Source organism: Paenibacillus sp. FSL L8-0641, assembly GCF_038006265.1.
In the GTDB taxonomy this organism is placed as follows: Bacteria; Bacillota; Bacilli; order Paenibacillales; family Paenibacillaceae; genus Paenibacillus; species Paenibacillus polymyxa_D.
In genome coordinates this window covers 5,040,514-5,098,184 of the sequence record NZ_JBBOUW010000001.1, presented here as the reverse complement: position 1 = coordinate 5,098,184, position 57,671 = coordinate 5,040,514, and the positions used below count along the sequence as shown (strand labels likewise).

Here is a 57,671-nt window from a genome sequence, read left to right as displayed (position 1 = left end):
AGTGTTACGAGACTTTTACAGTTTGCAGATGCGGCCCCTATTGGAAGCAATTGCTACAGTGGGGAGCGCATCTATCGGCCAAATGTGGGGACAGTTTCCGTTGGCATTGCTGTATTTTAAGGATAGAGTACAGCCATCGTTGACTGATCCTCAGGATGTGGAGCGCTTTGAACAAGATTATATGTATGTGACACGTGAACTTGAGGGAGAGATATTCGGGCGTAAAAGAAATCCGTTTACGGTTCGTCTCGTTGAATTGGACAATCCTTACCGCCCTGGTAAAAATACCTACATGAAACCGTCCTGTTGCCAATATTACAAGACAGGTGGAGGTCAGCGGTATTGTTATACTTGCCCCAAAATGTCCGCTTCCGAACGCGAAGAACGCAGACTCGAAGTGGTGGCATCACGGTAAAGTCTCTGTGGATGTTGGCATGTCCGTCACCTTTTGGTTAAAATAGGTTATGTAACCTAAACCAAGTGACACGAAGGAGGATGCTGTATGTCTGTCTATTCACATAATGCCGTAACACCAGCGAATCAGGAGGTTTCTCTGAATACTTACGCTGGTAAGGTGCTGGTTATTGCGAATACCGCCAGTAAATGCGGACTTACCCCGCAATATGGGGATTTGCAAAAGCTTTATGACGAATATAAGGATCGGGGATTAGTTGTATTAGGCTTTCCTTGCAACCAATTTGGCGGTCAGGAGCCGGGCAGCAGCGAGGAAGCGGCTGAATTTTGCCAACTGAATTACGGGGTTAATTTCCCCGTATTCGCCAAAGTGGACGTCAATGGACCGGATACAGCGCCTCTGTTTGAATATTTGAAAAAGCAACAGCCTGGAGAACAGGAAGATGGGACAATTCAGTGGAATTTTACGAAATTCATTGTGAATCGTGAAGGTGTACCTGTGGGTCGTTTTGAACCGAAGGAGTCACCAGAAGCGATGAAAGCAGCCATTGAGCAATTGCTATAGTAGCTTTGCCTTCATTCCAAAATATATGTTTAAAAAGGTCTGATTTCCGGCATGTCTCCGGGAAGCGGACCTTTTTTTGTTCTCTACATGTGCATTTGTCTAAGGGGGGAGTATCATGTAAAAGTCATGGGCATAATCAGGCCGCCTACAGGGGAAACTGAATGGAGCAAAAAAACATTTCAGCAAACAGTTGATCTCGTATATCCTTTCTTTTTTAAATGTGGACAAATTGTGAATATCACAAAAAGCTATTGTAATGTGAAAAATATCACACTATAATAAGCGCATGAAGTGAAATAAATCACAAACACTAACGAGCTGTTTACGTGAAACTATTCACAATTATTATACAGTTTATGCCCACACACCAAGGAGGAATTCAACATGAAAGTAGCAGTTATCGGATGTACACACGCAGGCACAGCAGCTATCGTTAACACAGCTAAATGTTATCCAGATGCAGAAATTACCGTTTACGAGCGTAATGATAATATTTCATTTTTATCTTGTGGTATTGCGCTGTACGTAGGTGGTGTCGTCAAAGATCCGCACGGCCTGTTTTATTCGTCTCCAGATCAACTGTCTGACTTGGGTGTAGTGACCAAGATGCTTCATGAGGTAACGAGTGTGAATACGGCTGGCAAGTCGCTGCATGCCCGTAATCTCCAAACAGGTGAGGAATTTACAGACACATTTGATAAACTAATTGTGACCACGGGATCATGGCCCATTATTCCAAAGCTGGAAGGCATTGAACTTGATCATATCTTGCTCTGTAAAAACTATAATCATTCCAATGATATCATTGAGAAAGCCCAGCACGTACAGAACATTACAGTCGTGGGAGCTGGATACATTGGTGTTGAATTGGTAGAAGCTTTCCAAATGAATGGTAAAAATGTAACGCTGATCGACAGTGCTGATCGTATATTGAATAAGTATTTGGACCATGAGTATACAGACCGGATTGAAAGTTCCCTGAAGGAACATGGCATTAAGCTGGTACTTGGCGAGACGGTGAGTCGTTTTGAGGGTACGAACGGTAAGGTAAGTAAAGTCGTGACCTCTAAAGGAGAATATGAAACAGAGCTTGTTATTCTCTGCATCGGTTTCCGACCTCAAACGGATCTGCTCAAAGGTCAGGTAGATATGTTGCCTAACGGTGCGATCATTGTGGATAACTATATGCAAAGTAGTTGCCCGGACGTGTTTGCAGCAGGCGACAGTTGTGCAATTCGCTATAATCCGACCGGCAAAACGGCTTATATCCCTTTGGCAACCAACGCAGTTCGTATGGGTACGCTGGTGGCACGTAATCTGGTGCAACCAACCATTGCCTACATGGGAACCCAAGGAACTTCGGGTATCAAAATTTACGAAGACAATATCGCAGGAACAGGCATGACGGAAGCTGCGGCAACAGACGAAGGCATGACTGTAGAAGCTGTAACCATTGAGGACAGCTACCGACCTGAATTTATGCCAACCTCCGAAAAAGTGTTACTGAAAGTGGTATATGAGCAGGAGACGCGAAGAATTCTGGGTGCTCAAATTATGTCGAAGGTGGATTTGACGCAATCCATTAACACGCTATCCGTAGCCATTCAAAACCATATGACTATTGACCAGTTGGCCTTTGTCGATTTCTTCTTCCAGCCGCATTATAACAAGCCTTGGAATTTCTTGAACGCGGCAGGTTTACAAGCTTTGCCTACAATATCCGAACGGAACCCAGTTACTGTATAATTAGATTTGTCTGTGACATTGTTCATAAGTTTGTCAACAATCTGAGGCGTACGGATGAATCCTTATAGTACAATATAGAGTAGCATAAGGATCAGGGGGGAAGTAGCTTATGGGTTTGTTTTATATCCTTTTTCTTGTAGTCGTGGCGCTGATAGGCCTCGGTGGAGTTCTTTGGTTCTTAAGAGCAGTTGAAAAGGAAGAATACAATTAAATGTAAAGCGCGTAGTAGCGCAGTAGATGTAATAATACAGAAAAACAGTCCTTTTTTCAGGGGCTGTTTTTTTTATAGTTACGAAAGTGATTTTTTTCACAAACTTAATCACTGATTTTAAATAAAATATGAAAGAAGAATATTTTAGTGAATAGATATTAAAGGAGCGGGGATATATGGCGAGCTATAAACCGGGGCAAATTGCTGAAAAGACGGTGGAAACAGGAGTGGCCAAGGCGAACAACCCGTGGACTGTGGCGGTGGTACTGGGATTTTTGGCAGGTGCATTTATTGCACTCGGGTTTTTGCTGGATATACGTGTTATTGCAAGTGCGCCTAAAGAATGGGGAAGCATTGCCACCTTTATTGGAGCTGCGGTGTTCCCTATTGGTCTGGTATTAGTTTTGATCGCAGGCGGAGAATTGCTGACCGGCAATATGATGGCGGTCCCTTTGGCGAGATGGGCAGGACGGATTAAGACAGGAGTCATGTTTCGTAATTTGGCGATTATTACGCTCAGTAATTTTGCAGGTGCGTTATTCGTTGCATTTTTCTTTGGGCATGTGCTGGGTTTGACAGAAACGGGCCCTTATCTGGACAAAGTGGTGGATATGGCAGGACATAAGCTACACGAAAGCTTTTTGCAGTCTTTTATATCGGGTATAGGATGTAACTGGCTCGTAGCACTGGCTGTATGGTTGGCATATAGCACAGACTCCATTGGCGGCAAAATTATGGGGATTTGGTTCCCGACCATGGCCTTTGTGGCTATTGGATTTCAGCACGTTGTTGCCAATATGTTTCTCATTCCGGCGGCTATTTTTGCAGGCCACTTTTCATGGGCAGATTATGTTATGAACTTCATTCCGGTCTGGCTGGGGAATTTGGTAGGAGGTAGCCTGTTTGTGGCTGGAGCCTACTGGTTGGCCTATCTGAAAAAGCCTCAAGCCAACGCACATCCAGTGAATGAATCTCCAACTACTTCTTCGGTTGCACATCCAATCCGTTGATTGATCCTACCTAATCACAGTACTTTAAACAGCAATGAACAAAGCAAATCCGCCATGACAGGCCCGGGGGAACGAAACCTGTCATGGCGGATTTTTTTGGGAGTGGTCCATGATTTGGCATGGAGGATGAGTGTGCTCTCGTCCATGATGCCTTGATCTTTTTTACCCTCAGTAAGATATGATGAAACAGGATGTTGAAAAAAATTATAATTCTTAAAAAATCCGTTTTGCTCTATGCAGCAGACGGATTTTTTTAATATTTTGGAGAGCGGCTGTGTGGGAAAATCCTTCTCTTGCCATAGGCCAAAGCTGTGGATATGATAAGATCAGTGTAATTTTTGGAAACGGTAACGGAAAGGAGCATCAACACTATGGATCATCGCAATAGCGCGCCTCGTGAGGCCACGCTTCAACAAGACTTACAAGGGGGACAGCGGATGACGGAGCAGCAGGACGGTATTTTTCCGGCTGTATGCCCGTTAGATTGCCCGGATACGTGTGGGCTCCTGCTTCACAAGGAAAAAGGAAAGATAATCAAGGTGACTGGAAACCCAGATCATCCCATTACCAAAGGGGCTATTTGTAACAAAGTTCGCAATATGACGGAGCGGGTATATGATCCTGATCGGGTGCTCTATCCGTTGAAGCGTATAGGCCCCAAAGGAGAAGGGAGGTTTGAACGAATTAGCTGGGAGGAGGCGGTCAATACCATTACAGGTCGGTTCAAGGAGCTGATCCGTACGGACGGACCGGAATCTATTCTCCCCTACAGCTTTTATGGCAATATGGGCGTATTGAGTGTGGATGGAATGGATCGCCGATTTTTTAATGCGCTGGGTTCAAGCCAACTGGATCAGACGATTTGCAGCGTGGCTGGGAATGAAGGCTGGGCGTCCGTTATGGGTTTTAAGGGCGGCACCAGCCCGGAGGACACGGAGGATGCAGACCTCATTATTGTGTGGGGTGGTAATGTCATTAGCACCAACATGCATCAGGTCGTTTTGGCTGAGAAAGCACGTAAAAAAGGTGCTAAGGTGGTCGTTATTGACGTTCATCGTAACCGGACGGCGCAATGGGGGGATTGGTTCATTCCGTTATATCCGGGGACGGATACAGCGCTCGCGCTGGGTGTTATGAATGTACTGTTCGCTCAAGGACTGACGGACGACGAATTTTTACATCGCTACACAGTAGGTCATGAGGAACTGCGCGAGCATGTTAAGACATATACACCAGAGCGAGTTTCGCGGATTACCGGCGTGCCGGAAGCGGATATTATCCGTTTGGCGGAAATGTACGGAACTGCAAGAGCAGCGTATATCAATATCGGTAATGGGCTTCAGCATCATGATAATGGCGGTATGAACGTACGTGCGGTTACATGCTTGCCTGCGCTCACTGGACAATGGCTGAAGCACGGCGGGGGAGCGTCACGCTCCAACGGCGCTTATGCCAAGATTAACAGCGCCCATCTGGAGCGTCCTGATCTGCGACAGAACCCGGATGCCCGGATGATTAACATGAACCGGATCGGAGAAGCGCTGCTACAGAAGGAACAGCCGATTAAGGCGTTATTCGTATATTGCAGTAATCCGGTAGTTGTAGCCCCCGATTCGGAACGGGTGACTAAAGGATTTGAACGAGAGGATTTGTTCACAGTCGTTCATGACCTATTCCTAACCGATACGGCCCGCTATGCAGATATTGTGCTGCCTGCCGCGTCTTCTTTTGAAGGAACAGATCTATACAAATCGTACTGGCACCACTATATCCAAATGCAGCAGCCCGTCATTGATCCGCTTGGGGAAAGCAAAAGCAATTATGAGCTGTTTAGCCTGCTCGGACGGGCAATGGGCTTTGATGAAGCTGCCTTTACGGAAAGTGAAGAGGAGATGATCGCAGGCGCGCTTGATAATCCAACGAACCCTTATCTCAACGGTGTGACCTTGGAAGCCTTAAAGAAGTCACCTTTTGTAAAGCTTGATATGACGCCAAAGGCCACTTATTTGGATCGTTTAACCACGCCTTCAGGCAAGATTGAGCTATATTCGGAAAAAATGAAACAAGCAGGTCTGCCCGCGATGCCTTCTTATGTGCCGCTGATTGAAGGGTACGACGGAGAGCACCGACCGCAAGCGGACGAGCGGTATCCATTAATGTTTATTTCACCGCCAAACCATAATTTTCTGAATTCTACTTTCGCTAACTTGCCCAAGCATCAGCGACTGGAGCGGGAGCCCTTGCTACAAATTCACCCGGAGGATGCTCAGACAAGAGGCATCGCGGACGGGGAGCCGGTTACCGTATGGAATGATCGGGGGACGTATGAGCTGAAAGCCAAAGTCACCGATCTGATGCTGCCCGGTACAGTGATTAGTCAGGGATTATGGTGGGAAGGCAAAGGACGCAGACAGCGTGTCAATGTGTTAACCTCTGATCGGCTGTCGGATATGGGACAGGGGGCTACTTTCTTCTCAACGGTGGTGAATGTGAAGCGCCAATGAGATTATGCCTTTTATGGCGTCAGATGCAAAAGGAGAAACAAAAGATATGAAATGGTTGGAGTCTTATCCGAAAGAAGTGAAAGTGTTTCTCATTGCCAGCCTGATTAATTCTGCTGGAAGTTCCCTGATGTGGCCGTTGGTTAGCATGTATGTGTTTGACGAGCTAAACCGTAGTATGGGAGATGCAGGAATTGCGATTTTAGTGCAGTCTCTGGGCGGAATTTTTGGTCAAGTGTTGGGCGGAGCCCTCTATCACCGTATTGGAGCCAAGAAGCTGATTGTTGGCTCACTCGCGATGAACGCGCTGGGACTTCTCGCGCTTCCATTTACCAGCGGTCATTGGGTGGCGTTTGTCATCATGATGGGCTTTATCGGCTTTTTTAATGTCGTATCTGTGCCTGCGATTCAGGCGTTTGTAGGTTTTCGTTTCGCTGACCGTCGCGGAGAGCTGTTTAATATTATTTATGTCGCTAACAATATTGGGGTTGCAGTGGGTACGGGATTGAGTGGCGTGCTGGCTGACCTTTCCTATCAGCTCAGCTTTGTGATGAACGGAATGACTTCTGCGGTATTTGCCGGATTCTTCTGGTCTTATCTAAGCAGGGTGGATCGGGAAGAGGGAGAAGTACAGCTCAGCAAGTCTGTGAAGAAAAGAGAGGAAATCCCAGCTCGTTTGCTGTTTCGTGATACCAGATTGTATCTCTTTGTGGGGTTAGGCTCACTTTTTTTATGGTTCGGCAATTCGATCTGGAATACAGGAGTGTCTCCCCATATTATTGAGCAGGGCTTGCCTAAAACGATGTATGGATTACTATGGACACTGAATGGTATCCTTATTTTTGCCGCACAACCCATTATTTTTTGGATAAAACGACTGTACGCTCATCACGCTTCAACGCAAATGACATGGGCCGGAGGATTTTATTTGGCGGCTTATATTGTCATGCTGGGCACACAGAACTATACTGGAATGATATTCGCTATGGTTCTGGCGACCCTGGGAGAAATGCTGATTGCACCTGCGGTTCCAGCATTCCTGTCTGATCATGGAGGTCGGGGTGCACCCTTTTACATTGGGCTTGTGGGGGGCATTGGCGCAGCCGGACGGGTAATGGGGCCTTATATTATGGGGAAGTTGTATGATGGTGGTGGGTTACCGCCTACACTTTGGCTGGCATCAGGCGTAGCGGTGTTGTCGATCCTGTTTTTCGTCCTGCATAGCTGGTTGAACCGTTACCGGCATCATTCGGATACTTTGAATACTATGACGTCCAAGGCGGATGTTCCCAGTTCTTAAGTCCTAATAAAAATGCAGTATTATGCTGTAATTATGGTACAATAAGTGACGGATGATTGTAGTTATTGCTTCAGGAAAGCCTTCACAGGAAGGATTGAAAGGAATTGTTTACAAGTCAACTCTTGACGATACGTCATTCGGAGATGAAGGATGCTCCTGATCTGATTGCGCTGGATGAATTGGTATGGAATGAACGCACGGCTCCCGCCTCGCTGTCCTGGAAGTCGCGCGGGGAGTTTCTGCGTAATACGCCTCCAGGCTCTCAACTGGTCGCCATCGAACAGGAAGTACTCTGCGGGTATATTGGATTTCGTCCTCCAACGCTGTTGGCTAGTAATTGTCATGTACTCGAAATAAATATAGCTGTACATCCAGCTTATCATCGCAAAGGCATTGGGACGGCACTCATGAACTCCATGAAGGATATTGCAGCTGCGGAGGGCATACGTAAGTTGAGTTTGCGTGTACTCTCATGCAACACGGAAGCCCTTATGTTTTATGAAAAAAGTGGTTTCGCGATTGAAGGACGTTTGCATGAGGAGTTTTACATAGCAGGCCAATTCGTAGATGATGTGTTAATGGCCTATTTCTTAAAATAGGCGGGAGGCTACAGACAGCAATTCGGTTGTATGCCCGGCCTAAACCAACAACGCCGCAGACCTGCTCAGGTCTGCGGCGTTGCTGTACAATACAATATTACCGAAGTTGCTTCCATTCATTTTGGAGCATACCGTACACTGCGTGGTTCATGTAGCCGTCGGGCAGCAATTCCGCTTCGCGTACAATGCCTTCGAGCACAAAGCCCAAACGTTCCGGAATACCGCGGCTACGGCGGTTCGTCGTTGCAGAGCGGATTTCGACCCGATGCAAGTCCAGCTCCATCAAAGCATATTCAACGAATACGCGGCAGGCGCTGGTCATTAGACCTTGTCCTTCGTACCCGTGTCCAAGCCAGTATCCGATGCTAACGGAGCGGTGAGTCCAATTGATCTCATGGTAGCTGATGATGCCAGCAAGCTCGTTGTCTATCCAAATTCCGGCGGTCAGACTACCGTTCTCTGCGGCTTGTTTCAAGGCGCCCTGCACGAACTGCTCTGTGTGGCTGATTTCCGTGGTAGAGTCTACCCATGGAAGCCATTGACGCAGGCGGTCACGGGACATTTCGATCAGCTCAAACAGAGGCTGCACATGCTCCTTGGTGAGCGGCCGAAGGACTGTGCGTTCGTCCAACGCATATGTAAACATGATTGATCCCCTCTTTCACTCGGAAAATCGCTAAACCAGCCAGTCTAGCATTTAATCCCATGCTACCTTATTCTGCGAGAGTCGTCAAAAGGGAGAGGAAGCTTCAAATTCAATAGGTCCCACCCGGAACCGTTCATGCTCGTATACATATCTCAGATCCAAATCCCCTACAAATTCGGTTGGGGATACACTGCCAGATACAGTGGCTTGCAGAGGAAGCTGTTCGGCATCATACATTACGACAGAGCTAAAATCGAGATGCTTTGTAAATTGGGCTGGATCATCGTAAAATACTGATGCTTTAGGGTCCATTGTGTGTGTGACACCGTCAATCGTGACAGCAATATGAACCTGGCGGTTGTGGTCACGTGGCTCCACTGAGCTGTGAACGCGCTGGGACACAGCATCTGCTGCCGATTCGACTGCATATTCTTCCATCGTCCGTGCGTTAACAATATGCAACTCCTGCAATTCGACACCCGTTCCCGAGGCACGCGTGAGGACCACGACGGCTTCACGCACACCATCCCCATTCACATCCCTATAATATAATTGTGGTGCGGTGGAGATATCTGCCGAGCCCGACCATCGGAATGTGTGGCGTTGTTGGCCGATTTCCAATACAGCTGAATGGAATAATCCCTGTGACGGACTAACAGCATATAAGCGGACGGATGAGTCTTCTGAAGCGCTGGCTAGTGGACGAGATTGTACAGTTCCGTTCACCGGGTCCGGTGAAGGATGGCCGGAAGTCATGACGGAAGAGGACAAAAGCATAGACAGCAGGATCACAATGAGCAGCTTAAACACGGGTGGGTCTCCTTTTCCGGGCAAAATAAAAGATATATACACTATAACGAATTTATTTGCCGAAAATGTTAACTCTTTTTCATAACTTGTCACTTTTTTTGCTGAAGAGAGCATAAGGATTTTCATTTTATTGAGTTATGCGGTGTGAAAGGGTATATTTAAGGGAACATGTTTTACACAGATTATACGGAAGAAAGGTTGATTAGCGTGGAGAAGCCGATCACTCCCCCCAATTTTATTAAAAATGTTATTGAAGAGGATCTACGTACGGGTAAGGTAAAGGAGGTTGTTACACGATTTCCGCCTGAACCTAACGGATATTTGCATATTGGACATGCCAAAGCTATCTGGATCAATTTCTCGTTGGGAGATGAATTCGGAGGACGCACCAATCTGCGTTTTGACGACACCAATCCGGCGAAGGAAGACACGGAATACGTGAACTCCATTCAGGAGGACGTGAAGTGGCTCGGTTATGAATGGGAGGAAAAACATTTTGCCTCCAATTATTTCGAAGAAATGTACAAGCGTGCCATCCTGCTGATCCAAAAGGGTAAAGCTTATGTGGATGATCAAAGCGCGGACCAAATCCGTGAAACTCGTGGCACACTGACCGAACCGGGGCAAAATAGTCCTTATCGGGATCGCAGTGTGGAAGATAATCTGAAGCTGTTTGAAGAGATGCGTGCAGGCAAATACCAAAATGGTGAAAAGGTGCTGCGTGCCAAAATTGATATGGCTTCGGGAAACATTAATTTACGTGATCCGATTATTTACCGTATTTCACACACAGCACATCACAATACAGGCGACACATGGTGTATCTATCCAATGTACTCCTATGCTCATCCGCTGGAAGATGCGATTGAGGGAGTAACGCACTCGCTCTGTTCGCTGGAATTCGAAGATCAGCGCCCGCTGTATGATTGGGTTGTAGCTGAATGTGAAATGGAAAAGGTACCGCACCAATACGAATTTGGACGGCTGAACCTGGCTCAAACCGTAACCAGCAAACGTAAGCTCAAGCTTCTGGTCGATGAAAAGCACGTAGATGGTTGGGATGATCCTCGTATGCCGACGATTTCCGGTTTACGTCGTCGCGGCTATACACCGGAGGCCATCCGCAGCTTCGTATATGAGACAGGTATTTCCAAAGCCTACGGAGTCATTGATTTGCAGGTGCTGGAGCATTTTGTACGTGAGGATTTGAAGCTTAAGGCACCTCGCACCATGGCAGTCATAGATCCGTTGAAGGTGGTTATCACAAACTATCCTGAAGGACAAGTTGAAATGCTGGAGGCGGAAAATAATACGGAAAATCCGGAACTCGGTACACGCCAAATTCCGTTTTCCCGGGAAATTTATATCGAGCGTGAGGACTTCATGGAGAATCCGCCGAGCAAATACTTCCGTTTGTTCCCTGGTAATGAAGTACGTCTCAAGCATGCTTACTTCATTAAATGCAACGATGTGATTAAGGACGCAGACGGAAATGTAACGGAAATCCACTGTACCTATGATGTAGAAACCAAGAGCGGATCAGGCTTTACGGGACGTAAAGTGAAAGGCACGATTCACTGGGTAGAGGCTACTCAAGCGGTTCCTGCCGAATTCCGTTTGTATGAGCCTTTGATTAACGCAGAGGACACGGATGAGATTGAAGAGGATGCATCAGAAAAAACATTCCTTGACCAATTGAATCCGAACTCATTGGAAATTGCTCATGGCTATGTCGAGCCGAACATGAAAGAAGCTCAATCACAGGACAAGTTCCAATTTTTCCGACATGGTTATTTCAGTGTCGATCCGAAGCTTTCCAAACCGGGTCAGCCTGTATTTAACCGTGTTGTATCGTTGAAGAGCTCTTTCCAATTGCCTAAGCAATAGGCTGTTGGAAAGCGTGGGAGAGATGGTAGCTTCGTGCGACCAGTTGAAAAGGAGTCTGCCGTTGGCAGACTCCTTTATTTTACGCATGCACGCTCTTTATACATTTGGCGATACTTGCTAACAAGCCAGAAGGGAAGAGGGGATACCTCATTCCTCTAGTGTTGTTAAGGGGCACTTTCTATTCGTTTGTGCCCGCTGGCAGTCCTGGCTGATAACCGTTCTTGTACAGCATGTACCACATAATGGAAAATCCCGCAGAGCCAAGTAGGGCGAAAAAGACCCCTGCATGGTACATCATTTCTCCACCAAAGTTCTGGAATAGCCAACCTCCCGCAAAACCTGCTACGATACCGGATATACCACTCCAGGTCAAGGTATATACGGCCTGTCCGGATGATCGGTATGCTGCAGGGGTAAATAGGACGGTCAACTGGGTGCCTACATAGAAGTATCCACCGAAGGTGACGCAATGAAGTGCCTGAATAAACACGATCTGAATCGGGTCTGTGGCCAGAGCCATCAGTTCCCACCGTAAGGCAAACAGCAAACTGACGAGTGCCAAACAACCTACCATCACGGTCATCTTTTTCTTCAAGAAGCGATCAAACAGCAAAAATACAATAATTTCGAATACCGATGACATAAAAACAGCAAAACCAAGCATCTGTTTGGACCCACCCAGCTCGGTGATGTACAGGGACATAAAGGCGCTGTTGATCGAATTTGGGATGGATACAAGGATGCCCAATAAAATAAAGGATATAAAGTATCCGTTCATTAAAACGCTGCCAAAGCCACGCAAATGAATAGTTGCTGTCTCCACAGAGCTTTTTAGTGGTGGGATCGACAAGGTGCAGATCAATGCAGCCAGAAGAAGTACCGTAAAGATGGTGGATATGCTGGATATCCCCGTTTGGTCAATAACGATGCCGGCAACTGCTGCTGTCACTGCCCAACCGAAAGAGCCCCATATACGGAATGCACCAAATTTCCGGTCTGTGCCCTCAATATAGCTGAGAATCAGGCTGTTGCTTTGCGCAAATAAAGGGCTTTGGAAAAAATAAAAACCAATCATCGACACATAAATCATGATATACGTATGGACATGAAATAAAGCTTGCAGCAATAACAAGGTACCTATAATCATAAATAGCAGAATACGTCGGAGGTTACGGCTCCGGTCGCTTGTATAGCCCCAAAAAGGGTTCGCAAATACGGATACAAAAGGCCCGATGGCCATCAGACTCCCGATCTCCAGCTTGTCCATGCCGATATCTTGCAGATACAACGGGAAGAAGCTGGAGAAAATGACCATAGCTCCATATAGAAAAAAATTATACAGTTTTAAGGAATATAGAGGAGTCTCTTGAATTTCTCTCTTTTGCAAGACAAGCCATTCCTTTCTTAGCCCGATAGAGAACTGCGCATCGATGCCGATCTGTGGGAGGTTCTTTATTCCAATGTATCATGTGTTGAAAGGGTTAACAAACCAATTAATTAACAATTATGTAATAATTAAATTTTGTTCAAAAAGTTCATGATGCACATTTGCAATTGTTTTCAGAAAAAAAGGAGGGCATATTTGTGAAAGTGACTGGTATTATCGTCGCAGGAGGACGTTCCAGACGAATGGGACAGGATAAGGCTCTGCTTGAGATTGATGGAGCCACTATGCTTGAACGGATGTATACTACATTGCAGCAGGCGGCCCAGCGGGTTGTAGTAGTCACTCGTGACAACCAAGGATATGGCCTGAGTGGTATGGAAACTGTGTCTGATGTTTTTCGGGGTATGGGGCCCTTGAGTGGTATCCATGCAGGATTATCTGCATCTACTACGGAGTGGGGGATGGTTGTCGCTTGTGATATGCCTTTTGTACAGCCAAAGGTGCTACATGATCTGCTCGCTGTAACTAAGAAGTGGACGGAGTTGCAAGGAACGAGGGAACCAGCATTGCAAGCAGTGATACCTTCTATGAATGGACGTATACACCCGTTGCTGGCTGTATACCATCGGAGCGTGCTACCGTCTGCCGAGGAATGTTTGCGTAGTGGACGGCTTCGTCTCACCGATTGGTTGGACAAGCTGAACGTTCGTTATGCGACAGTAGAAGATTTGCCGGGAGTGAGTGAAGACATGTGGCATAAGGCCGTGTTCAATATGAACAATCCGCAGGACTACCAGCTTGCTATAGAGCAGTTGAAGCATAGTATAAAACAGACCACGCAGAGCGTGAAGAATTTAAAGGAAATGCAAGAGGATTAGGAACGTACAAGCTTCCTGTTCAGGGACTATTTAGGAGAGAAAATACCAGAGAAATATAATGGGTTAAATTTGGGGGAATATATTTATGCTGGAAGCTATTATCCATGCCCTTTTATTGGCGCTGGGTTTGATTTTGCCTTTGGGGGTACAAAATGTATTTGTGTTTAATCAAGGGGCGTGCCAGTCGCGGTTTCGCAATGCATTGCCTGCTGTCATAACAGCGGGTGTCTGTGACACAATCCTGATTACGCTTGCGGTTGGGGGCGTATCTCTTATTTTGCAGCAATTTCTATGGCTCACGAACGTACTCTATGCGGCGGGCTGTTTGTTTCTGCTGTATATGGCCTGGACTTTATGGAGATCGAAGGCAGCTTCCTCGGGAGAAAGTCAGGCGATGCGGCCGAAACAACAGATGATTTTTGCCGCTTCGGTATCGCTATTGAATCCACATGCCATACTGGACACGGTTGGCGTAATTGGAACCAGCTCCCTTCAATATGACGGCGGGGAACGCTGGGCCTTTGGTCTAGCCGCCGTGTCCGTATCTTGGATATGGTTTATCGGTCTGGCAACGGCGGGGCGTCTCGTGGGACGTATGGATTCAGAAGGGAAGTTTGGGACTGTGCTCAACAAAATATCGGCACTGATTATTTTAGGCTTGGCCATTTATATGGCGATAAATTTCATTACCAGTATGTGACCCAATCCTTGTTAGAGGAAATACTTCAATACAGCGAACACCCCGCTCAAAGCAAAGGGAACACCGATCAAAAATAGCATAAAGGCCAGACAGCCTGCACCATTTATACCGCCTGCAATTCGGGCGTCCCGAGGGTTGGATGGATTGTAAATCGGAAAAGCGCATAGTTGGAATATAGAACATTCGGAATCGGAACAACTGTGTTTGTGGTATGAAAATGAGCGAATGTGTAGATGAAATAAAAAAGTGACGCTGAATTACAACAGCGTCACCGTAATGCCTTGCTCCAGACGCTTCACGTCCTGGAGCTCGATCTTCCCGGCCATGGCGTGCAGAGCTGCCGCTGTGCCGCAGGCCGCTCCCTGCCGTAGCATGGCAGGGAGATCCAGCCCCGTCGCCGCGCCGGTGACCAGGCCGGCGACCATGGCGTCACCGCTGCCGAGCGCGCTGACAATGTCCGCGTCTGGCAGGCTCACGCGGTAGCGCGCATTGTGCGTCACCGCCAGCGCCCCGCTCGCGCCGAGCGAGATGACGGCCAGCTGCGCTCCGGCGTCCAGCAGCTTCGCTGCCGCCGCTTCAGCGGCATCCGGACGCGCTGCGTCGATCCCCGCGAAGTGGGCGGCCTCGTCCTCGTTAGGCTTCACGAGGTCGGGTTTTCCGCGCAGCCCCAAGCGCAGCGCCTCACCGCTCGCGTCCAGCGCCACCCGCGCGCCACGTGCCTTTGCCAGCGTGCACAGCTCGGCGTACAGATCGGGCGGACAGCCGGGTGGCAGGCTGCCGGAGAATACGACCCAAGCCGAATCCTCGGCAAGGGTCTCGATTTTGCGCCGCAGTGCGGCTAATTCAAGCGGCCCAACGGTCGGTCCGCTCTCAATCAGCTCGGTCTGCGTGCGCGCGGACGGGTCGAGCACGGTAATGGCGAGACGGGTCTCCCCATGTGCCGTTTCAATGAAATCGGCGCTTACGCCTTCCGCGCTCAACCCGTCAATGAGCAGCCGTCCGGTGTGTCCGGCAGCAAACCCGGTTGCTCGTACTGGCTCGCCTAGTGTGCGAATGACGCGGGCGGCATTCACGCCCTTGCCGCCCGGTACCGTCAGGCCGCCTTCAATGCGGTGGACGGCATTCAAACCGAAGCCTGCAACTGTGTAGATTTTATCCACAGCCGCGTTAAGCGTTACGGTGGTAATCACAAGGCATCACTCCTTTAAGATCAGCAATTTGCAGCATTTGGTGCCATTCGCTTATGCTAAGATATTAGCTTTAATCCCAATGCTGCGGCAAGAATCATGGCGATGAATAAGACACGCAGTACGCTTTTTTGTTCACCGTACAAGAACATGCCTGTAATCGTGCTACCAACCGTTCCGATGCCTGTCCATACCGCATAGGAAGTCCCCATAGGCAAACTTTTCATGGCATAGCTGAGCAGGGAAAAGCTAAGAACAAAGGATAAGACCATAAGCACTAAGGACTTCCAGCCTTTGCCCACCGTAACTCCCTTCATACCAATGACTCCTAATACTTCCGAGCATCCCGCGATAACCAAAGCAATCCAAGCCATTATGCGCCACTCCCTTCCTGAACATCACGGTCGGTAACTAACTTCAGGCCGACCACACCTGCCAGCAAAAGGGCGATTAACAGCGTTTTGGACCATTGAAACGGTTCCCCGAATAGCAGCATTTCGCCTACGACCGTTCCCCCTGTCCCTAGTCCAGTAAATACAGCATATACCGTGCCTACAGGCAAACGCTTCGCAGCCTTCATGATCAAATAAAAGCTGGCCACCACAGCCAGCACGGTTACAGCCCAGGCGAGTATAGAATCCGCATGCTTCAAACCCGATACCCATACGACCTCAATCAGGCCGCCAACAAAGACGTAAATCCAACTGCGATTCATGATGAATATTCTCCTCAAAAATAAATTTTATAAGTTCGACGGCTTCATGCTTCATGAGGTGAGGTTAACGTAATCCCACGCCAAAAAATAGGCCATGCAGCGTCCAGTCTTCGGTGGTAGTTGACGCTTCCACTGTACAGGAGCTCCACCATGACTCCGTCCACCAGTGTCATAAAGGCTAAAGCCACATCCACTGGCTCCATATGCCCAAAGGGTTCCCGATCCCGTGCATTACGGAGGTGACGAGTTAATTTTCGCTCCATTTTGTCCAGAAAAGGATTAACAATATCCAGCACCTCGTTATACAACGATACAGGCGGAAAGAAGGAAAAGCGAAGCATAAACTTGGCTGAGTCGTTGCTCTCATATTCCTGTCCCATCCAAAACAAGAAGTCATGCAGGGTATGCTTAAGCGGCTGATCTTTACGTTCCGTAAAGTACTCGAAAATACGTAGATTCTGCTCTTGAAAAGCATACCTCGCTACCTGTAGGAACAGATCCTCTTTGCCTTGGAAATGCGCGTATATAGACGGTTTTCGGATACCGACCTCAGCGGCAATACTGCTCAAGGATGCTCCTTCATACCCATTGGTGGCAAATTGAAAAAGAGCGGCCTTTCGAATCTCTTCCATTCCCATTATTGTCACCTACCTAACGTTCGTTAGTTTATTCTTGCACGAAAAAAAGTAAGTGTCAACCCAGCATCATTGTGTTTTGTATAAAGCTTTTCTTTGGATTTTTTTATCAACATTTTAATAAAAAAGTGGGAAGAAATAAGGGGCTCATGTACAATATAATGAAGAATACTTGTCGAATGCAGTCCACTGGAAGTGAGGTTAGTTATGAGGCGAAGCTTACTAGCCGTATTGATCGCGGCTATGGTGTTTATTATTTATTATTTTGGCTTGTTTAATTACATCGGCAAAAATGAAGGAACTGTCATCAGTATTTTTTCCACCCTGACAGTGATCTCCATCAGTCTGATTATTTTTACGGAGAATCGTAATCCCTCCACTACGATGTCCTGGATTTTGCTGCTGGCATTGCTGCCAGTCGTTGGACTTCCTCTCTATTTTCTGTTTGGGCAAAATGTATTCAAGCGTCGCAAGTATGATAAAAAGGCATTGCGTGACCAACAGGCTTACGACCGCATAGAAAAGGATGCTTTGCGAGTCAAACGGGATCTGACCTGCTTTACAGATGAGCAGCAGCAGTTGATGCGTTTGGCCCGCAGACTGGCCCGCTCCCCGATTTATTTTGCGACCGAAACTCAAATTCTGAACAATGGAGATGAAACCTTCTCCACTTTGCTAGAAGAGCTGCGCAAGGCGCAGCATCATATCCATATGGAATATTACATTTTCCGTTCGGATGATATCGGTACCAGCATTCAGAAAATTTTGATTGAAAAGGCTAAAGCGGGTGTTAAGGTTCGGTTTATGTACGATGCGGTGGGCAGTATTCAGTTGTCAAAGTCATTTTTGAAAGAAATGAGAGATGCAGGAGTAGAGGTTGTTGCGTACGGCGGCGCTCGGATCTTGTTCTTCTCCAGCCGGGTAAACTATCGTAATCACCGTAAAATTGTAGTCATCGACGGTAATATCGGATTAATTGGTGGTCTAAATGTGGGAGATGAGTATCTCAGCCGCAACAAAGCCTACGGCTTTTGGCGTGATACACATATGATTGTGAAGGGCGAAGCTGTGCGGACGTTGCAGCTTATATTTCTACAGGATTGGCTTCACATGACGGGTGAGTCGGTGCTCGATAGCGAATATCTGTCTCCCAGTATTGAACCCATTACAGACGGAGGCGTGCAGATTATTGCTAGCGGCCCGGATAATGAGCGGAGAGTGCTTAAAAATCTGTTTTTCTCCATGATCACGTCCGCCCGAAAATCAGTCTGGATTGCCACTCCTTATTTTATCCCGGATGAAGATATCCTGACTGCCTTACGGATGGCTGCCTTGTCCGGGTTGGACGTACGTATTCTGTTTCCCGCAAAACCGGATAAATGGCTACCTTTTCTCGCGTCTCATTCGTACTTCCAGTCGTTACTGGAGGTTGGAGTCAAGGTATATGAATATGAAAAAGGGTTCCTCCACTCCAAGCTCCTCATCATTGACGGGGAAGTTGCGACCATCGGGACAGCCAATATGGATATGCGTAGCTTTCATTTGAATTTTGAAGTTAACGCTCTGTTAATTCAAACGCACAGTGTGCAGCAGATGGTAACAGACTACGAACGAGATTTGCATTCTGCCAGTCTGATCGTACGCGAAGAATTCATGAAAAAACGTCTGTTCAAACGTTTGATGGAATCGCTCGCGCGGCTGCTTTCACCGCTGTTGTAGGTCATAAACGAATTCGCTACAGCACTATTCGGTAGTTAAAATGTAGTAAAGCCTAAAATATCCTGTAGACGGTATATAATATCTTTCCAAAATGTTGAATGATCCTCGTAAGCTGCTAGATCCAAGCTGTATTCAGCCCCCTGATTATTCCATAGCTTATCGAAATAGGCCGCAACCTGTCGGGTCAGCTTGCTGTCCGCCGGAGCGGCCACCCACAATTCATTTTCCAGATTCAAATCATCCAGATTACGGGGCGTCAGATTGGTAGAGCCACCCCAAATGATATGCTCTCCTTGCGCCTTGGCGATATAAATCAGTTTGGTATGGAATTGCTCATGGGTGGTATGATACCAGCGAATTTGAATGTTCCCGCCCGATTTATCGGACAACTCTTGGGCGACCGGACGATTGGGGATGCCGATTTTTTCCTGACCAAACGCGTTCTCATTGGGGTCCAGCAGTAATTGGATGTTTACACCGCGCGCAGAGGCATCCAGTAGGCTATTCAATACTTTGCGGTCAGCCAAATAAAACATGCCCATATGAATGCTGTCACCTTTCTTCGTCTGCCCGATGCCATCCAGAACCGAGGTGTACACCTTGCCCTCAGTTAGATATTTGATTCGATAGCTGTCCTTACTCGATGGAACTTTGGGTTCGGCCTGTGGTGTATAGGCAGGAAGCTGCCCACCGCCCGAAAAGTCCAACACCGCCTGTTCCGTTTGTAAAATGTCTCCGATGATGGGCCCCTTCACCTCCAGCGCTACATTGGAGTGGTAGGCGCTCGCGTCGTGCACATTGCCTGTAGAAATGAGCGCTGTCTGTTCGCTGACAACCAATTTTCGGTGATTGGCCTTGACGTTTAACAGCTTAAGATAGGAGCGAGCCGTAACATCCGGTCCGTCACTGGCCATCAGGTTGGGAATCCAGCCTGTGCCTTGCTGCCCGAACCATTGGAAGAAGGTACGCCACACCGCCGAATAGATGGGTGTAGAGTCCCGCAGGGGATCTACATCGGTCTGCACGACCTGAATCCCCGCTCGCTTCATATTTTCCAACAAAGGGTTGGGAGCAGAATTGTAGTTGGTATTGACTTCATCTGTAATGAAAAAGATAGGCATATCAGGATGAGCTTTCTTTTTGGCAATAAGATGATCGGTCATTTGTGCGCTAACTTGGGGGAAGTGCTGACCTTTATGCTTATAGTCGTTGAACAGAAACAGATCGATGACGATAAATTGCTCGGCTTCATCAATGATCCCGAGCATACGCTTCAAAATTTGTCCTTCATGCTGTGCAGTACTACCATCCCCGGTGGGATAGGTCAAATCCGTCCAGAAGTTTACCTCATGGGTTGAATACTCCTGGCTCTCATAAGAGACGAACGGAGGCAAGGGTTTATGGGTCTGATACAGCATGACGGCAATCAGCCAAAGGATAAGTACCAGAATGGCGATTTTAAGGGCACGGCCCTTATGCCTGGATTTTCTTTGATATTCCGGCTTAGAATGCAGCGGATCACGTGTAGTCATATGACGATCAACTCCTCAATTGGATGCTGCATTCCGTTTTACCGTGCCGGAACATGCAGTTTTATGATGGGATACTGTCAAGTTATTAAAGCAAGTGTGCAGGATTGACGCGGATACTGAATGAAATGAAGGATGTTTTACTATTCGTTGAGGACATATGTCCTTTATAGAGAGTCTGCCCTATAATTTAATATATAGAAAAGTCATTTACATGGGGAGAATAACGATTTATGAGAGGAATCTTGTTTGCTTTTCTGGGAGGAGCGTGTATTACGCTACAAGGTGTAGCGAATACACGGATTAGTCAGGATATTGGTACATGGCAGGCTGCTGCTGTTACTCAGCTAATAGGGTTTATTTTGGCAGCATTAGTCTGGATGTTTACAAGGGATGGCAATGTGGCTGAAATGAAACAGGTGAAGCCAATGTATCTTTGGGGCGGTGCCTTTGCAGCTATTATTATATTTAGTGAAGTCACGGCGATCCAACATATTGGGGTTACGTTCACGATCTCGGCGTTGTTGATTGCGCAGTTGTGTTTAACCTTTCTGGTAGATATTAAGGGATGGTTCGGTATAGTGAAGCAAAAGATGAAGCTGCCACAATTTATAGGTATTGGTATGATGATCGCGGGTGTAATTATTCTGAAGCTTTAAAATAGAAATTTAACTTGTAAAGAAAGCTTAGAATGTAGAGATTGAAGGTGAGCTTAGGAATGAGAGAAATTCAGGATCAAGAGCAGCTAAAATATTTTTTGCAGCTGCATGAGTTGGAATCCATACTCTACGAGCCACTACATCCTTATTTGTCGTTGCATCGTTTGGAGCAAGGGGAAAAGCTCTGTTTACAGGGGGATCCCATTGAGCATCTATATATACTGGTGCAGGGCAAGGTCAAGATTTATACCAGTTCTACAGAAGGGAAAACCCTGATCCTTTGCTTCAAAACACCGATCGAGGTCATAGGAGATGTTGAATATATTCGGAATAGTCACGTCATCAACACGGTAGAGGCAGTGTCTCCGATCTATGTGATCGGTATTCACCACCAATGGATGAACAAATACGGCAAAGACTATGCTCCTTTGCTGCAATTTCTATTGGATGTTGTCACGCGAAAGTTTTGCCTGGACTCCGACTTTTCCAGTTTTAATCTCATGTATCCGGTGGAAGTCAGACTGGCGAGCTACCTGCTATCGGTTTCTTTTGACGAATCGAATACAGCTTTTCATGAGGAATTACGGGCATCCAGTCTGGTAGATGTGGCGAATTTGATCGGAACCAGCTATAGACATCTCAACCGTGTTATTCGCAAAATGATTGAAGATGGATGGGTTGAACGGACAAAAGGCTATATTGTCATTCGGGACAGAAAAGGTTTGAGTGAACTGGCAGGACATAATATTTATGAATCATTGTAATAGGAGCATGTAGTAAAAAACAGAAGAATATCAAGGATCATCAAGGGAGAGTTAACATATGTTATTAGGAATTGTATTGGCGGTTATCGCAGGTGCCTTGGTCAGTCTGCAAACGATATTCAATAATAAGGTGAATGAACGGACAGGATCGTGGGCCACAACAACATTGGTGCTGGGCACAGGGTTCTTGGCTTCCTTACTCGGGAGTCTTATTTTTGAAGGGAAAAATACATTTGCTTTACAGCATATGCAGCCGTGGTACTGGTTCAGTGGCATGATTGGTGTCGGTGTTGTGTTCTGTCTGGTACAAGGAATGAAGCGACTTGGTCCGACCTATGCGATCTCCATTGTATTGACAGCGCAATTAGGGACCGCCCTGTTGTGGGATTCATTAGGATGGCTAGGATTAGAGAAAATTCCGTTTACCATTAACAAGCTGATCGGTGTATTGGTCATTATCGGTGGTATTCTTGTGTTTAAATTTGGACATTTTGCAGAAAAGCGGCAGCTCAATTAGGGGCGGCTTTTCTGTAAAGTTTCCGAAATAACTGGTTTATTGCGTATTTTGAACATGATCTATGGGGGAGAAAAAATGTTCACGATCGTGTATATATTTTCCCATCCATGATACAATGAGAGTATCTTAAAATAACCACTTTAAGGGCATACGATATTTGTATAAGAGACGATAAATAGATCGGTTACCGTGTTCGGGAACGGTCTTATTTGTGCTTCTTGAACTTGATACAATAAACAGAGTGACTTTGGATGAGGTGGAACATAGATGAGTAGTACAGAGAATAAAAAAGGAGCACCTGACGGCTTTAACAGATCCGGCTCTTTGTTGCCTGCCGCGCGGACAGGCGAACGGAAGATTGAGCACGTCCGCCTTTGTTTGCAAGAAGATGTGGCCGGACAAGGTATCACCAGCGGGCTGGAGCGGTATGTCTTTAAGCACTGCGCTCTGCCGGAGTTGCATTTTGACGAGGTTCGCCTGGATACTACTTTTTTAGGACAGGCTGTACGAACACCGTTGCTTATTAGCTCCATGACAGGCGGCAGCGCCGAGACAGGAGCGATTAATGAGCGATTAGCAGAGACAGCGGAGAGACGCGGCTGGGCATTGGGCATCGGCTCGGTACGGGCTGCGGTGGAAAGGGAAGAATTGGCTCCAACCTTTGCAGTCCGTCGTCTGGCACCCAGTATCCCGATCCTTGCCAATCTGGGTGCGGTGCAGCTGAACTACGGATTTGGCGTGGACGATTGTCGCCGTGCAGTAGACATTGCTGGAGCAGATATGTTGGTGCTGCATTTGAACGGATTGCAGGAGATTTTCCAACCCGAAGGGAATTTGGATTTTAGCGGCCTGCTTAATCGTATCGAGGAGTTGTGTCGTCAGCTTTCAGTGCCTGTAGGAGTGAAGGAAGTAGGTTGGGGCATAGATGGCGAGACGGCATCAAGACTGTATGATGCGGGTGCAGCCTTTATTGATGTCGCTGGTGCAGGCGGGACAAGCTGGAGCCAAGTGGAGAAATTTCGTAACCCTGATCCTGTGCGTCGCGCGGCGGCGGAGGCGTTTGCGGACTGGGGCAATTCGACCGCTGATTGTATCGTGGAAGTCAGAGCCGCTCAGCCACATGGTGCTCTGATCGGCAGCGGTGGACTGAGAGACGGTGTCAATGCAGCGAAGGTGCTTGCTTTGGGAGCTGACATGGCAGGCTTCGGGCGTTCTTTGCTCGGTTCTGCGGTTGCCTCTAGTGAAGCGCTGGAGGCACGTTTGGAGCAGGTCGAACTGGAACTCCGCACGGTCATGTTTGGCATTGGGGTAGATGGAATAGAAGGGCTCAAAGATACGACTCGACTAAGAAAGAAGGTAAATGGATGAGCGGACTTATTACATTGGTTCCGATGAATGCGGAGCAATATGATCGATTTGAACAACGCTCGCTTGCCGACTATGCGGATGAGAAAATCCAAGCAGGTACATGGACGGTTGAAGAAGCACCAGAGCGAGCGGCAGAAAGTTTTGCTCAATACCTGCCACAGAGACTAGACACACCTCATGCTCACCTGTATATGTTGATGTTTTCCGATGACGGGGGGCAGAGTCAGGAGGAAGCTGGCTACATCTGGTTCAATATTACGGACGGCGTGCAAGGAGAAGAAGCTTTTCTACTGGATATCCTTGTATACGATTCATACCAGGGGAGGGGTCTAGGTACGCTGGCGATGGAGGCTTTGGAACAGGAGGCTCGCAGACTTGGAGCTGTCCGCATCGGTTTGCATGTATTTGGGCATAATGAGCGAGCTTTGCATGTATATCGCAAGTCGGGCTATCGGATTACAGATATCCAGATGAGCAAAGAAATCTAAATAGGGATATAGTAAAATCCTGAATTCCATAACCGTATGCTTGCCGCGTGTATAGGTTCTCATATATAATGTGGGTTGGTAAACTAACGGATGGCATAACGCATATTTTATATAAACGGGAGTTGTTCTGATTATGGCTTTAAAAGCGGGGATTGTGGGCTTGCCGAACGTAGGCAAATCAACACTTTTTAACGCAATAACGCAGGCGGGTGCGGAATCCGCAAACTATCCATTTTGTACGATTGACCCCAATGTAGGCGTCGTTGAAGTACCGGACGAGCGGTTGGATAAGTTGACCGAACTGGTTGTGCCGAATAAAACGGTGCCAACGGCTTTTGAATTTGTTGATATTGCAGGACTTGTGCGCGGTGCGAGCAAGGGCGAGGGCCTGGGTAACAAGTTTCTGGCTCATATTCGTGAAGTGGATGCGATTGTACATGTGGTACGTTGCTTTGAAGATGAGAACATTACCCATGTAGACGGCAAAATTGACCCGATCAGCGACATTCAGACCATTAATTTGGAACTGATTCTGGCGGATATCGAAAGCGTAGACAAGCGTATTGAACGTTCCCGCAAAAACATGAAGGGTGGCAACAAGCAGTACACCCAAGAAGTTGAAGTGTTGGAGCGGATCAAAGAAACGCTATATGCTGATAAACCTGCGCGTAGCTTAGAATTGTCGGATGAAGAACGGCTGATTGTACGCGATCTTCATTTGCTGACGATGAAGCCTGTACTCTATGCCGCTAATGTTAGCGAAGATGGCGTAACGGAAGCCGACAGCAATCCGTATGTGCAAAAGGTACGCGATTTTGCCGTGGCTGAAAATGCAGAAGTGGTGCCGATTAGCGCCAAGGTAGAATCTGAAATTGCTGAGCTGGAAGGCGAAGACAAGGCGATGTTCCTCGAGGAGCTGGGATTGGCTGAATCCGGATTGAACCGTCTAATTAAAGCAGCATATCGCTTGTTGGGCCTGTATACGTATTTCACAGCAGGTGTGCAGGAAGTACGCGCTTGGACGATTCACAAAGGAACGAAGGCACCGGGTGCTGCGGGCGTAATTCATACGGATTTTGAACGCGGATTTATTCGTGCCGAGGTTGTATCCTACAACGATTTAGTCGCTGCTGGTTCGATGAACGGGGCCAAGGAACGGGGGCAGCTTCGTCTGGAAGGTAAGGAATATGTAGTGCAGGACGGAGACGTTATGCATTTCCGTTTTAATGTTTAATATATAATTTCTAGAGTACAATACTCGATTCGGATATATAAAAGACGATGTCTCAAGTATGTGTGTTCTAAAATGTGCTAGATAATGCGGTCGCTGCCTATATTAGGCGGCGACTTTTTTTATTGAATTACATGTCGTGTGGATTTTTGCAAAATCCTAAATTAGTCAGTATTTCTTGTAGCTAATTCATGAATTAGTTGGTATAATAAAGAGCTGTAGCCAGTGAAATTGAAGCTGGCTTCATATTAATTTAACTGAAGAGGTGAATCGCTTGTTGGACCGATTGCAATCATTGGCGGACCGCTACGATAAACTGAGCGAACTGCTCTGCGATCCGGATGTAGCGAACGATAGCAAAAAACTTAGAGATTATTCCAAAGAACAGTCTGATTTACAGCCTGCTTATGAAGCATATACCGAATATAAAAATGTCGTTGAAGAGCTGGAAGCTGCAAAAACCATGCAGGGTGAAAAGCTGGACGACGAGATGCGTGAAATGGTCAAAATGGAGATTGAAGAACTGAGTGTTCGTAAGCGGGAGCTGGATGAAAAAATCCGTATTTTGCTGCTGCCGAAGGACCCGAATGATGATAAAAACGTTATTATTGAGATTCGTGGGGCAGCGGGTGGTGACGAAGCGGCACTATTCGCAGCTGATTTGTACCGGATGTATACCCGTTATGCCGATACCCAAGGCTGGCGTGTAGAGCTGATGGACGCGAACATGAATGATCTCGGGGGCTTTAAAGAGGTTATTTTCATGATTAACGGCCGCGGTGCATACAGCAAAATGAAATTCGAAAGCGGCGCACACCGCGTCCAGCGGATTCCGACGACGGAATCAGGTGGACGTATTCATACATCGACATCTACAGTATCCGTTATGCCTGAGGCAGAAGAAGTGGATATTGAAATTTCCGACAAGGATATTCGCGTGGATACGTTCTGTTCCAGCGGTGCGGGCGGACAATCCGTTAATACGACCAAGTCGGCGGTGCGTGTAACGCATATGCCAACAGGTATTATGGCAACCTGTCAGGACGGAAAATCCCAGAACTCCAATAAGGAGAAGGCGCTGCAAGTTTTGCGTGCCCGTATTTCGGATATGTTGCGTCAGGAAGAGGAAGCCAAATATGCAGGCGAGCGTAAGAGCAAAGTAGGTACCGGGGACCGCAGTGAGCGTATCCGTACCTACAACTTCCCGCAAAGCCGTGTAACGGATCATCGTATTGGACTAACTATGCATAAGCTGGACCAGGTGATGAACGGGGAGATCGAAGAAATCGTATCGGCGCTCACGATTGCAGAGCAGGCTGATTTGATGGAACAAGAGGTTTAAGTTTTGGGGAACGAGCGCGATTGTGTGTATCGGATGTCGCCGGAACGAAACATGAGTGTCAGAGAAGCCTTGGTTGAGGCTTCTTCTTTTTTAGGAAGCTGTGGCGTTCTGGAGCCCCAGCATAATGCCCGTTTGTTGCTGGAGCATGTGCTCGGATTGGAAGGTACGGCGTTTTACGCCGCTCTGGGTGATCCGTTCCCTTCCACCGCCAAGGAGGCGTGGGAACGGATCATAGCCCGCAAAGCTGCGGGTGAACCGGCGCAGTATATTATCGGACGGCAGGAATTTTATGGCCGCCCGTTCGCGGTTTCGCCGTCGGTGCTGATTCCGCGCCCCGAGACAGAACTGCTCGTCGAGGCGATACTCCAGCACGGCGATCGGCTGTGGCCAAGCGGTGCTCCTCAGGCGCTCGACATCGGCGCGGGCAGCGGTGCGATTGCCGTGACGCTGGCGGCTGAGCGACCGAGCTGGCGCGTAGCGGCAGGGGATATTTCGGCTGCCGCGTTAAAAGTAGCGGCTTATAACGCTGCTGCGAACGGCGCAGCCGTAGAATTCCGCGAGGGCGATCTGCTGGCGCCATTTGCGGGAACGACGGTGGACATTCTCGTGTCCAACCCGCCGTACATCCCGGCTGCTGACATCGCTGGCCTACAGCCGGAGGTCCGCGACCACGAGCCACGGATGGCGTTAGATGGTGGTCCTGACGGGCTCGGCCCGTATCGGGCAATGCTGGAGCAGCTCGGACTCCTTCAGGCTCCGCCCCGGCTAATCGGGTTTGAGCTGGGGATGGGACAGGCCAGAGACGTGGCTGGCCTGCTGGAACAGGCAGGTCATTGGAAGAACATTATAATCGTTCCTGACCTTGCAGGGATTGAACGACATGTCCTAGGCGTCTCGGAGTAGTGGTGCATTTTCTTTTTGCGAGTCTTTCCTTTAGAATAAGAGGAGTATGACCGAGAAACGGCTCAGGGGGAAATCATGCTTCAGAAATTGAAAAAAATTGACGGTCCGGTTATCTTTATTCTGGTTTTGCTCATGGCGATTAGTATCATAACGGTATACAGCGCAGGTAGGGGCCCTACGAACTTGGCAGAGCACGGCAACGACTATCAAAAGATGATCGGGTATTATATATTGGGTTTTGTGGCGATCTTGGGTTTAGCGATGGTCGATTTTCGGATATTCATTAAAAAAGCCCTGTACGTATATGGAGGCGGAATATTCCTGTTGGGTCTCGGATTTTTTGGTGGGACGGTTAACAACTCTCAGGGCTTTCTGAAAATTGGTGGCTTGAATCTTCAGCCTGCCGAGGTATTCAAGCTGGTTCTTATCATTTTTCTGACTTATATGCTGATCAAAAAGCGCAAGAGCAGGCTGTATTTCATTCAGGATGTTCTTCCAGTGGCTCTGGTGAGCTTTGTCCCGTTTGCCATGGTTATGGCACAAAATGACTTGGGTAATGCGCTTGGTTACATTGTCATCGTCATTGGTATGCTATGGATTGGTAATGTGAAGGCATCCCATGCGTTAATCGGATTCATCGTATTTGCAGTCGCCGTTGGCGGCGGAATCAAAGCTTATATTTCGTTTCACGATGAGATTGATTCCTTTATGAAGGGGATTGGCCGTAGTCACTGGGTAGAACGGTTGGACCCTTGGTTGGTACCGGAAGAGGCAACCGCGAAGGCGTCTTATCATACCAAAAATGCCAAGCTGGCAATAGCCTCTGGCGGGATGATGGGCAAGGGCTTTTTGCAAGGAACCTCGGTACAGTCCGGGCGTGTTCCTTATACGTATGCGGATTCTATTTTTGTGGTCGTAGCGGAGGAATTTGGCTTTGTAGGCTCTTCAGTGCTACTATTGTTATATTTTATTTTGATTCACCGAATGATCCTGATTTCGCTGGAATGCCGGGATCGTGCCGGACCGTATATTATTGTCGGGATTGTGTCCATGTTGCTGTATCAGATTTTTGAGAATATTGGTGCGTTTCTGGGCATTATGCCGCTTACAGGGATTACACTCCCGTTCATAAGTTATGGTGGTACCTCGTTGCTTATTAACATGGCTAGTATCGGCTTGGTTATGAGCATTAAGGTGCACGGCCAAGAGCTGGAGGATGATCTGCCACAGCCTTCCAGATTGAACTTGACGAAGGCGAAAAAAGCCTAGTACAGGTGGATTGTGGCTAGATACTGATTGGTATTTGTGTGTGAGTTGAAACGGTGCAACGCGAGAGTCCAGATTGTGAAATCTGGGCTTTTTTATATTCCTCGGCGAGGGTCAGAAGCTTGGTGTAGCATGATTCGAGGGTGTATTGAAGAAAATCTGTAAAGTGGTTATGAATATTTTACAAGACTTATAGGTTTAGACTCTCCCAAACCGGACAAACTGATAGACATGATAGAGTTTGGGTTTGGGGGGACGAAGATGAGAAGTTGGGTAAAGCAAGCTGCAATGATATTATTTTGTATTTCGATATTAATGATGTCTTGGGAAGGTCAAAAAACGGATGCTGCTATGACCACTGGAACAAGAGGAACCTTAGCATCAGGAGTGACTACAACAGGGCTGGAAGTGATTCCACACGACTCCATTCGACTGCGTATTTTGGCCAATTCGGATCGCCCGGAGGATCAGCTAGTTAAACGCGAAATACGGGACGCTATTGTGCAGCAGATGAATGCTTGGGTGAGTGAGTTGGAAAACCCGCAAAGCTTAGACCAAGCCAGATCATTGATTGATGCTCATTTACCTGAAATTGACCGTTTGGTAGGTACGGAACTGGCTCGTCGCGGCATTGCGTATGATCATCAGGTGGAACTGGCGAGCGTACCTTTCCCAACGAAAATGTACGGTGGTCTTGTCTACCCGGCAGGGAATTATGAAGCGCTACGGGTTACGCTGGGGCAAGGAAAAGGTCAAAATTGGTGGTGCGTGCTGTTTCCTCCGCTGTGCTTTATTGATGCAGGCAGTGGGGAAGCAGCGGCACAAACGGTATCAGCAAAAACGGATCATGGAGATAGTCGGACGAATGCCACTGACAAGGAGCCGGAAGTGCGTTTTTTTCTGTGGGATGCACTTGCGGGACTGTGCAGCTGGGTGAGTGGCTTGTTTGCCTAAACGTTGAGGAGTGTAAGTTTCCCCATATGCTATAATGGAGCTTACGATAGATATACACATGGCAGAGCCAAATAAACTGATCTTTCAAAGTAGCCTTATAGGATCAAGCGAAATCACTGGCCTGTATACGACAATAAGATATGGGATGATCTGATATGAGCGATAAATTGAATCAAATGCAAGACTTGCGCGGAGATTTTGTGCAAAAGGAAAAATCGGAGCAAAAGCTGGACGAACAGGGGAATTGCGAGCTGAAGCAGGCATTGAAGTCTTCCCATACCCAATGGTGGGATGTAAGATGTTTGGTTCCTGTGAACAACACTGACGGGGGTGTTTCTGACGAAACTTCGGCTGAACAGACTCGGATCGCGGCGGAAAAAGGCATACGCGAGGCTGCTGTACTCCTCCAAGCTGGAGAGACGGTAGCCTTTCCTACAGAGACCGTGTACGGACTGGGAGCCGATGCTCGTAGTACAAAAGCGGTGGAGGCGGTATTCGCTGCCAAAGGACGCCCTTCCGATAACCCGCTCATTGTACATGTTTCTGATGCTGATCAATTAGAAGGTATGGTAGCAGAAATAAACGATACAGCCCGGGCGCTGATGAATATGTTCTGGCCGGGACCGCTGACTCTCGTATTGCCAGTGGTACCGCAGGCACTGTCATCGCGTGTAACGGCCGGGCTGGACACGGTTGGTGTGCGCATGCCAGATCATCCGATAGCGCTGCGCTTGATCGCTGAAGCGGGTTGTCCGTTGGCTGCGCCAAGCGCCAATCGTTCGGGAAGACCCAGTCCCACTCTTGCACAGCATGTGCGGGAGGATCTGGAGGGCCGCATCGGCGGCATTTTAGACGGAGGCCCCACAGGTGTGGGGCTGGAGTCCACGGTGGTGCAGGCGGCTGACGACGGAACGGTCACCATCCTGCGCCCCGGCGGCGTGACGGCTGAGCAGCTCGCTGCAGTTGCTCGCGCCGTCGTGCTGGACCCGGCGCTGGCCGCTACGCCCGGGGAGGATGCCGACAGCCCGGCGCCGCGCTCGCCGGGCATGAAGTACACACACTACGCGCCGCGAGGCCGCTTGAGCGTGGTACAAGGCCCGTCGTCCGTTGAGGTGACGGGCTGGATTCGCGCCGCGCTGGCGGAGGCTTCCGCCAGCGGAGAGCGCACAGCAGTGCTCGCGTTCGACGAGCATACCGCCGGCTACGCCGGAGAACGCGTCTACACGCTAGGCAAGCTGGACGCGCTCCATGAGGCAGCGCAGCGCCTATACGGCGTGCTGCGCCGCTGCGACGAGGACGGCGTCACCTACATTTTGGCGGAATCCTGTCCGCCGAAAGGATTGGGCGACGCCGTTATGAACCGCCTGCTTAAAGCGGCAGGTCACCGAATCGTCCGCTTGTAGCTTCTGTCGAATCAGAGCCTCTTATAGTGCGTGTTCAAAAAGTCGGCTTTTCAGGACCGAGAAGGCTGGATGAAGCTAGGGACTGAGTAGCGGAGCGTAGATAGATCTACGTGAGCAACGGAAGGCCCGGCTGAATTCAAGATTCGACGTCGAATCCGCTTCTTGAATAGCTTCGTTATGGAAAGACGACTTTTTGAACAACCTCTTATATTAAATTTTCCTCCCTCCTCTTCTCGGTATGGGGTACTTTCAGTGCATGCTTGTACTGATTTGCCCCTTGTCCGCATAACGTGTACAAGAACAGACGGATAATGGAGGGATGGAGTATGCTGGCAGCCTCTGCCCATGCCGGGCAGGTTGTAACGATTCTGATCATGGCGGTAGCGCTAGGAATGGATGCGTTATCGCTGGGCGTAGGGATCGGCATGAAGGGGATACGCCTGCGAGACGTGCTGCGCATCAGCACTGTTATTGGCTTTTTTCACATTCTGATGCCATTGCTGGGAATTTTCACGGGCCATTATATGAGTTCTTTATTAGGTCATGTGACGACCTACTTCGCAGGGGGGCTACTCATCCTTTTAGGCGGGCATATGGTGTATAATTCCTTCAAAGGGGACGGCGTACAGGTATTGGATCATCGTTCGCCTTTAGGTCTTTTGCTGTTTGCACTTGGGGTGAGCGTGGATTCATTTTCTGTAGGAGTGTCACTGGGGATGTTCCAGAGTGATCTGGTGCTGTCTGTTCTGGCATTTGGTTTTTGCGGGGGAGCAATGGCGATGTTGGGCCTGCTGCTGGGTCGCAAGGTCAGCCGCAATCTAGGAGATTACGGGGAAGCAGTGGGCGGTGCCATTTTGCTGGCATTCGGCTTTATGTTTATGTTTTGATTTTAGCGCAGACAGTGTAAAATAAGTGCAGGGTTAAAGTAAGGGATTAGGATTATAGTAATCCTCTGTTTATATATTTTTTAACATACGGGGGGTGAAAACGTTGAAGAATATCTTATTTGTATGCACTGGGAATACCTGTCGTAGTCCAATGGCTGAAGGGATGCTGCGTAAGTTGGCTGCTGAGCATGGACTAGAACTGGAAGTGCGTTCTGCGGGAGTGGCAGCGATGGAAGGCACGCCGATATCCCGACATGCAGAGGCGGTTCTACGTGATCACGATATATCCGATCAGATCACTTCAACCCCTTTGAGCGACGGGCTTGCCGGGTGGGCACATCTGATCTTAACCTTGACGCAAGGACATAAACAGCACGTAATTCAGCGCTTTCCCCAAACGGCGGGCAAAGTATTTACGCTTAAGGAATATGTGGAGAACCGGGATGCGGTGTTGAATGATGTACAGGAGTTGGACGGTTTATATGCTTCACAGCAGTTGATGGCTTCACTTGGACAAGAGCTATCGGCGCAGGAGCGTGAACGAATGATTGAATTACACCAACGGATTCCGGGCTTTGATATTTCAGATCCGTTTGGCGGTTCGCGAGAAGACTACGATGTCACAGCTGCGGAAATCCGCACGGCGCTGCATAAGCTGCTGGACAAGCTAAAGGCCTCTTCCGAATAAAATCGCTCTTACTCATCTATTTTGTACGGAATCTGTTGATTTTCGACGGCTAATCCGTTAAGATAAGGTGGAAAAATGAGAATCCGATGTAACTGGCGACAAAAGTGGGATTAACCACGATGGAGCATCGGATATACGGCCGGTCGCCTGGGCAAAAGAGCAATTCCACATAGGTGTGGACTGCTCTTTTTTCATATACAAGTTATGCCAGATGTTTAGCTGAGGGTTGATTCCTTCAAAGGTTCTTCCATTTTTTCTGCTCGAAATCTGAAACATCGGCTATAATATAGTGAGATTGTGATCAGGAGAGAGTGTGTTGAACTTGGGGCATGAGACCGTGCCTAGTCTCTGAGAGGCTGTTCAACCAAAGGAGGTTCCAATGGTGGGACAATTGGATCATGAGATTTCGCTAGAAGCACAGACCACTTCTGTTGTGCGGGAAATCGCAGAAGCAGCCAGTCTCAGGGCTGGTCGCCTGCTGGTTATCGGCGTTAGCACAAGTGAAGTGGCTGGAAGTCGAATTGGCACGGCGGGAGCGCTCGATGTGGCTCAACAACTGTTATCTGGAGTAGAGTCCGTTCGCAGGCAGTATGGCTTTGATGTAGCGTTTCAATGCTGTGAGCATTTGAACCGAGCGTTGGTCGTTGAACGGGCTGTACTGGAGCGACTGGGACTGATGGAGGTTGCGGCTGTTCCTGTTCGTACAGCAGGAGGCTCTATGGCTACCGTCGCCTATCGTTCTATGAGCGACGCGTGTTTGGCGGCGAACGTGCAGGCTCATGCCGGGATAGACATCGGCGAAACGCTGATTGGCATGCATCTGCGACCGATTGCTGTTCCGTTTCGCCCAAGCCTTCGCTGGATTGGCGAAGCACGTGTGACAGCGGCGTTCACCCGTCCTCCACTTATTGGCGGACAACGGGCGGTGTACAGTCTGGAGCAAGAAGTCGGCGGAAACTGCGATTAGCATTTGGCATGGCGGCATGTTTGTACTAATCGTTTTTGCAATGAGGATGAGGTACCCAACAGAGGAGCAGGCGTTAGCTTGTATACCCAACAATTGACTATGGAGAGGGAGTAATCAATCATGATGGAACACCTGCGTAAAAGTGACCCAGCAGTGATGGAAGCAATGGGACTTGAACTGAAACGACAACGCCACAATATCGAGCTAATCGCATCCGAGAACATTGTCAGTGAAGCAGTAATGGAAGCCATGGGCTCCGTGCTGACGAATAAATATGCTGAAGGTTATCCAAACAAACGCTACTATGGTGGCTGTGAGCATGTAGATATCGTTGAAGATATCGCACGTGACCGCGCAAAAGAACTGTTCGGCGCTGAGCATGCTAACGTGCAGCCTCACTCTGGAGCACAAGCCAACATGGCAGTGTATCTGGCAGCTCTCAAACCTGGAGATACTGTACTGGGTATGAATCTGGCGCATGGTGGCCATTTAACACACGGAAGTCCGGTTAACGCTTCCGGCTTGTTGTATAACTTTGCTGCCTATGGTGTCCGCGAAGACAACTTCCGCATCGACTACGATGAAGTGCGCAAGGCAGCCTTTAAGCACCGCCCTCGTCTGATTGTAGCTGGCGCGAGTGCATATCCGCGTACTATTGACTTTGAAGCTTTTGCTTCCATTGCCAATGATGTAGGTGCTTTGTTCATGGTGGATATGGCACATATCGCAGGTCTCGTGGCAGCGGGAATTCACCCAAGTCCAGTTCCGCATGCCCAATTTGTAACAACAACGACACACAAAACGCTGCGTGGTCCGCGTGGGGGTCTGATTCTGACTCGCAAAGCATGGGCGCAAGCGATTGATAAAGCTATTTTCCCTGGTACTCAAGGGGGGCCACTGATGCATGTGATCGCGTCCAAAGCGGTTGCTTTGGGTGAAGCGCTCCAGCCATCGTTCAAAACCTATGCGCAAAATGTAGTCCGCAACGCACAGGTGCTGGCTGAAACACTGTTGGCTGAGGGGATTAACATTGTATCCGGTGGTACGGATAACCATCTGATGCTGTTGGATACGCGCAATTTGAATATCACAGGTAAAGAAGCGGAGCATGTATTGGATTCCGTGGGCATCACGGTCAATAAAAATGCGATTCCTTTTGATCCGACCAGTCCATTCGTAACAAGCGGGATTCGTATTGGTACACCTGCTGCAACATCTCGTGGGATGGATGAAGAGGCTATGGTCAAAATCGGTAAAATCATTGCTGAAACCCTTAAAAACCCGAAAGATGATACTGTATTGTCCAAAGCAAGCCAAGCGGTTGGCGAGTTAACAGATAAGTTCCCGATTTATCCAGGAACTCAATACTAATTCATCGACAATCATAATCTTTATATTATAGGCTGTTTTCCTTCCGTAAGCCGGAGGAGAACAGCCTTTTTTTGCTTCCAAACGACTCGAAACTTACATTTTTGGGTAATAAGCGATTACAGTAAAGGTTTATGCGCGCTTTCCTTTATATCTACGACAAAGGAGTGATTACATTGAGTCAAAGAAAATCCGCGCAATTATTGCAGCAGCTCGTATTTGTGGGACCGATGGCGTTGTTTTTCGTCTTGATTATGGTCATTCCGTTCCTGCTGGGGCTGTATTATTCCATGACGAACTGGGATGGAGTATCTGAAAATATCCGATGGCTCGGGCTAGGGAATTACGTTCATATTTTTAGGGACGATCCAGATTTCCGTAATGCGTTCTGGTTTACGGTTCGGTTTACCGTATGTGGTGTCATTCTGACGAACCTGATTGGCTTTTTCCTAGCCTATGCACTTACCAAACCGTTGCGTACCCGTAATGCACTGCGAACTGTATTTTTTATGCCCAATATGATTGGCGGCTTGCTGCTCGGCTTCATCTGGCAATTTATATTTGTACGCGGCTTTTCTGCGGTAGGGGAGGCAACAGGGCTTTCCTTTTTTAAACTGCCGTGGCTGGGTGATGGGCCAACTGCTTTTTGGGGAACTGTCATTGTGTTTGTATGGCAATATGCAGGTTATCTCATGGTTATTTACATATCTTCGTTAAATAATGTACCGTCTGCTCTGATTGAATCGGCTCAAATTGACGGCGCGGGCCGAAGACAGATTTTGCGTCATATTGTAGTGCCGCTTATTATGCCAGCGGTGACCGTCTGCTTGTTCCTAGCGATATCCTGGTCCTTTAAAGTATTTGAATTGAATTTGGCTCTCACAAAGGGGGGGGGCTTTCAAGTCGACAGAGTCTGTAGCGTTGGACATATATAATGAAGCGTTTACAAATAATCGACTTGGATTGGGAACTGCCAAGGCTATGATTTTCTTCGTGGTCGTTGCGATCATTACCAGCATTCAGGTGCGTCTCACGAAGAAAAAGGAGGTCGAAATGTAATGGAAAAAACGTCAAACTACCGTTTGGGCACATGGGTTGCTGAAATATTGCTTATTGTGATCGGGTTAATTTTTCTGGTTCCATTCTATTTTTTGCTCGTAAACTCCATTAAATCCTTTGGTGACATTTTGGCCCATTCCGCTTCGTGGCCGACAACCTTCCGTTTTGAAAACTATGCTAACGCCTGGAATAAAATAAACTTTCCCACAGCACTGGGGAATTCACTGATTGTCACGATCGTCAGTAATGCGCTTTTGCTGCTCATCAGCTCGATGGCCGCTTACCAGATGGTTCGGCATGACACTCCTTTTAATCGGTTTTTATTCGGTTTACTTGTGGCAGCAATGGTAGTTCCCTTTCAATCGATTATGTTGCCGCTTATGGAAGTGTCCAACGTATTGAGCTTAAACAACAGTATACCAGGACTGATCTTATGTTATCTGGGTTTTGGGGCGCCTTTATCCGTTTTTCTTTTTCATGGCTTTATTAAAACGGTACCTATTGAGATCGAGCAGGCGGCAAGGGTGGACGGTTCATCCCGGTACGGGGTGTTCTTTCGCATCGTTTGTCCACTCCTGCTGCCTATGTTCGTAACCGTGCTTATATTGAATACCTTATGGATCTGGAATGACTATCTGTTGCCTTCGCTCATTTTGAATGATCCTGAGCTGCGCACCATTCCGATTGCAACCTATATGTTGTTTGGTCAATACACCAAGCAATGGGACTTGGCGCTGCCAGCACTGGTGTTGGGGATCACGCCAATTGTTGTGTTTTTTCTGGTGATGCAAAAATACATCGTTTCTGGCATTGCAGCCGGTGCGGTCAAGGGCTGAAGGGAGGGATATCCGATGAAAAGAACAGCGTTACTTGTCATCTCCTTGATGGTGCTGCTCGCATGTACACTTGCAGGTTGCGGAAATACGAAGGCTCAACAGAGTGAAACGAAAACGATACACATTTATCAATTCAAAGTAGAGATTTCGGAACCGCTAAATAAGCTGAAGGCAGAATATGAAAAAGCGCACCCTGGCATCAAGTTGGATATCCAATCTGTCGGTGGTGGTACGGACTACGGTGCTTCGTTGAAGGCTAAATTCGCATCAGGCGATCAGCCGGATATTTTCACAAATGAGGGCTACCAGGACCGCGATACGTGGTTGGAGTACTTGGAGGATTTGTCGGATCAGCCATGGGTAAAGGATCTGGACGATTTCGCTCGTAAGCCGATGACGGTTAACGGTAAGATTTATGGACAGCCTATGAACCTAGAAGGATTTGGTTTTGTTTATAACAAGGATTTGTTCAAAAAAGCGGGCATAACCAAACTACCTCAGACGATAGATGAACTGGAGGAAGCAGCCAAGCGACTGAAAGCGGCAGGGATTATACCTTTTGCTAACGGGTATGCGGAATGGTGGGTTCTGGGGAACCATTTTATCAATATTCCGTTTGCCAGACAGCCGAACCCGGAAAGTTATGTTGAGGATTTAAACAAAGGAACGGCTCGCATCCCCGGTAACCCGGTGTTCGATCAGTGGGTGAAGTTGCTTGACCTGACTATAAAATATGGGAACCGCAATCCGCTCACGACGGATTACAATACACAAGTGACGCTGTTTTCGACAGGTAAGGCTGCTATGATGCACCAGGGGAACTGGACGCAACCGCAAATAGATGGAATTAATCCTAACTTGAATTTGGGTATTCTGCCTGCGCCTATAGACAATGATCCCTCCACAGGAGGTAGACTAGCTGTGGGAGTGGCATCGAACTGGGTGGTCAATAAAAATTCGCCTGTGAAGCAGGAGGCAAAAGAATTCCTCAATTGGTTGGTCACATCAGAAACAGGCAAGCATTATATCACCAAGGAGTTTAAGTTTGTTCCCGCCTTCAAAAGTATTACGTCCAGCGACGAGACGACAGGCGATCTAGGTGCAGAAATATCTCGGCATGTGAGGGAAGGCAAGATATGGAGTTGGAACTTCCAACGCTTTCCGAAGGGGCTGAATCAGGATTTAAGCAGCAGTATGCAAGCCTATATTGCAGGGGTTATCACAAAGGATGAAATGCTTCAGCAATTTCAGGGGGCATGGGACAATTTGAAGTATAGATAAAAGAATACCTCTGCATGAGGAGGCAAAGGCTATAGCTCGGGCAGGAAGTATAAAGCCTTCAGGCTTTGGCGGTCAAGGGCCGTCAGAGCCTTTTTGTTGTGTTTTTATGTGACGAAAGTCACACGTAAAGCGGTCCTATTCATTATTTTACATGTCATATCTTTCCCTTGACAAAAGGTTACGGTGGCAGGTGTTAAATCAATCAAGGGAATGTTATAATAAACAGGATTTACAGGCACGCATTGCATCTGTGCTTATTTGGTTTGTACAAATAGGTTACATAGATCCTTTCGACTCAGGATAGTTCGATATGCTGGTGCGAAAGAACGTGACGATAATACCGGAGGGAATATATTATGGCGAAACTGGTGGTTTGTGATCACCCTTTGATCCAACACAAACTTACATTTATCCGCGATGTGCGGACCAACACCAAGGATTTCCGCGAGCTGGTGGATGAAGTAGCAACATTGATGGCTTATGAAATTACACGGGATATCCCGCTGGAAAGCATTACGGTGCAGACACCGGTTGCTGAGACAGAAGGTAAAGTGATTTCCGGACGTATGCTGGGTCTTATTCCGATTCTGCGTGCAGGCTTGGGTATGCTGGATGGCGTAGTAAAACTGCTGCCTGCAGCAAAGGTGGGCCATGTGGGACTGTTCCGCGATCCTGAGACGCTGCAACCCGTAGAATACTATACGAAGCTGCCTACAGATGTAACTGAGCGCGAATTGATCGTGATTGATCCGATGCTTGCAACGGGTGGCTCTGCAATTGCGGCGATTGATGTGTTGAAAAAGAGAGGCTGCACTCAAATTAAAATGATGAATCTGATTGCTGCTCCTGAAGGAGTCAAAGCTGTGCAGGATGCACATCCTGATGTAGACATCTATGTCGCTGCACTGGACGAGCGTCTGGATGATCATGGATATATCATTCCGGGTCTTGGTGACGCGGGAGACCGCTTGTACGGAACCAAGTAGACTGCCTTTGGCAGTTCGGCAAAATCTATGGACGTTATACAGGTCCTTATTTTAAATAATGGAAGATCTGTGAAGCGGACATTTATTATGAAAAGGGGTTCAACAGAAAATGTCCAAAATCAAAGTGATGACAATTTTTGGTGTGCGTCCGGAAGCAATTAAGATGGCTCCTCTTATTTTGGAGCTTCAGCGTCACCCGGAGCATATCGAGTCCGTGGTATGCGTTACAGCTCAACATCGCCAGATGCTTGATCAGGTTCTGGAAGTTTTCAATATTCACCCTGATTATGATCTGGACGTAATGAAGGATCGCCAGACACTGAATGAAATCTCCATGCGGGTACTTCAAGGTCTGGAACCTGTATTGCGTGAGGCCAAGCCCGATATCGTGTTGGTTCACGGTGATACACTGACGACTTTCCTCGCCAGCTATGCAGCCTTTATGCAGCAGATTGAAGTAGGGCATGTGGAAGCGGGTTTGCGAACGTGGAACAAGCTTTCTCCATATCCTGAAGAAATGAACCGTCAGCTCACAGGCGTGCTGTCTGATCTGCATTTCTCGCCTACTTCTTTATCGGCTGGAAATTTGCGGAAGGAAAACAAGCCTGAATCGCGAATATATGTTACAGGCAATACAGTAACTGACGTATTTCAGTATACGGTTCGCCAGGATTACGAGCACCCTGTACTGGAGTGGGCTCAGGGCAAACGCCTGATTCTTATGACAGCACATCGCCGGGAATCCCAAGGGGAACCGCATCGTCAGATTTTTAATGCGGTTAAGCGAATTGCGGATGAGTTTGAGGATATCGCTATTGTTTATCCGGTTCATCCGAGTCCGGCTGTGAAGGAACCTGCATTTGAGATTTTAGGCAACCATCCGCGTATTAAGCTGATTGATCCGCTGGATGTCGTTGATCTGCACAATTTTTACCCACATACACATCTGATCCTTACGGATTCCGGTGGGCTTCAGGAAGAAGCACCTTCGTTCGGAGTACCTGTCCTGGTGCTGCGTGATACAACTGAAAGACCGGAAGGGATTGAAGCGGGCACCTTGGAACTGGTGGGTACGAGCGAAGAGAACGTGTACAATCGGACCAAGGCACTTTTGACAGATTCCGCGTTGTACGATTCTATGAGTCAGGCAGCGAACCCTTACGGCGATGGACAAGCATCAGTAAGAATTGTCAATGCGATTTTGCACCATTATGGTGTACAATCGGAACGTCCTGAAGAATTTCACACAATGTTCACAAAAGGTGTTCGTCCGATATAATTATTCTTTACAAGGCAAGCATACAGTTAAACTGTACGGTTACCAAGGGATACAGCAATTTAAGATGCTTTGTCGTTTGATTTTATACTTTAGGGCGCTAAAATATCTCAATTGACAAAGCATCTTATATTTAAGTAAAATGGACTGGAATTGCAGGGGTGACATGGAAAAGTGGTCAAACCTTCCAAGCAAAACAACAACCGAAATAACACCGGAAATGCCTTTAAGGCTATAGGACTGGTGAGCGCGATCGGCATTGATTTGGCGATATGCACACTGGGTGGCTTCTATGCAGGAAAATGGCTTGATGCCAAACTTGGTGGCTCCGGAATTTGGATTGGCGTAAGCGTTCTCGCAGGCTTGGTTGTGGGCGCATTAAGTATTGCCCTTGTGATCGGAAAGGTATTGAGGGATAACCATGAATGAGATGACCCGTATGCAAAAAATGTTATGGATCGTAGCGCTTGGTATTATGGCTCTGTGTTTCCTGGTCTCCGCCTTCATGCCCCAACATCGTGACATTGCTCACGGAATCATTCTGGGAACGGGAGTAAGCTGTCTTAATGTGCTGTATATGGCCTACAAAATTCGACAGGTTGCGAATGCAGCCGCCGGTGAAGGCAAGAAGAAAAAGGTGGGCATTGGCTTTGGCGTTCGAGTAGGGACCTCTATTTTGGCAGTAGTGCTGGCGCTAGAATTTCCAGCCTATTTCCATGAGATCGCTGTAATGGCAAGCCTGGTGACTGGACAATTTCTTCTTTTAATTATAGGCATCATATTCGCGCTACAGGAAAAATGATGGCTCAACTGAGAAAGGGGTGAGAAAACATGTTGCATGAATCACCGATTATCGAATTGGGCGGATTTAACATTGACTTGTCCGTCATTATTATGCTGGTTGTGACTTGCGCGATTGTATTTGGACTGGCATTTGCTGCAACGCGCAATTTGTCTGTGGACAATCCAAGCAAGCTGCAAAATTTTATGGAATGGGTCGTCGAATTCGTTCAAGGACTGATTACCAGCACGATGGATTTGAAAAAAGGGAAGCCATTCCTCTCCTTGGGGATGACGCTGATCATGTTCATCTTCGTCGGAAATATGCTGGGCTTACCGTTCGGGATTGTGACCGAGTTCGATAATGCGCAAAGTGCCCAAGTATTTGGACATGAAATCATTCCAGTCAAAGAAGCATTAGAACAAGCACAGGCGTCTCACCCGGGCGAAGCTGCCCATGTAGGTATCAGCTGGTGGAAATCACCTACCGCAGATGCAGGGGTATCCATTGGACTGGCTTTGATGATCTTTGTCCTGGTTCATTTCCTGGGGATTTTCCGTAATACCAAAGCTTACTTCAAGCATTACATTCAGCCATTTCCATTCTTTTTGCCAATTAACTTGATTGAGCAGTTCTCAAAACTGTTGACACATGGTATGCGTCTATTCGGTAATATTTTTGCCGGCGAAGTTTTGATCAGTGTTCTGCTGAAAATGACAGCACTTGGTGTGGGAGGTATGGTTGCTTCCGTATTGGGACTCGTGGTCTGGCAAGGATTCAGTATTTTTGTCGGCAGTATTCAGGCGTTCGTCTTTACCATTTTGACGTTCGTATATATTTCGCAGGCAATTGACACGCATGAAGAAGAGCATTAGTTAAAATTAGTTTCGGGTTTTTAGTTAAGTTCAGGAGTACGCTTCGCTCTTAACTGCAAATACATGTACAACACAAATACACATCTCTAAGGAGGATTTTTTAAATGGGAGCTTGGGCATTAATAGCAGCAGCTATCGCAGTAGGTTTGGGTGCGCTCGGCGCAGGTATTGGTAACGGTCTGATTGTAAGTAAAACAGTTGAAGGTATCGCTCGTCAGCCTGAGGCTAAATCAACTTTGCAAACGGTAATGTTTATCGGTGTAGGTCTGGTTGAAGCCTTGCCTATTATCGGGGTCGTTCTGGCGTTTATTTTCTACGCTAAGGCATAATAATTTGAAACTTGCAAGGTTTGGCGGGGAAGGCCACAGCCATCCGCGCCTTCTTTGTTGCTTGGCTTAAGGGATAACTAGGACTGACGTTCACCGGAAAGGAGTGACTTCAATTGAGTTTAAATTGGACAAGTATCGTTTTCACAATTATTGCATTTTTGATCTTGTACTGGTTACTAACGCGTTATGCATTCGGACCTCTCTTTTCCGTTATGGAGAAGCGGCGTCAGCTTGTATTACAGCAAATGAATGAAGCGGCACAGACGCGTGAACAGGCTGCTGCTTATGTTGAGGAGCAAAAGCAGGCTCTCCAGCAGGCACGTAAGGAAGCGTACGACATTATTGAGCAGTCAAAACAAACAGGTAACAAACAAGCGGAGCAAATTATTGTTCAGGCTAAAGACGAAGCTGTCCGCCTGAAAGACGAAGCTGTTCGTGAAATCACAAGCGAGCGTAATAAGGCGGTTGCCGAACTGCGCAGCGAAGTGGGTAAAGCTTCGGTACAAATTGCTTCCAAACTGATTCAAAAGGAAATCAAGGAAGACCAAGTCCAGGGAGAGCTTGTCGACCAATACCTTAAAGAGGTAGGAGGCAAAGCATGAGCCGGGATACGGTAGTAGCCAAACGGTATGCGAAAGCTTTGTTTGAAGTGGCAGAGCAGGAACAGACCATTATGGAAACCGAGCAGGAGCTACGTGCTTTTGTAGAGGCTGTATCGGGGGATGCTGAAATCCGTAAATTCATTAATTCTCCTAACATTACGGAAGCGGTCAAGCTTCAAGTTCTGGCTAACAGTTTTGAAGGCAAGTTGTCTGCCTCGCTAATTAACACGATCAAACTGTTGATTCAGCGTAGTAGAGCAGATTTGTTTGAATCTCTCCTTGCCGGATACCTCGATATTCAGGAATACAAGCTGGGACTTGCTCATGCAAAGGTGTATTCGACTTATGCTTTAAGTGATCAGGAAAAAACAGCGGTAGCCGAGGAATTCGGAGCCCGTGAACATAAAACAATCCGTGTGGAAAATATAGTGGACCCGAGTCTGCTGGGCGGATTAAAAGTGGTTATCGGCGATACACTGTACGACGGCAGTCTGGCCGGCAAGCTGGATCGTCTCGAGAAATCCTTTAACAGACGAGTATAGAAGATAGGGGTGAACACACTTGAGTATCAAACCTGAGGAAATCAGTTCATTGATTAAAAGTCAGATTGAACAATATAAAAATGATATCGAGGTCGTTGAAGTCGGCACTGTTGTTGAAGTCGGCGACGGTATTGCTCGCGTCTACGGACTGGAAAAAGTTATGGCCGGTGAATTGGTTGAATTCGACACTGGCGTATTGGGCTTGGCGCTCAACGTGGAAGAAAGCAATGTCGGTGTTGTTATTTTGGGTCAATTCTCCGACATTCGTGAAGGTGGACAAGTAAAACGTACAGGCCAGATCATGCAGGTCCCTGTAGGGGAAGCAATGATCGGACGTGTAGTTAACCCATTGGGACAACCAGTAGACGGTAAAGGACCGATTGCTACAACAGAATTCCGTCCGGTTGAAAGTCAGGCTCCAGGCGTTATGGCCCGTAAATCGGTACATGAGCCTATGCAGACGGGGATTAAAGCTATTGATGCGATGGTTCCAATTGGTCGTGGTCAACGTGAGTTGATCATCGGTGACCGTCAAACAGGTAAAACATCTATCGCAATCGATGCAATTTTGAACCAAAAAGGTAACGGCATGAAATGTATTTATGTCGCTATTGGTCAAAAACAATCCACGGTAGCTCAAGTTGTTGAAACATTGCGTCGTCACGGTGCGCTGGAATATACGATTGTCGTTACGGCATCAGCTTCCGAGCCATCACCATTGCTGTACATTGCTCCTTACTCTGGCTGCGCTATGGGTGAGTATTTCATGTACAAAGGCGAGCATGTCCTTGTTGTTTATGATGACTTGACTAAACAAGCGTCAGCTTACCGGGAATTGTCCCTGTTGCTGCGTCGTCCACCGGGCCGTGAAGCATATCCGGGTGACGTTTTCTATCTTCACTCTCGCTTGCTGGAACGTGCAGCGAAGCTGAATGATGAGTTGGGCGGCGGATCACTTACCGCATTGCCGTTCATCGAGACACAGGCTTCCGACGTTTCTGCATATATTCCAACCAACGTTATCTCCATCACAGATGGACAGATCTTCCTGGAAGCTGACTTGTTCTATGCAGGACAACGTCCGGCGATCAACGTAGGTATTTCCGTATCTCGTGTAGGTGGTTCAGCTCAGATTAAAGCAATGAAAAAGGTAGCAGGTTCCCTGCGTCTGGATCTTGCTCAATATCGTGAGCTTCAAGCGTTCTCCCAATTCGGTTCCGACTTGGATAAATCCACAAAAGCCCGTCTGGATCGCGGCGCACGCATGATGGAAATTCTGAAACAGGGTGTTAACCAACCGCTTGCTGTAGAGCAACAAGTAGTGAGCTTGTATACTGCTGTAAAAGGCTTCCTTGATGATATCCCTGTAGCGGATGTAAAACGTTTTGAAAAAGACTTCCTGTCTTTCATGGTGTCTGACCATCAGGACGTGCTTCAATCTATCCGCGACACGAAAGACTTGGTGGCTGATAACGAAACGGCTTTGAAGGCAGCTATCGAGAAATTCAAAAAATCATTCGCCACGTCGGTATAATACATTGGAATTTGCCTGTTTATGATGAAAGATGTTCTAAGGAAGCGTGCCCTCTGGGTTTTGGCTTCCTTGGCATGTTTTACCCTCAATAACAGGCCCTTTAACATATGCCCGGCTGGATTTGAATCTTACGAAGTTAGCTTTGGCTTTGCCAAAGCTTGAAGGTGGTGAAATCATGGCAAAAGGTATGCGCGAGATTAAACGTCAGATTAAAAGTGTGCAGAGTACGAAGCAGATCACGAAAGCGATGGAAATGGTCGCTGCATCCAAGCTGAGAAAAGCTCAGGAGAAAGCGGAGTCGGCTCGTCCTTACTCGGAAAAGCTTAAGGAAGTTGTGAGTAGCATTGCTTCTGGAGCGAATAACATCAAGCATCCAATGCTGGAAACGCGTCCGGTTAAAAAGACTGCTTATCTCATCATTACATCTGATCGTGGTCTGGCTGGTGGTTATAACGCCAATATTTTACGACAGGTTACGCAGACGATTTCTGAACGTCACCGTTCACAGGATGAATTTGTGATTTTCATCATTGGGCGAAAAGGACGGGATTATTTTAGACGTCGTGAATTTCCTATCGCTGAATCGGTAACAGATCTGTCGGATACACCTGCTTTTGCAGATATCAAAACGATTGCAAGCAAGGCTGTACAAGGCTTTGAACTTAAAGAATTTGATGAGCTTTATCTATGCTATAACCGCTTTGTCAACGCATTGACTCAAATTCCAACAGTTGACCGTCTGTTACCAATGGCGACACCGGATTCAGCTACAGCTTCATCCTCAATTAACTATGAGTATGAGCCTTCACCAGAAGGAGTGCTGGAAGTATTGCTGCCACGTTACGCGGAAACGCTCATTTACGGCGCTTTGCTGGATGGTAAAGCTAGTGAACTGGGAGCGAAGATGACGGCAATGGGATCTGCTACGAAGAATGCTTCCAAGTTAATTGGTGAGCTTTCCTTGACCTATAACCGTGCTCGTCAAGCGGCTATTACCCAGGAAATTACGGAAATCGTTGCAGGAGCAAGTGCTCAGTCTTAATCAGGCTTATAGCGACTGTTTTATAGCAGAGTCTACACTATTATGATAAATTGCGGGCGCAAAACAAATCAGAGTGGTTCGGATTTGCGGCTGTGCAAGCTTGTAGGAGGGAAACCAAAAGATGAACAAAGGACGCGTAGTGAGCATCATGGGTCCGGTTGTCGACGTTGAGTTTGAACGTGGACAACTTCCGGAAATCCTGAATGCCATTCATATTGGGACTGTGCTGGAGAGCGGAGTCAAAATTGACCTGACGCTCGAAGCTTCAAAACATCTAGGTGACAACCGTGTGCGTTGTATTGCCATGTCTTCCACAGATGGTTTGGTTCGTGGAGCTGAAGCCATAGATCTGGGAGCACCTATTTCAGTACCTGTCGGCGAAGCAACTCTTGGACGCGTATTTAACGTACTTGGAACGCCAATTGATAATGGTGCTGATATGAGTGAAACGGCTAGAAACCCAATTCACCGTCAAGCTCCTTCTTTCGATGAGCTGACAACTCAAGCAGAGATGCTCGAAACGGGTATTAAAGTTATCGACTTGCTGGCTCCTTATGCCAAAGGTGGTAAAGTCGGATTGTTTGGTGGTGCTGGTGTAGGTAAAACCGTAACCATTCAAGAATTGATTAACAATATCGCTCAGGAGCATGGTGGTATTTCTGTATTTGCGGGTGTAGGTGAACGCACACGTGAAGGAAATGACTTGTACCATGAAATGAGAGATTCCGGCGTTATCAACAAAACAGCGATGGTGTTCGGACAAATGAACGAGCCTCCGGGTGCACGTTTGCGTGTAGCTCTCACAGGTCTGACGATGGCGGAATACTTCCGTGACCAAGAAGGCCGTGACGTGTTGCTCTTTATTGATAACATTTTCCGCTTTACCCAAGCGGGTTCTGAGGTTTCTGCCCTGTTGGGACGTATGCCTTCAGCAGTAGGTTACCAGCCTACGCTGGCTACTGAGATGGGTCAATTGCAAGAACGGATTACTTCTACTAAAAAAGGTTCCGTTACTTCCATTCAGGCGATCTACGTGCCTGCGGATGACTACACTGACCCTGCTCCTGCTACAACGTTTGCCCATTTGGATGCTACAACGAATCTGGAACGTAAAATTTCCGAAATGGGTATTTACCCGGCGGTTGATCCACTTGCATCAAGCTCCCGGATTTTGGCTCCAGACGTTGTGGGTGAAGAGCATTACAATGTAGCGCAAGGGGTAAAACAAATTTTGGCCCGCTACAATGAGCTTCAGGATATCATTGCCATCCTGGGTATGGATGAGCTGAGTGAAGAAGATAAAATGTTGGTAGCACGTGCACGTAAAATCCAGCGTTTCCTTTCTCAACCTTTCCACGTTGCCGAAACATTTAACGGCTTCCCGGGTAAATATGTGCCGGTTAAAGAAACTGTACGAAGCTTCAAAGAAATTTTGGAAGGCAAGTATGACCACCTTCCAGAAGCGGCCTTCCTTTTTGTAGGAGCCATCGAAGAAGCAGTTGAAAAAGCTAAAACGCTGTAAACATACAGGCAAAGATTAGCCGAGCCTTACGAAGTGAGCTGTCTGCGGACAGCTTCCAGGAGGGATTCAAGTGAGCACGTATTTACTAGAGATTGTGACGCCGGAGCGCCTGGTCTATACAGAACAGGTAAACAGCATCAGTGTTCGCGGCTCGGAAGGCGATCTTGGGATTTTGCCCGGACACCTTCCCTTGGTCACTCCCTTGAAGATTGCACCGATACGCATTAAAATCGGTGGTCAAACCGAAGTGATCGCGGTCAATGGGGGCTTTCTTGAAGTCCGCAAGGATAAAGTGGTCATTTTGGCTGAGAGCGCGGAACGTTCCGAAGAAATTGATGTGGAGCGTGCCCGTGCGGCAAGGGAGCGGGCAGAACTGCGGCTCCAGAGCAAGCAGGAACAGATAGATCATCATCGGGCGGAAGTAGCTCTGCAACGGGCGCTTAACCGTCTAAATGCTACAAGCATCAGAACCAATAAGAATTAATATTGGAGTTTAAGTGGAATTTTAAAAGGGTTCGGCATAGTATACGGATGGAACGACAAGGAGACCAATTCATAACTTCTGCCAGAAAATGTTCGGTAGAGGGTGAGGAGGAACCTTGCTTCCTTCGATCACTGTGATCGGACTCTTTTTTTAGCTGTTATTACCAAATGTACAGTCCTATTTCTTGCCAGGCTGCTAGGTATTTAGTACCTTTTAAATTCACGAAACAGAAGTGATTAATCACATTTTGTCGAAATAAATGTCCTAAAAACAGAAATAGCACTGGCATATTAGGCGTTCGCCGAGTATTATAAAGAAGTCTGTGACGCAGATGGGGGGAATTATGGTTGAACGGGAAACAGCAATTGGCAGAACAGCTAAGTCAATCGGCGAGTATGACCGCGCTGATCTCTATGATCGTATCGCTCATCTGTATAGCATTAGCTTGGTGGGCTTTACAGAGCTTAAAGCTGGATTTGTTAATCCGACAACCCAAAGGACCGCAGGGCAGATTGCTGCACTTGTTTCTTGCTATTATTTTGGGACAGTTGGTTTCGGGGTTCCTGTTGAGCTACATCTCTTGGAGCCAGATGCTCTAGAATTTGTTTTAACATGAAGTAGGCGGGTTATATGACCTTATGACTGTGTCTCTGCGGGAATTGTCGAATAACATCGCGTCATATTGTTAACAATGGTAAACAAAAGAACCATACATGTATAGCTGGCTGAATCAGTTAGAGTACAATGGTCGCCAAGTACAAAAAACGCTTGTATACTTGTTTTAATCAGTGGTATGATGGCAGTTAGGGTATTAGTAAAATCTTGTTTTTTTATGTAATGAAAAAGCAAGGCATGAAAATAGCGGAATATGTTCTTTTTTTCCAGAATGGAAAAGAGAAATGACGCGCGGAGGGAACCATAGATGAGCAAATTTATCGTCCGCGGTGGCAACAGATTGACCGGGAGTGTCAAAGTCAGCGGAGCCAAAAACTCAGTTCTGCCGATCATCGCCGCTTCTCTGCTAGGAGAAGAAGGAGAAAGTGTTATTATTGATGCACCTCCTCTAGACGATGTGATGACCATTAACAAAGTGCTGGAGTCCTTAGGAGCAGGCGTTACATACCAAGATGAGGTCATTCGTGTTGACGCGCGGAAGATAATTTCCTGTGAAGCCCCTTACGAGTGGGTTAGGAAAATGCGCGCTTCATTCTTGGTTATGGGACCGCTGCTTACGCGTTTGGGACGTACAAGAATCTCGCTTCCAGGCGGATGCGCAATCGGAACGCGACCCATTGATCAGCATTTGAAGGGTTTTGAGGCATTGGGCGCGGAAATTAGCCTGGGCCAAGGTTTTATTGAAGCTAAAAGTAACGGGCGTCTGCGTGGAGCTAAAGTTTATTTGGATGTAGCCAGCGTAGGGGCAACCGAGAATATTATGATGGCCGCTACTCTTGCTGAGGGCGTAACTACCATCGAGAATGCTGCTAAGGAACCTGAGATTGTTGATCTCGCAAATTTCCTGAATGGAATGGGTGCCAAAGTACGTGGTGCGGGCACGGGCGTTATTCGTATTGAAGGCGTTGAGAAGCTGCATGGTGTAAAACATACCGTCATTCCCGACCGGGTAGAAGCAGGTACTTATATGGTTGCTGCTGCGATCACAGGCGGGAACGTATATGTAGAAGGCGCAATATCCGATCATTTGGGTCCGGTTATTTCCAAGATGGAAGAAATGGGTGTAACCATTCAACCTGATGAGAACGGAATTCGTGTCATTGCAGATAAGCCGTTAAAAGCCGTTGATGTTAAAACGTTGCCTTATCCAGGTTTTCCCACCGATATGCAGTCACAGATGATGGCACTTCAGCTTGCCGCTGAAGGAACGAGCATTATTACGGAAACCGTGTTTGAAAATCGTTTCATGCATGTGGATGAATTTCATCTCATGAATGCGGAGATTAAGGTCGAAGGCCGTTCTGCCATTGTAACGGGTAATGCTAAGCTGACAGGTGCGAAAGTAACCTCTACAGATTTGCGTGCAGGTGCTGCGTTAATTCTGACCGGACTCATTGCAGAAGGTACAACGGAAGTATCTGGTGTACATCACATCGATCGTGGTTACGTTCATTTGGCTGAGAAGCTGACCGGATTGGGAGCGGACATTTACAGAGTGACCGTGGAAGAGTCCAAACTGGATCATTCACCCAGTACAGAGCGCGTAATGCCGGAAGAGGCGTCTGGGAATCTGTTTAAGAAGATTCAGCCTTCCCTCGCCTAAGCTTTAACGCATGTAGCTTCATGTTGCATACGTATATTCTTAAACAACGAAGAACCAAGTCCGAAAGGACTTGGTTCTTTTTATTGTTTATCTTTTTCATTCTTTCAGTTCTCTTAAAATGGTTCTATCAAAGTGGACGACTTCATATGATTGAAAATATCTGCTGGAGTATATCTATACTTCCAGCCGGACACTTAGCCCTTTGATGGAGGTTTCAGCCTATGAAAGATTCGCAGGTTCGCATCCGTATACCCATTCATCATCCTAAGGAACATCGCCAGGCTTCATTTGCGGAGGAAGACACTGGCTCTATAGCTACCTTGTTACAGAAAAATAAGCTTATGCAACAGCAACCGGACGCAAGAGGTACATTGCCGACTGGCGTCAAGCCCAATCGGCGTACAACAGCCGTGTCTTCCGCTGCGAACTCTGTTGATACGGCTCTGCCTATCGCTGGTGTAGCGGCCCATGACACACGCGTTGCAAGCCCGCTGCCGCACCTGCGTCCTTCCGCCGGGCGTGCCCCACGCTGGGGCAGCCGCCGCCCATGGCTGCCATTCGCCGCCATGGCAGGGGTGCTGGTGCTTGCCATGGCTGTGCCCGCGCTAATGGCGTGGCCTCGCCAGACGGCGCAGCCGGTGCCGCCAAGCAGCCGCACGGCAGTACCGGCTGCGCCTAGCGTGACGGCAAAGGGTGAGACGCCCGTCACGCGCTTACCGGGCGTCCCGCCGATGCCAGCGGTGCCCGCTGCGCCAACGCGTAGCGTACCGGTGGCGGCAGAGCCAGACGTGCGTGTGTATGTCACGTCCACCGGTCGCACGGAGACGTTACCGCTGGAGCAATACATTGTCGGCGTAGTAGCTGCCGAAATGCCGCCCAGCTTTGAGGGGGAAGCACTGAAAGCGCAGGCCATAGCCGCGCGTACCTTCATTGCCCGGCGCTTGCTGGCTGATGACACTAGCGGTGCCCCTGCGGGAGCAGATGTGACGGATACTGTTAAACATCAGGCTTATATCTCCAAAGCTAAACTTACTAGAGAATGGGGGCATTCTGGTAAATCCGCAGAGCTGGCTAAAATTCAGCAGGCCGTACGAGACACCAAGGATACGATCATGGTATATGAAGGCAAGCCCATTACGGCATCTTTTTTTTCTACTAGCAATGGCTACACCGAAAATTCAGAGGATGTGTGGGCGAAGGCAGTGCCCTATTTACGAAGCGTATCAAGTCCATGGGACAAGCAGTTGGCCCCGCGTTATTCAGAAACCGTCACACTGAGTCGTCAAAGCGTGTTCGATAGATTGGGGTTAAGTCGTACTGCAATTGCCGCCTCTACTGGAGGAGGAAGTATGCCAGAGATTCGTATACTCTCCAAGACAGAAGGACATCGCATCAAGAAGATTGAAGTTGGTGGCTCAATCTTTACGGGACCGGAGATCCGTAACAAACTGGGGTTGCGTTCGGCTGAGTTTACTTGGAAGGCTGAAGGGGACCGGATTGCTATAACAACCTATGGCTATGGTCATGGTGTTGGTATGAGTCAGTGGGGAGCCAATGGAATGGCCAAAGAAGGTCATACTGCCACTCAAATACTCCTTCACTATTATACTGGCATTTCTTTTGCGCAAGCCTCTCGTATTCTAAGTTAGTAAATATTTCGAAACTTTGAAGTATAAAAGAGTTGCACCCGGTAACACTGGTTACTGAGGTGATGAGCAAATGAATGAACAAAATAAAAACCAGAACCAAAACCATGAAGAAACACCCAAAACCTTTCAGGGTGGAAGAGCTTCACGGCCGTCTTCGTGGAAAAAGCTGTTGTCCAAAAGGTGGGCATACCCGGCAGCCTACATTGCCGCAGCAGCCATTATACTAACTTTAGTGTGGGTCTATCAGGATGCCAGCCAGAAGTCTTTCAAACCTGACCCAGCTAGTCCATCGGTACAGAGCACAAGTGCAGTGAATACCGATGTTAACGGACAACAGCCAGAAAGCGTGGAAGTCGTTGCCCAGTCGGAAAATATCGCATGGCCAGTGGCAGATGCTGGCGCAGTACAGGTCGTAAAGCCGTTCTTTGATGAGAATGCGACCGCTGATGAGCAGGCGGCAGCTATGGTAGAGTACGATAAAACATTTACCGCTAACACTGGGATTGACCTTTCCCGGGCCGACGATCAGGCGTTTGAAGTGAGAGCCGCCCTGAGTGGCAAAGTATCTCGTGTGGAACAACATCCGCTGGTAGGTAATGTCGTAGAAATTACGCATGATAATAATCTCAAAACGGTGTACCAAAGCTTGAGTGATCTGAAAGTAAAAGAAGGCGATCAAGTGAAACAAAACGATGTGATTGCTTCAGCGGGTCGTAACGAGCTTGAAAAGGATTTGAAAACACATCTGCATTTTGAAGTGTATCAGGATGACAAGCCGGTGAATCCAGCAGGTCTGCTTCCTAAAAAATAAATTTGATCATGGCTTTGCATGCAAAGCGGGGAATCCATATTCCCTGCTTTTTTCTTGTGTAGTTTTTGTACATAAGGTAACATAAGCTGCTTTTGCCAAATAAATAGGCCTTCCGAAGCATGTCTTCCCGCCAAACCGCGAATATATAGGCACGCTCCTCATATAATGTACCAAACTATCCACAGTAGGGAGGCGGGAGCGTGCACGATTACATCAAGGAACGGACCATCAAAATCGGTCGCTGTATCGTGGAAACAAGGAATACGGTCCGTACGATTGCCAAGGAATTTGGTGTCTCCAAGAGCACGGTGCATAAAGATCTGACCGAACGGCTGCCTGAAATCAACCCGGATCTTGCCGATCAGGTGAAGCACATTCTCGAATACCATAAATCCATCCGCCATCTGCGGGGAGGAGAAGCGACGAAAATTAAGTACAAAAAAACGAGTGGCAAACGAAGGGAGATTCTCGTTTCCGGCAAGTCCTAAAAATATATAGTGAATTGGCTGGCAAAGCCATTGAATCAACCCCCTGAAGTATGATATGTTAAAAGATGGTACAAGACGAAAAATGACATGTAACCATAGGTTTATACATATATTTGCCGCTTCTTGTCGAATCTTAGCTTTTTAAAATATCACTTTGGGGGCCTTTTTAATATGTTCAGTAATGATATCGGTATCGACCTCGGTACGGCCAACGTGCTTATCCACGTCAAAGGGAAGGGGGTTGTTCTTGACGAACCTTCCGTTGTCGCGATAGAAAGCGATACAAAAAGAGTTCTGGCTGTCGGAGAGGAAGCGCGCCGTATGGTGGGACGTACTCCTGGTAATATCATAGCCATCCGTCCATTACGTGATGGTGTCATCGCCGATTTTGAAGTAACAGAAGCGATGTTAAAATATTTTATCAATCGGGTAGGGGGAAAAAGCTGGTACAGCCACCCTCGTATTCTAATTTGTGCGCCGACGAACATTACCTCAGTGGAGCAAAAAGCGATTCGTGAAGCGGCGGAGCGTAGCGGGGCCAAGGAAGTATTTTTGGAGGAAGAACCAAAAGCGGCTGCCATCGGGGCAGGAATGGATATTTTTGAGCCTAGCGGCAATATGGTAGTGGATATTGGTGGCGGAACGACTGACGTTGCAGTCCTCTCTATGGGGGACGTCGTAACAGCTTCTTCCATTAAAATGGCAGGGGACAAATTTGATACAGCCATCATGAAATATGTAAAAACGAAGTACAAGCTTCTGATCGGGGAACGTACGGCTGAGGATATCAAGATTGCTATCGGAACCGTGCATCCGAGCGGACGGCGTGCAGAGATGGACATCCGTGGACGGGATATGGTATCCGGATTGCCCAAAACGTTAAGTATTTCTGCGGATGAAGTGCAGGATGCGCTTAGAGATCCTGTGTCGGCGATTGTTGCTGCGGCCAAGTTTGTATTGGAGCAGACCCCACCGGAACTGTCAGCTGATATTATTGACCGTGGTGTTATTTTGACTGGTGGCGGTGCCTTGCTTAGCGGATTGGACGAGCTGCTTGCTGAAGAGTTGCGTGTTCCGGTACTGGTTGCCGAAGATCCGATGCATTGTGTCGTTAAAGGTACAGGAATTATGCTGGATAATTTGGATCATGTGGTTAAGAAAAAGTTCTAATCTGCCGATAGTGACTATAAGAGACTCGTGTGCGGTCAGACAGGTTGCCTAGCATTTTGGCTTTCGTGCCTCCGCGCGAGCATATGATTTTAGCAGAGTATAGGATTGGGGTGCACCATAGATGTTGAGAGGTTTATATACTGCGGCTGCCGGATTGATGACACAACAACGACGCCATGACACCGTGACGCAAAATATTGCTAATATGAATACGACGGGATACAAACAGGAGAACAGTGTTCAGCGTTCTTTCCCCGAAATGCTTATTTCCATGACGGGTGGTAACCCTGATAACCCGGACCGTACGGTCGGCAAGCTCAATACTGGCGTTTTTGCTGAGGAAAGCCTCTCCCCTTACATTCAGGGAGCATTAAAGGACAGTGGACAAGCGACGGATTTTGCGATACAGTCCAATATTAATGTGAACGACCCAGCTACTGGTCAACCTATGGCTTTTGATCAGGCAGGGAAATTCATCAATGCTAACGGTGAAGTCACCTACCGTCCAGAAGCGTTTTTTACGGTGCGGGACAGTAATGGTAATGTTCGTTATACACGTGATGGACATTTTCAAGTAAATGGAGCGGGAGCATTGCTTTCATCGACTGGCTCAGCGGTGCTGGATACGAATGGAAACCCGATTCAATTGACGGGGGCTGTCTCAGCGCTTAAAGTAAATGAGCGGGGCGAATTGGTAGATAGCCAGTCCAACCAGACATTGGGGACCACGCTCGGTATTAGTGTCATTGATCGTCCATACCAGCTCGTTCGTGAGGGCAATGGGAATTTCCGCCTGAATGATACTGACGGTGCTACAGCTAGAATGATGACCGCTAATGATGCTGTTTCCGTTCGTCAAGGTTACCTGGAGGTATCTAATGTTGATGCTTCACAGTCGATGGTGGATATGATGGCTGCTTTAAGAGCGTATGAAGCGAATCAGAAGGTAATTCAATTTTATGATAAAAGCTTGGACAAGGCCGTTAATGAAGTAGGCCGTGTATAACAGGGGGTAAGTGATGAACAACTCCATGATTGGCGCAATGGTATCTATGGCCAGTGTGCAGCAACGTTTGGATTTAATTGCCGATAATATTGCTAATGTCAATACAGTTGGTTATAAGAGTAAACAGGGTTCCTTTGAAGATGTATTGGCCAATGTGCAACAACAGCCTTCAACGTATCTCCAAAATGGACGGGCCATGCCGCTCGGTTATAATTTGGGCTACGGAGTCAAAACGGCCGCAATCATGAAAAATATGGAGCAAGGACCGCTCAAGGAGACGGGACTTCCTACCGATCTGGCGATTCAAGGTAATGCCATGTTTGAAGTTCAGGGGAATGGACAAAAAGCTTGGACTCGTGATGGTAGCTTTCATTTTATTCCTGATCCGAATGATAGTGCGACGATGATGTTGACCACTGCGGAAGGTTACTCCGTGCTGGATAACAATGATGTTCCTGTGACTGCTCCAGCGGGTTCCAAGGTGGCTATTAACTCGGATGGCGAATTGCTGATTCGTGCTAATGGAATTGGGGATCCGACCGTTGGTCAGAGAATTAAGCTAATGGATGTACAGCGTCCAGAAGGACTGGAACAGCGGGATGATAACCTATTCGTGTTGTTGAATGGTGTAACAGAGGCAAATGTATTCGGAGCAGCAGGTGTGGCAGGCGCTGTTCCAGCGGACGTATCTGTGCGTTCTGGTTATCTTGAGGAATCTAATGTGGATTTAGCGGGCGAAATGACGGATATGATGCAAGTTCAGCGGATGTATCAAATGGCGGCACGGGCACTAACCTCTAGCGATACGATGATGAACCTGGCCAACAATCTGAGGGCTTAAGGATTTGGTGATGAAAGAAGAACAATCTGATTCCCGTCCGGTGCCTGAAAAGACGAAATCCCGCTGGCGTACTGCTCGTTATTTTATAGTTCCGTTGCTGCTCCTGTTATCGCTGTTAGGCGGCTTAATTGCAGGATATGTAATTGTAGGTAAGCAAGGGTTGTCAGGCGTATTCGAGTGGAAAACCTGGCAGCATGTCATTGATCTTATTTTTGCGCCTTAATGTTACTTTAAAAGAGTGGGGTGGCGGGAAAAGACCACTCCGCGAATGATTTGATCTTACGATCGCTGTTGCAACGCGATTTTCCTAATTATTAAGTTTTTAGATGTGAAAATCCCGTTGCAAAGGCGAACGCTCACGCTTCTCCAGATTCAAATCCTTCGCTCCGCTGCTACCCGCCATTAGTGCCACCCTTATTAAAATAAACCACCCGCCATTGTGTGGGGAGTATATAAAAACAAAACCCTGTGCCAACGGCGCAGGGTTTTGTTCGTCTTCAATGGCAGGAAACTCCCACGCATGGATTGCGGTCAGTGAAGGCCATCGCAGAGGCCTTCACTTTTGTTCCGCCTTTCCCGACAAGCGAGTATTATTGAAGCGACGCTTTTCTTTTGAGCTAAAAGTAACTCGGCAGAGGGGATGGAATCGTTCTGAAGAAGCGATAGCTTCGCCTTTAACCTCGGATTTTACCCTTGAATTCTTATACAATGGAAAATCCGAGGTTAACAGCGATCGGAAGAATGATCCATCCCCGTAGTCCCTCCCTTTAGCTCAAATGAATTCCCGCTTTACACCATATTAGGAGCACTCAATATGGTACTTCCGCGTAATTTTCTTTTTGCATCTGATAACTGTATAATGATGGGGAAGTTTATAACACTGCGGGGTAAAACCAAGCACGGGCAAAAGGGCTTCTTCGCGCCTCAGGTTGCATAACCGGCGGAAAAAGCCCCTTATCTCAACCTCCACTTCTGCAGTAGGTGAAGGATATCTAACATTGTTGCCGCCAAGAGCTGTTTTTATACAGCGTAGGC

At 47.6% G+C, this 57,671-nt stretch carries 57 protein-coding genes, 1 pseudogene and 1 riboswitch (1 of these 59 running past the window's edge); of the genes and pseudogenes, 50 read left to right on the top strand and 8 right to left on the bottom strand.

What is annotated here, in order from left to right:
• From MKY16_RS22965 to MKY16_RS22935, 7 genes are all read left to right on the top strand, one after another.
• A protein-coding gene (locus MKY16_RS22965; RefSeq protein WP_340957141.1) for a (2Fe-2S)-binding protein crosses the window boundary here: on the top strand, nt 1-415 show its 3' portion. It extends 389 nt beyond the left edge of the window; only the last 415 of its 804 coding nucleotides appear in the window; its start codon lies beyond the left edge, outside the window; the stop codon is at nt 413-415.
• A gap of 87 nt (nt 416-502) precedes the next feature.
• Entirely contained in the window at nt 503-979 is a 477-nt protein-coding gene (locus tag MKY16_RS22960; protein WP_069010036.1) for a glutathione peroxidase, read from the top strand.
• Nucleotides 980-1,363: 384 nt separating this feature from the next.
• Nucleotides 1,364-2,725, top strand: coding sequence for an FAD-dependent oxidoreductase (locus tag MKY16_RS22955; RefSeq protein ID WP_340957138.1), 1,362 nt, complete (start codon nt 1,364-1,366; stop codon nt 2,723-2,725).
• A 387-nt stretch (nt 2,726-3,112) separates the two neighbouring features.
• Nucleotides 3,113-3,946, top strand: a complete 834-nt coding sequence (locus tag MKY16_RS22950; RefSeq protein ID WP_069010034.1) for a formate/nitrite transporter family protein — start codon at nt 3,113-3,115, stop codon at nt 3,944-3,946.
• A 371-nt stretch (nt 3,947-4,317) separates the two neighbouring features.
• Entirely contained in the window at nt 4,318-6,450 is a 2,133-nt protein-coding gene (locus tag MKY16_RS22945) for a molybdopterin-containing oxidoreductase family protein (protein ID WP_340957136.1), read from the top strand.
• Between the two features lie 46 nt (nt 6,451-6,496).
• A complete protein-coding gene (locus tag MKY16_RS22940) occupies nt 6,497-7,747 on the top strand; it encodes an MFS transporter (RefSeq protein ID WP_340957134.1) in 1,251 nt (416 codons plus the stop codon).
• A 104-nt stretch (nt 7,748-7,851) separates the two neighbouring features.
• Complete coding sequence (locus MKY16_RS22935) at nt 7,852-8,346, top strand: GNAT family N-acetyltransferase (protein ID WP_069010031.1); 495 nt, start codon at nt 7,852-7,854, stop codon at nt 8,344-8,346.
• 97 nt (nt 8,347-8,443) lie between these two features.
• On the opposite strand, the gene MKY16_RS22930 is transcribed toward MKY16_RS22935, so the two are convergent.
• Complete coding sequence (locus MKY16_RS22930) at nt 8,444-8,992, bottom strand: GNAT family N-acetyltransferase (protein WP_029518539.1); 549 nt, start codon at nt 8,990-8,992, stop codon at nt 8,444-8,446.
• An 84-nt stretch (nt 8,993-9,076) separates the two neighbouring features.
• Nucleotides 9,077-9,802 (bottom strand): copper amine oxidase, encoded by a 726-nt coding sequence (locus MKY16_RS22925; protein WP_069010030.1) that lies wholly within the window; start codon nt 9,800-9,802, stop codon nt 9,077-9,079.
• A gap of 168 nt (nt 9,803-9,970) precedes the next feature.
• Between MKY16_RS22925 and MKY16_RS22920 the strand changes: the two genes are divergently transcribed.
• The gene (locus tag MKY16_RS22920; protein WP_340957132.1) at nt 9,971-11,689 is read left to right on the top strand and encodes a glutamine--tRNA ligase/YqeY domain fusion protein; all 1,719 of its coding nucleotides are present in this window, start codon (nt 9,971-9,973) and stop codon (nt 11,687-11,689) included.
• A 178-nt stretch (nt 11,690-11,867) separates the two neighbouring features.
• On the opposite strand, the gene MKY16_RS22915 is transcribed toward MKY16_RS22920, so the two are convergent.
• Entirely contained in the window at nt 11,868-13,076 is a 1,209-nt protein-coding gene (locus tag MKY16_RS22915) for an MFS transporter (protein ID WP_340886637.1), read from the bottom strand.
• A gap of 197 nt (nt 13,077-13,273) precedes the next feature.
• On the opposite strand from MKY16_RS22915, the gene mobA reads away from it, so the two are divergent.
• A complete protein-coding gene (mobA, locus tag MKY16_RS22910) occupies nt 13,274-13,954 on the top strand; it encodes a molybdenum cofactor guanylyltransferase (RefSeq protein WP_069010029.1) in 681 nt (226 codons plus the stop codon).
• Nucleotides 13,955-14,039: 85 nt separating this feature from the next.
• Complete coding sequence (locus MKY16_RS22905) at nt 14,040-14,654, top strand: LysE/ArgO family amino acid transporter (RefSeq protein ID WP_069010028.1); 615 nt, start codon at nt 14,040-14,042, stop codon at nt 14,652-14,654.
• A 257-nt stretch (nt 14,655-14,911) separates the two neighbouring features.
• Here the strand turns inward: MKY16_RS22905 and MKY16_RS22900 are convergent, their stop codons facing one another.
• Genes MKY16_RS22900 through MKY16_RS22885 form a run of 4 tightly spaced genes read right to left on the bottom strand, consistent with a single transcriptional unit; the run spans nt 14,912 to nt 17,194 of the window.
• On the bottom strand, nt 14,912-15,844 hold the full coding sequence (locus tag MKY16_RS22900) for a 1-phosphofructokinase family hexose kinase (protein WP_322251510.1): 933 nt from the start codon (nt 15,842-15,844) through the stop codon (nt 14,912-14,914).
• A gap of 56 nt (nt 15,845-15,900) precedes the next feature.
• The gene (locus MKY16_RS22895) at nt 15,901-16,215 is read right to left on the bottom strand and encodes a DMT family transporter (RefSeq protein ID WP_013312355.1); all 315 of its coding nucleotides are present in this window, start codon (nt 16,213-16,215) and stop codon (nt 15,901-15,903) included.
• Nucleotides 16,215-16,556 (bottom strand): DMT family transporter, encoded by a 342-nt coding sequence (locus MKY16_RS22890; RefSeq protein WP_013312354.1) that lies wholly within the window; start codon nt 16,554-16,556, stop codon nt 16,215-16,217. The genes MKY16_RS22895 and MKY16_RS22890 overlap by 1 nt, the downstream gene beginning before the upstream one ends.
• A gap of 44 nt (nt 16,557-16,600) precedes the next feature.
• Nucleotides 16,601-17,194 carry a TetR/AcrR family transcriptional regulator gene (locus tag MKY16_RS22885; RefSeq protein ID WP_069010026.1) on the bottom strand — a complete coding sequence of 198 codons (594 nt, stop codon included), beginning with the start codon at nt 17,192-17,194 and terminating at the stop codon, nt 16,601-16,603.
• Nucleotides 17,195-17,398: 204 nt separating this feature from the next.
• Here MKY16_RS22885 and cls point away from each other — a divergent pair, with 204 nt between their 5' ends.
• On the top strand, nt 17,399-18,910 hold the full coding sequence (gene cls, locus MKY16_RS22880; protein ID WP_029518528.1) for a cardiolipin synthase: 1,512 nt from the start codon (nt 17,399-17,401) through the stop codon (nt 18,908-18,910).
• 35 nt (nt 18,911-18,945) lie between these two features.
• Here cls and MKY16_RS22875 read toward each other — a convergent pair whose 3' ends face one another.
• On the bottom strand, nt 18,946-20,442 hold the full coding sequence (locus tag MKY16_RS22875) for a phospholipase D family protein (RefSeq protein ID WP_069010025.1): 1,497 nt from the start codon (nt 20,440-20,442) through the stop codon (nt 18,946-18,948).
• Between the two features lie 230 nt (nt 20,443-20,672).
• On the opposite strand from MKY16_RS22875, the gene MKY16_RS22870 reads away from it, so the two are divergent.
• The 39 genes and pseudogenes from MKY16_RS22870 (at nt 20,673) to MKY16_RS22680 (ending at nt 56,859) form a co-directional block, all read left to right on the top strand.
• Nucleotides 20,673-21,098 (top strand): DMT family transporter, encoded by a 426-nt coding sequence (locus MKY16_RS22870; RefSeq protein ID WP_069010024.1) that lies wholly within the window; start codon nt 20,673-20,675, stop codon nt 21,096-21,098.
• 59 nt (nt 21,099-21,157) lie between these two features.
• Nucleotides 21,158-21,862, top strand: a complete 705-nt coding sequence (locus MKY16_RS22865; RefSeq protein WP_029518525.1) for a Crp/Fnr family transcriptional regulator — start codon at nt 21,158-21,160, stop codon at nt 21,860-21,862.
• 58 nt (nt 21,863-21,920) lie between these two features.
• Nucleotides 21,921-22,379: a DMT family transporter gene (locus MKY16_RS22860; RefSeq protein ID WP_029518524.1), complete on the top strand. Its 459-nt coding sequence runs from the start codon at nt 21,921-21,923 to the stop codon at nt 22,377-22,379.
• Nucleotides 22,380-22,646: 267 nt separating this feature from the next.
• Entirely contained in the window at nt 22,647-23,747 is a 1,101-nt protein-coding gene (fni, locus tag MKY16_RS22855) for a type 2 isopentenyl-diphosphate Delta-isomerase (RefSeq protein ID WP_029518523.1), read from the top strand.
• On the top strand, nt 23,744-24,235 hold the full coding sequence (locus MKY16_RS22850; RefSeq protein ID WP_340933457.1) for a GNAT family N-acetyltransferase: 492 nt from the start codon (nt 23,744-23,746) through the stop codon (nt 24,233-24,235). The genes fni and MKY16_RS22850 overlap by 4 nt, the downstream gene beginning before the upstream one ends.
• A 133-nt stretch (nt 24,236-24,368) precedes the next feature.
• The gene (ychF, locus tag MKY16_RS22845; RefSeq protein WP_013312345.1) at nt 24,369-25,469 is read left to right on the top strand and encodes a redox-regulated ATPase YchF; all 1,101 of its coding nucleotides are present in this window, start codon (nt 24,369-24,371) and stop codon (nt 25,467-25,469) included.
• 271 nt (nt 25,470-25,740) lie between these two features.
• Nucleotides 25,741-26,808, top strand: coding sequence for a peptide chain release factor 1 (gene prfA / locus MKY16_RS22840; protein ID WP_013312344.1), 1,068 nt, complete (start codon nt 25,741-25,743; stop codon nt 26,806-26,808).
• Nucleotides 26,809-26,811: 3 nt separating this feature from the next.
• Nucleotides 26,812-27,711, top strand: coding sequence for a peptide chain release factor N(5)-glutamine methyltransferase (gene prmC, locus MKY16_RS22835; RefSeq protein WP_029518521.1), 900 nt, complete (start codon nt 26,812-26,814; stop codon nt 27,709-27,711).
• Between the two features lie 75 nt (nt 27,712-27,786).
• The gene (locus MKY16_RS22830; RefSeq protein WP_029518520.1) at nt 27,787-28,980 is read left to right on the top strand and encodes an FtsW/RodA/SpoVE family cell cycle protein; all 1,194 of its coding nucleotides are present in this window, start codon (nt 27,787-27,789) and stop codon (nt 28,978-28,980) included.
• A gap of 258 nt (nt 28,981-29,238) precedes the next feature.
• Nucleotides 29,239-29,931 (top strand): stage II sporulation protein R, encoded by a 693-nt coding sequence (gene spoIIR / locus MKY16_RS22825; protein WP_340957129.1) that lies wholly within the window; start codon nt 29,239-29,241, stop codon nt 29,929-29,931.
• A 155-nt stretch (nt 29,932-30,086) separates the two neighbouring features.
• Entirely contained in the window at nt 30,087-31,334 is a 1,248-nt protein-coding gene (locus MKY16_RS22820; RefSeq protein WP_340886628.1) for an L-threonylcarbamoyladenylate synthase, read from the top strand.
• Between the two features lie 326 nt (nt 31,335-31,660).
• A complete protein-coding gene (locus tag MKY16_RS22815) occupies nt 31,661-32,221 on the top strand; it encodes a manganese efflux pump MntP (protein ID WP_029518517.1) in 561 nt (186 codons plus the stop codon).
• Between the two features lie 103 nt (nt 32,222-32,324).
• On the top strand, nt 32,325-32,909 hold the full coding sequence (locus MKY16_RS22810; RefSeq protein ID WP_029518516.1) for a low molecular weight protein arginine phosphatase: 585 nt from the start codon (nt 32,325-32,327) through the stop codon (nt 32,907-32,909).
• Nucleotides 32,910-32,987: 78 nt separating this feature from the next.
• Nucleotides 32,988-33,069: riboswitch (ZMP/ZTP riboswitch) on the top strand.
• Between the two features lie 219 nt (nt 33,070-33,288).
• Nucleotides 33,289-33,876, top strand: a complete 588-nt coding sequence (locus MKY16_RS22805) for a TIGR01440 family protein (RefSeq protein ID WP_029518515.1) — start codon at nt 33,289-33,291, stop codon at nt 33,874-33,876.
• 120 nt (nt 33,877-33,996) lie between these two features.
• Nucleotides 33,997-35,247, top strand: coding sequence for a serine hydroxymethyltransferase (gene glyA, locus MKY16_RS22800; RefSeq protein WP_013312336.1), 1,251 nt, complete (start codon nt 33,997-33,999; stop codon nt 35,245-35,247).
• A gap of 173 nt (nt 35,248-35,420) precedes the next feature.
• Nucleotides 35,421-36,303: pseudogene (locus MKY16_RS22795) on the top strand (carbohydrate ABC transporter permease).
• Entirely contained in the window at nt 36,303-37,139 is an 837-nt protein-coding gene (locus MKY16_RS22790; RefSeq protein ID WP_340933448.1) for a carbohydrate ABC transporter permease, read from the top strand. Before MKY16_RS22795 ends, MKY16_RS22790 begins: the two are co-directional and overlap by 1 nt.
• A gap of 15 nt (nt 37,140-37,154) precedes the next feature.
• A complete protein-coding gene (locus MKY16_RS22785; RefSeq protein WP_340886625.1) occupies nt 37,155-38,420 on the top strand; it encodes an ABC transporter substrate-binding protein in 1,266 nt (421 codons plus the stop codon).
• 356 nt (nt 38,421-38,776) lie between these two features.
• Nucleotides 38,777-39,406, top strand: a complete 630-nt coding sequence (gene upp, locus MKY16_RS22780) for a uracil phosphoribosyltransferase (protein ID WP_013312332.1) — start codon at nt 38,777-38,779, stop codon at nt 39,404-39,406.
• Nucleotides 39,407-39,515: 109 nt separating this feature from the next.
• Nucleotides 39,516-40,685 (top strand): non-hydrolyzing UDP-N-acetylglucosamine 2-epimerase, encoded by a 1,170-nt coding sequence (gene wecB / locus MKY16_RS22775; protein ID WP_340957127.1) that lies wholly within the window; start codon nt 39,516-39,518, stop codon nt 40,683-40,685.
• Nucleotides 40,686-40,856: 171 nt separating this feature from the next.
• Nucleotides 40,857-41,111 (top strand): AtpZ/AtpI family protein, encoded by a 255-nt coding sequence (locus MKY16_RS22770; protein WP_023990711.1) that lies wholly within the window; start codon nt 40,857-40,859, stop codon nt 41,109-41,111.
• Nucleotides 41,104-41,484, top strand: a complete 381-nt coding sequence (locus MKY16_RS22765; RefSeq protein WP_069010012.1) for an ATP synthase subunit I — start codon at nt 41,104-41,106, stop codon at nt 41,482-41,484. The genes MKY16_RS22770 and MKY16_RS22765 overlap by 8 nt, the downstream gene beginning before the upstream one ends.
• A gap of 29 nt (nt 41,485-41,513) precedes the next feature.
• Entirely contained in the window at nt 41,514-42,338 is an 825-nt protein-coding gene (gene atpB, locus MKY16_RS22760) for a F0F1 ATP synthase subunit A (protein ID WP_069010011.1), read from the top strand.
• Between the two features lie 104 nt (nt 42,339-42,442).
• Complete coding sequence (atpE, locus tag MKY16_RS22755) at nt 42,443-42,667, top strand: F0F1 ATP synthase subunit C (RefSeq protein ID WP_025683777.1); 225 nt, start codon at nt 42,443-42,445, stop codon at nt 42,665-42,667.
• A gap of 113 nt (nt 42,668-42,780) precedes the next feature.
• On the top strand, nt 42,781-43,269 hold the full coding sequence (gene atpF / locus MKY16_RS22750) for a F0F1 ATP synthase subunit B (protein WP_023990709.1): 489 nt from the start codon (nt 42,781-42,783) through the stop codon (nt 43,267-43,269).
• Entirely contained in the window at nt 43,266-43,811 is a 546-nt protein-coding gene (locus tag MKY16_RS22745) for a F0F1 ATP synthase subunit delta (RefSeq protein ID WP_029518507.1), read from the top strand. Before atpF ends, MKY16_RS22745 begins: the two co-directional genes overlap by 4 nt.
• A 19-nt stretch (nt 43,812-43,830) precedes the next feature.
• Nucleotides 43,831-45,345, top strand: coding sequence for a F0F1 ATP synthase subunit alpha (gene atpA, locus MKY16_RS22740; protein ID WP_029518506.1), 1,515 nt, complete (start codon nt 43,831-43,833; stop codon nt 45,343-45,345).
• Between the two features lie 175 nt (nt 45,346-45,520).
• Nucleotides 45,521-46,387 carry an ATP synthase F1 subunit gamma gene (atpG, locus tag MKY16_RS22735; protein ID WP_023990707.1) on the top strand — a complete coding sequence of 289 codons (867 nt, stop codon included), beginning with the start codon at nt 45,521-45,523 and terminating at the stop codon, nt 46,385-46,387.
• Nucleotides 46,388-46,508: 121 nt separating this feature from the next.
• Nucleotides 46,509-47,909, top strand: a complete 1,401-nt coding sequence (gene atpD, locus MKY16_RS22730) for a F0F1 ATP synthase subunit beta (RefSeq protein ID WP_029518505.1) — start codon at nt 46,509-46,511, stop codon at nt 47,907-47,909.
• 70 nt (nt 47,910-47,979) lie between these two features.
• A complete protein-coding gene (locus MKY16_RS22725; RefSeq protein ID WP_013312322.1) occupies nt 47,980-48,393 on the top strand; it encodes a F0F1 ATP synthase subunit epsilon in 414 nt (137 codons plus the stop codon).
• 347 nt (nt 48,394-48,740) lie between these two features.
• The gene (locus MKY16_RS22720; RefSeq protein ID WP_013373430.1) at nt 48,741-48,992 is read left to right on the top strand and encodes a DUF1146 family protein; all 252 of its coding nucleotides are present in this window, start codon (nt 48,741-48,743) and stop codon (nt 48,990-48,992) included.
• A 323-nt stretch (nt 48,993-49,315) separates the two neighbouring features.
• Nucleotides 49,316-50,671 (top strand): UDP-N-acetylglucosamine 1-carboxyvinyltransferase, encoded by a 1,356-nt coding sequence (gene murA, locus MKY16_RS22715; RefSeq protein WP_029518503.1) that lies wholly within the window; start codon nt 49,316-49,318, stop codon nt 50,669-50,671.
• A 221-nt stretch (nt 50,672-50,892) separates the two neighbouring features.
• Nucleotides 50,893-52,320 carry a stage II sporulation protein D gene (spoIID, locus tag MKY16_RS22710; protein WP_340957125.1) on the top strand — a complete coding sequence of 476 codons (1,428 nt, stop codon included), beginning with the start codon at nt 50,893-50,895 and terminating at the stop codon, nt 52,318-52,320.
• A gap of 70 nt (nt 52,321-52,390) precedes the next feature.
• Complete coding sequence (locus tag MKY16_RS22705; RefSeq protein WP_190298128.1) at nt 52,391-53,131, top strand: M23 family metallopeptidase; 741 nt, start codon at nt 52,391-52,393, stop codon at nt 53,129-53,131.
• Between the two features lie 200 nt (nt 53,132-53,331).
• Nucleotides 53,332-53,619, top strand: a complete 288-nt coding sequence (spoIIID, locus tag MKY16_RS22700) for a sporulation transcriptional regulator SpoIIID (RefSeq protein WP_007432737.1) — start codon at nt 53,332-53,334, stop codon at nt 53,617-53,619.
• A 171-nt stretch (nt 53,620-53,790) separates the two neighbouring features.
• A complete protein-coding gene (locus MKY16_RS22695; protein WP_023990703.1) occupies nt 53,791-54,789 on the top strand; it encodes a rod shape-determining protein in 999 nt (332 codons plus the stop codon).
• Nucleotides 54,790-54,910: 121 nt separating this feature from the next.
• Nucleotides 54,911-55,795, top strand: a complete 885-nt coding sequence (locus MKY16_RS22690) for a flagellar hook-basal body protein (protein ID WP_165177733.1) — start codon at nt 54,911-54,913, stop codon at nt 55,793-55,795.
• Between the two features lie 13 nt (nt 55,796-55,808).
• Nucleotides 55,809-56,636 (top strand): flagellar hook-basal body protein, encoded by an 828-nt coding sequence (locus MKY16_RS22685; RefSeq protein ID WP_328801062.1) that lies wholly within the window; start codon nt 55,809-55,811, stop codon nt 56,634-56,636.
• Between the two features lie 10 nt (nt 56,637-56,646).
• Entirely contained in the window at nt 56,647-56,859 is a 213-nt protein-coding gene (locus MKY16_RS22680) for a DNA-directed RNA polymerase subunit beta (protein ID WP_061831651.1), read from the top strand.
• The last annotated feature ends 812 nt before the right edge of the window (nt 56,860-57,671 follow it).

Excerpts from the sequence above, each read along its gene's own strand:
- murA (WP_029518503.1), top strand. The coding sequence starts at position 49,316 with ATGAGCAAATTTATCGTCCGCGGTGGCAACAGATTGACCGGGAGTGTC.
- cls (WP_029518528.1), top strand. The coding sequence starts at position 17,399 with ATGAGGCGAAGCTTACTAGCCGTATTGATCGCGGCTATGGTGTTTATT.
- atpE (WP_025683777.1), top strand. The coding sequence starts at position 42,443 with ATGGGAGCTTGGGCATTAATAGCAGCAGCTATCGCAGTAGGTTTGGGT.
- MKY16_RS22815 (WP_029518517.1), top strand. The coding sequence starts at position 31,661 with ATGCTGGCAGCCTCTGCCCATGCCGGGCAGGTTGTAACGATTCTGATC.
- MKY16_RS22805 (WP_029518515.1), top strand. The coding sequence starts at position 33,289 with ATGGTGGGACAATTGGATCATGAGATTTCGCTAGAAGCACAGACCACT.
- MKY16_RS22705 (WP_190298128.1), top strand. The coding sequence starts at position 52,391 with ATGAATGAACAAAATAAAAACCAGAACCAAAACCATGAAGAAACACCC.
- atpD (WP_029518505.1), top strand. The coding sequence starts at position 46,509 with ATGAACAAAGGACGCGTAGTGAGCATCATGGGTCCGGTTGTCGACGTT.
- upp (WP_013312332.1), top strand. The coding sequence starts at position 38,777 with ATGGCGAAACTGGTGGTTTGTGATCACCCTTTGATCCAACACAAACTT.
- MKY16_RS22870 (WP_069010024.1), top strand. The coding sequence starts at position 20,673 with ATGAGAGGAATCTTGTTTGCTTTTCTGGGAGGAGCGTGTATTACGCTA.
- MKY16_RS22830 (WP_029518520.1), top strand. The coding sequence starts at position 27,787 with ATGCTTCAGAAATTGAAAAAAATTGACGGTCCGGTTATCTTTATTCTG.
- MKY16_RS22745 (WP_029518507.1), top strand. The coding sequence starts at position 43,266 with ATGAGCCGGGATACGGTAGTAGCCAAACGGTATGCGAAAGCTTTGTTT.
- ychF (WP_013312345.1), top strand. The coding sequence starts at position 24,369 with ATGGCTTTAAAAGCGGGGATTGTGGGCTTGCCGAACGTAGGCAAATCA.
- wecB (WP_340957127.1), top strand. The coding sequence starts at position 39,516 with ATGTCCAAAATCAAAGTGATGACAATTTTTGGTGTGCGTCCGGAAGCA.
- MKY16_RS22850 (WP_340933457.1), top strand. The coding sequence starts at position 23,744 with ATGAGCGGACTTATTACATTGGTTCCGATGAATGCGGAGCAATATGAT.
- MKY16_RS22875 (WP_069010025.1), bottom strand. The coding sequence starts at position 20,442 with ATGACTACACGTGATCCGCTGCATTCTAAGCCGGAATATCAAAGAAAA.
- MKY16_RS22685 (WP_328801062.1), top strand. The coding sequence starts at position 55,809 with ATGAACAACTCCATGATTGGCGCAATGGTATCTATGGCCAGTGTGCAG.
- MKY16_RS22920 (WP_340957132.1), top strand. The coding sequence starts at position 9,971 with ATGTTTTACACAGATTATACGGAAGAAAGGTTGATTAGCGTGGAGAAG.
- MKY16_RS22680 (WP_061831651.1), top strand. The coding sequence starts at position 56,647 with ATGAAAGAAGAACAATCTGATTCCCGTCCGGTGCCTGAAAAGACGAAA.
- fni (WP_029518523.1), top strand. The coding sequence starts at position 22,647 with ATGAGTAGTACAGAGAATAAAAAAGGAGCACCTGACGGCTTTAACAGA.
- MKY16_RS22785 (WP_340886625.1), top strand. The coding sequence starts at position 37,155 with ATGAAAAGAACAGCGTTACTTGTCATCTCCTTGATGGTGCTGCTCGCA.
- MKY16_RS22860 (WP_029518524.1), top strand. The coding sequence starts at position 21,921 with ATGTTATTAGGAATTGTATTGGCGGTTATCGCAGGTGCCTTGGTCAGT.
- MKY16_RS22690 (WP_165177733.1), top strand. The coding sequence starts at position 54,911 with ATGTTGAGAGGTTTATATACTGCGGCTGCCGGATTGATGACACAACAA.
- spoIID (WP_340957125.1), top strand. The coding sequence starts at position 50,893 with ATGAAAGATTCGCAGGTTCGCATCCGTATACCCATTCATCATCCTAAG.
- MKY16_RS22950 (WP_069010034.1), top strand. The coding sequence starts at position 3,113 with ATGGCGAGCTATAAACCGGGGCAAATTGCTGAAAAGACGGTGGAAACA.
- MKY16_RS22895 (WP_013312355.1), bottom strand. The coding sequence starts at position 16,215 with ATGGCTTGGATTGCTTTGGTTATCGCGGGATGCTCGGAAGTATTAGGA.
- MKY16_RS22765 (WP_069010012.1), top strand. The coding sequence starts at position 41,104 with ATGAATGAGATGACCCGTATGCAAAAAATGTTATGGATCGTAGCGCTT.
- MKY16_RS22940 (WP_340957134.1), top strand. The coding sequence starts at position 6,497 with ATGAAATGGTTGGAGTCTTATCCGAAAGAAGTGAAAGTGTTTCTCATT.
- MKY16_RS22865 (WP_029518525.1), top strand. The coding sequence starts at position 21,158 with ATGAGAGAAATTCAGGATCAAGAGCAGCTAAAATATTTTTTGCAGCTG.
- MKY16_RS22890 (WP_013312354.1), bottom strand. The coding sequence starts at position 16,556 with ATGAATCGCAGTTGGATTTACGTCTTTGTTGGCGGCCTGATTGAGGTC.
- atpG (WP_023990707.1), top strand. The coding sequence starts at position 45,521 with ATGGCAAAAGGTATGCGCGAGATTAAACGTCAGATTAAAAGTGTGCAG.
- spoIIR (WP_340957129.1), top strand. The coding sequence starts at position 29,239 with ATGAGAAGTTGGGTAAAGCAAGCTGCAATGATATTATTTTGTATTTCG.
- atpB (WP_069010011.1), top strand. The coding sequence starts at position 41,514 with ATGTTGCATGAATCACCGATTATCGAATTGGGCGGATTTAACATTGAC.
- MKY16_RS22955 (WP_340957138.1), top strand. The coding sequence starts at position 1,364 with ATGAAAGTAGCAGTTATCGGATGTACACACGCAGGCACAGCAGCTATC.
- MKY16_RS22820 (WP_340886628.1), top strand. The coding sequence starts at position 30,087 with ATGAGCGATAAATTGAATCAAATGCAAGACTTGCGCGGAGATTTTGTG.
- MKY16_RS22695 (WP_023990703.1), top strand. The coding sequence starts at position 53,791 with ATGTTCAGTAATGATATCGGTATCGACCTCGGTACGGCCAACGTGCTT.
- glyA (WP_013312336.1), top strand. The coding sequence starts at position 33,997 with ATGATGGAACACCTGCGTAAAAGTGACCCAGCAGTGATGGAAGCAATG.
- MKY16_RS22790 (WP_340933448.1), top strand. The coding sequence starts at position 36,303 with ATGGAAAAAACGTCAAACTACCGTTTGGGCACATGGGTTGCTGAAATA.
- MKY16_RS22905 (WP_069010028.1), top strand. The coding sequence starts at position 14,040 with ATGCTGGAAGCTATTATCCATGCCCTTTTATTGGCGCTGGGTTTGATT.
- MKY16_RS22945 (WP_340957136.1), top strand. The coding sequence starts at position 4,318 with ATGGATCATCGCAATAGCGCGCCTCGTGAGGCCACGCTTCAACAAGAC.
- MKY16_RS22960 (WP_069010036.1), top strand. The coding sequence starts at position 503 with ATGTCTGTCTATTCACATAATGCCGTAACACCAGCGAATCAGGAGGTT.
- MKY16_RS22930 (WP_029518539.1), bottom strand. The coding sequence starts at position 8,992 with ATGTTTACATATGCGTTGGACGAACGCACAGTCCTTCGGCCGCTCACC.
- MKY16_RS22885 (WP_069010026.1), bottom strand. The coding sequence starts at position 17,194 with ATGGGAATGGAAGAGATTCGAAAGGCCGCTCTTTTTCAATTTGCCACC.